At 43.6% G+C, this 57,671-nt stretch carries 51 protein-coding genes, 3 tRNA genes and 4 pseudogenes (1 of these 58 running past the window's edge); 19 read left to right on the top strand and 39 right to left on the bottom strand.

The annotated features are described in order from the left end of the window. A protein-coding gene (gene murP, locus LGZ99_RS12290; RefSeq protein ID WP_023044195.1) for a PTS N-acetylmuramic acid transporter subunit IIBC crosses the window boundary here: on the top strand, positions 1-1,389 show its 3' portion. It extends 63 nt beyond the left edge of the window; the window shows 1,389 of its 1,452 coding nt (coding positions 64-1,452); the start codon falls outside the window, past its left edge; its stop codon occupies positions 1,387-1,389. A 57-nt stretch (positions 1,390-1,446) separates the two neighbouring features. Here murP and LGZ99_RS12285 read toward each other — a convergent pair. Then, positions 1,447-1,572: pseudogene (locus LGZ99_RS12285) on the bottom strand (LysE family translocator); the annotation flags it as partial. Positions 1,573-1,674: 102 nt separating this feature from the next. On the opposite strand from LGZ99_RS12285, the gene LGZ99_RS12280 reads away from it, so the two are divergent. Genes LGZ99_RS12280 through LGZ99_RS12270 form a run of 3 tightly spaced genes read left to right on the top strand, consistent with a single transcriptional unit; the run spans position 1,675 to position 3,760 of the window. Beyond that, entirely contained in the window at positions 1,675-2,655 is a 981-nt protein-coding gene (locus tag LGZ99_RS12280) for a hydrolase (RefSeq protein WP_023044193.1), read from the top strand. Beyond that, positions 2,652-2,870, top strand: a complete 219-nt coding sequence (locus LGZ99_RS12275) for a YheU family protein (RefSeq protein WP_021322908.1) — start codon at positions 2,652-2,654, stop codon at positions 2,868-2,870. The genes LGZ99_RS12280 and LGZ99_RS12275 overlap by 4 nt, the downstream gene beginning before the upstream one ends. A 20-nt stretch (positions 2,871-2,890) precedes the next feature. Then, positions 2,891-3,760 carry a phosphoribulokinase gene (locus LGZ99_RS12270; RefSeq protein WP_023044192.1) on the top strand — a complete coding sequence of 290 codons (870 nt, stop codon included), beginning with the start codon at positions 2,891-2,893 and terminating at the stop codon, positions 3,758-3,760. A 122-nt stretch (positions 3,761-3,882) separates the two neighbouring features. Here LGZ99_RS12270 and LGZ99_RS12265 read toward each other — a convergent pair whose 3' ends face one another. Continuing rightward, positions 3,883-4,290 carry an OsmC family protein gene (locus tag LGZ99_RS12265; protein WP_021322909.1) on the bottom strand — a complete coding sequence of 136 codons (408 nt, stop codon included), beginning with the start codon at positions 4,288-4,290 and terminating at the stop codon, positions 3,883-3,885. Positions 4,291-4,610: 320 nt separating this feature from the next. On the opposite strand from LGZ99_RS12265, the gene crp reads away from it, so the two are divergent. After that, positions 4,611-5,243, top strand: a complete 633-nt coding sequence (gene crp, locus LGZ99_RS12260; protein ID WP_004240730.1) for a cAMP-activated global transcriptional regulator CRP — start codon at positions 4,611-4,613, stop codon at positions 5,241-5,243. Between the two features lie 40 nt (positions 5,244-5,283). On the opposite strand, the gene argD is transcribed toward crp, so the two are convergent. Together argD and LGZ99_RS12250 are read right to left on the bottom strand one after the other, a co-directional pair. Beyond that, positions 5,284-6,495: a bifunctional acetylornithine/succinyldiaminopimelate transaminase gene (argD, locus tag LGZ99_RS12255; protein WP_036839725.1), complete on the bottom strand. Its 1,212-nt coding sequence runs from the start codon at positions 6,493-6,495 to the stop codon at positions 5,284-5,286. Positions 6,496-6,618: 123 nt separating this feature from the next. Beyond that, positions 6,619-7,194: an aminodeoxychorismate synthase component II gene (locus LGZ99_RS12250; protein WP_021322911.1), complete on the bottom strand. Its 576-nt coding sequence runs from the start codon at positions 7,192-7,194 to the stop codon at positions 6,619-6,621. Positions 7,195-7,437: 243 nt separating this feature from the next. On the opposite strand from LGZ99_RS12250, the gene LGZ99_RS12245 reads away from it, so the two are divergent. Then, complete coding sequence (locus LGZ99_RS12245; RefSeq protein WP_081858327.1) at positions 7,438-7,788, top strand: YcgJ family protein; 351 nt, start codon at positions 7,438-7,440, stop codon at positions 7,786-7,788. A 113-nt stretch (positions 7,789-7,901) separates the two neighbouring features. On the opposite strand, the gene ppiA is transcribed toward LGZ99_RS12245, so the two are convergent. Beyond that, positions 7,902-8,471, bottom strand: a complete 570-nt coding sequence (ppiA, locus tag LGZ99_RS12240; protein WP_023044189.1) for a peptidylprolyl isomerase A — start codon at positions 8,469-8,471, stop codon at positions 7,902-7,904. A 306-nt stretch (positions 8,472-8,777) separates the two neighbouring features. Here ppiA and yihA point away from each other — a divergent pair, with 306 nt between their 5' ends. Then, positions 8,778-9,410 carry a ribosome biogenesis GTP-binding protein YihA/YsxC gene (gene yihA / locus LGZ99_RS12235; RefSeq protein ID WP_021322913.1) on the top strand — a complete coding sequence of 211 codons (633 nt, stop codon included), beginning with the start codon at positions 8,778-8,780 and terminating at the stop codon, positions 9,408-9,410. Between the two features lie 77 nt (positions 9,411-9,487). On the opposite strand, the gene LGZ99_RS25015 is transcribed toward yihA, so the two are convergent. Then, a complete protein-coding gene (locus LGZ99_RS25015; protein WP_438361642.1) occupies positions 9,488-9,535 on the bottom strand; it encodes a small protein SpfP in 48 nt (15 codons plus the stop codon). 395 nt (positions 9,536-9,930) lie between these two features. Here LGZ99_RS25015 and LGZ99_RS12230 point away from each other — a divergent pair, with 395 nt between their 5' ends. Beyond that, positions 9,931-11,223, top strand: a complete 1,293-nt coding sequence (locus tag LGZ99_RS12230) for an RCC1 domain-containing protein (RefSeq protein WP_036839723.1) — start codon at positions 9,931-9,933, stop codon at positions 11,221-11,223. 90 nt (positions 11,224-11,313) lie between these two features. Here LGZ99_RS12230 and polA read toward each other — a convergent pair whose 3' ends face one another. The 3 genes from polA to LGZ99_RS12215 all read right to left on the bottom strand — a co-directional run bounded on the left by polA (position 11,314) and on the right by LGZ99_RS12215 (position 16,119). Next, on the bottom strand, positions 11,314-14,103 hold the full coding sequence (gene polA, locus LGZ99_RS12225; protein WP_036839722.1) for a DNA polymerase I: 2,790 nt from the start codon (positions 14,101-14,103) through the stop codon (positions 11,314-11,316). Positions 14,104-14,482: 379 nt separating this feature from the next. Beyond that, positions 14,483-15,106, bottom strand: a complete 624-nt coding sequence (dsbA, locus tag LGZ99_RS12220) for a thiol:disulfide interchange protein DsbA (RefSeq protein ID WP_036839720.1) — start codon at positions 15,104-15,106, stop codon at positions 14,483-14,485. Between the two features lie 20 nt (positions 15,107-15,126). Beyond that, positions 15,127-16,119 (bottom strand): serine/threonine protein kinase, encoded by a 993-nt coding sequence (locus tag LGZ99_RS12215; RefSeq protein ID WP_036839719.1) that lies wholly within the window; start codon positions 16,117-16,119, stop codon positions 15,127-15,129. 299 nt (positions 16,120-16,418) lie between these two features. On the opposite strand from LGZ99_RS12215, the gene mobA reads away from it, so the two are divergent. From mobA to LGZ99_RS25010, 3 genes and pseudogenes are all read left to right on the top strand, one after another. After that, on the top strand, positions 16,419-17,009 hold the full coding sequence (gene mobA / locus LGZ99_RS12210; protein ID WP_036839718.1) for a molybdenum cofactor guanylyltransferase MobA: 591 nt from the start codon (positions 16,419-16,421) through the stop codon (positions 17,007-17,009). Further along, positions 17,006-17,539: a molybdopterin-guanine dinucleotide biosynthesis protein MobB gene (mobB, locus tag LGZ99_RS12205; RefSeq protein WP_021322917.1), complete on the top strand. Its 534-nt coding sequence runs from the start codon at positions 17,006-17,008 to the stop codon at positions 17,537-17,539. Before mobA ends, mobB begins: the two co-directional genes overlap by 4 nt. A gap of 79 nt (positions 17,540-17,618) precedes the next feature. Continuing rightward, a pseudogene (locus LGZ99_RS25010) lies at positions 17,619-17,915 on the top strand (transposase); the annotation flags it as partial. Between the two features lie 9 nt (positions 17,916-17,924). On the opposite strand, the gene cysQ reads toward LGZ99_RS25010, so the two are convergent. Beyond that, complete coding sequence (gene cysQ / locus LGZ99_RS12195) at positions 17,925-18,668, bottom strand: 3'(2'),5'-bisphosphate nucleotidase CysQ (RefSeq protein ID WP_021322919.1); 744 nt, start codon at positions 18,666-18,668, stop codon at positions 17,925-17,927. 147 nt (positions 18,669-18,815) lie between these two features. Then, positions 18,816-19,436 carry a BamJ family beta-barrel-assembly machinery protein gene (locus LGZ99_RS12190; protein ID WP_036839715.1) on the bottom strand — a complete coding sequence of 207 codons (621 nt, stop codon included), beginning with the start codon at positions 19,434-19,436 and terminating at the stop codon, positions 18,816-18,818. 269 nt (positions 19,437-19,705) lie between these two features. Between LGZ99_RS12190 and LGZ99_RS12185 the strand changes: the two genes are divergently transcribed. Continuing rightward, positions 19,706-20,416, top strand: a complete 711-nt coding sequence (locus tag LGZ99_RS12185; RefSeq protein WP_023044183.1) for a helix-turn-helix domain-containing protein — start codon at positions 19,706-19,708, stop codon at positions 20,414-20,416. Between the two features lie 36 nt (positions 20,417-20,452). Here LGZ99_RS12185 and LGZ99_RS12180 read toward each other — a convergent pair whose 3' ends face one another. The 22 genes from LGZ99_RS12180 to tsaE form a co-directional block, all read right to left on the bottom strand. Then, positions 20,453-21,628, bottom strand: a complete 1,176-nt coding sequence (locus LGZ99_RS12180) for an ATP-grasp domain-containing protein (RefSeq protein ID WP_262979149.1) — start codon at positions 21,626-21,628, stop codon at positions 20,453-20,455. 133 nt (positions 21,629-21,761) lie between these two features. After that, the gene (locus LGZ99_RS12175) at positions 21,762-22,946 is read right to left on the bottom strand and encodes an MFS transporter (RefSeq protein ID WP_031280656.1); all 1,185 of its coding nucleotides are present in this window, start codon (positions 22,944-22,946) and stop codon (positions 21,762-21,764) included. 124 nt (positions 22,947-23,070) lie between these two features. Next, complete coding sequence (locus tag LGZ99_RS12170; protein ID WP_023044179.1) at positions 23,071-24,768, bottom strand: carbamoyltransferase family protein; 1,698 nt, start codon at positions 24,766-24,768, stop codon at positions 23,071-23,073. Between the two features lie 23 nt (positions 24,769-24,791). Further along, positions 24,792-25,595: a dimethylarginine dimethylaminohydrolase family protein gene (locus tag LGZ99_RS12165; RefSeq protein WP_021322924.1), complete on the bottom strand. Its 804-nt coding sequence runs from the start codon at positions 25,593-25,595 to the stop codon at positions 24,792-24,794. Continuing rightward, positions 25,592-26,782: an argininosuccinate synthase gene (argG, locus tag LGZ99_RS12160; RefSeq protein WP_021322925.1), complete on the bottom strand. Its 1,191-nt coding sequence runs from the start codon at positions 26,780-26,782 to the stop codon at positions 25,592-25,594. Before argG ends, LGZ99_RS12165 begins: the two co-directional genes overlap by 4 nt. Further along, the gene (locus LGZ99_RS12155) at positions 26,772-27,800 is read right to left on the bottom strand and encodes a PLP-dependent cysteine synthase family protein (RefSeq protein WP_021322926.1); all 1,029 of its coding nucleotides are present in this window, start codon (positions 27,798-27,800) and stop codon (positions 26,772-26,774) included. Before LGZ99_RS12155 ends, argG begins: the two co-directional genes overlap by 11 nt. A gap of 936 nt (positions 27,801-28,736) precedes the next feature. Further along, positions 28,737-29,189, bottom strand: coding sequence for a 50S ribosomal protein L9 (rplI, locus tag LGZ99_RS12150; protein ID WP_021322927.1), 453 nt, complete (start codon positions 29,187-29,189; stop codon positions 28,737-28,739). 38 nt (positions 29,190-29,227) lie between these two features. Then, the gene (gene rpsR, locus LGZ99_RS12145; RefSeq protein ID WP_000135199.1) at positions 29,228-29,455 is read right to left on the bottom strand and encodes a 30S ribosomal protein S18; all 228 of its coding nucleotides are present in this window, start codon (positions 29,453-29,455) and stop codon (positions 29,228-29,230) included. A gap of 4 nt (positions 29,456-29,459) precedes the next feature. Continuing rightward, positions 29,460-29,777, bottom strand: coding sequence for a primosomal replication protein N (gene priB / locus LGZ99_RS12140; protein WP_021322928.1), 318 nt, complete (start codon positions 29,775-29,777; stop codon positions 29,460-29,462). Between the two features lie 5 nt (positions 29,778-29,782). Beyond that, positions 29,783-30,178 carry a 30S ribosomal protein S6 gene (gene rpsF / locus LGZ99_RS12135; protein ID WP_021322929.1) on the bottom strand — a complete coding sequence of 132 codons (396 nt, stop codon included), beginning with the start codon at positions 30,176-30,178 and terminating at the stop codon, positions 29,783-29,785. Positions 30,179-30,334: 156 nt separating this feature from the next. Further along, positions 30,335-31,072: a 23S rRNA (guanosine(2251)-2'-O)-methyltransferase RlmB gene (gene rlmB, locus LGZ99_RS12130; protein ID WP_036839768.1), complete on the bottom strand. Its 738-nt coding sequence runs from the start codon at positions 31,070-31,072 to the stop codon at positions 30,335-30,337. Positions 31,073-31,191: 119 nt separating this feature from the next. Continuing rightward, entirely contained in the window at positions 31,192-33,630 is a 2,439-nt protein-coding gene (rnr, locus tag LGZ99_RS12125; protein ID WP_036839766.1) for a ribonuclease R, read from the bottom strand. Positions 33,631-33,674: 44 nt separating this feature from the next. Beyond that, positions 33,675-34,100: a nitric oxide-sensing transcriptional repressor NsrR gene (nsrR, locus tag LGZ99_RS12120; protein ID WP_021322932.1), complete on the bottom strand. Its 426-nt coding sequence runs from the start codon at positions 34,098-34,100 to the stop codon at positions 33,675-33,677. A gap of 190 nt (positions 34,101-34,290) precedes the next feature. Then, a complete protein-coding gene (locus LGZ99_RS12115; RefSeq protein WP_036839765.1) occupies positions 34,291-35,589 on the bottom strand; it encodes an adenylosuccinate synthase in 1,299 nt (432 codons plus the stop codon). Between the two features lie 148 nt (positions 35,590-35,737). Next, complete coding sequence (gene hflC / locus LGZ99_RS12110) at positions 35,738-36,748, bottom strand: protease modulator HflC (protein ID WP_021322934.1); 1,011 nt, start codon at positions 36,746-36,748, stop codon at positions 35,738-35,740. A gap of 2 nt (positions 36,749-36,750) precedes the next feature. Then, the gene (gene hflK / locus LGZ99_RS12105; RefSeq protein WP_036839710.1) at positions 36,751-37,977 is read right to left on the bottom strand and encodes an FtsH protease activity modulator HflK; all 1,227 of its coding nucleotides are present in this window, start codon (positions 37,975-37,977) and stop codon (positions 36,751-36,753) included. 105 nt (positions 37,978-38,082) lie between these two features. After that, the gene (gene hflX / locus LGZ99_RS12100; protein WP_262979146.1) at positions 38,083-39,363 is read right to left on the bottom strand and encodes a ribosome rescue GTPase HflX; all 1,281 of its coding nucleotides are present in this window, start codon (positions 39,361-39,363) and stop codon (positions 38,083-38,085) included. Positions 39,364-39,460: 97 nt separating this feature from the next. Beyond that, positions 39,461-39,769 carry an RNA chaperone Hfq gene (gene hfq, locus LGZ99_RS12095; protein ID WP_023044707.1) on the bottom strand — a complete coding sequence of 103 codons (309 nt, stop codon included), beginning with the start codon at positions 39,767-39,769 and terminating at the stop codon, positions 39,461-39,463. 110 nt (positions 39,770-39,879) lie between these two features. Then, positions 39,880-40,821, bottom strand: a complete 942-nt coding sequence (gene miaA, locus LGZ99_RS12090) for a tRNA (adenosine(37)-N6)-dimethylallyltransferase MiaA (RefSeq protein ID WP_036839707.1) — start codon at positions 40,819-40,821, stop codon at positions 39,880-39,882. Continuing rightward, a complete protein-coding gene (gene mutL / locus LGZ99_RS12085) occupies positions 40,814-42,715 on the bottom strand; it encodes a DNA mismatch repair endonuclease MutL (RefSeq protein ID WP_262979145.1) in 1,902 nt (633 codons plus the stop codon). The genes miaA and mutL overlap by 8 nt, the downstream gene beginning before the upstream one ends. Positions 42,716-42,724: 9 nt before the next feature. Next, the gene (gene amiB / locus LGZ99_RS12080; RefSeq protein ID WP_036839764.1) at positions 42,725-44,008 is read right to left on the bottom strand and encodes an N-acetylmuramoyl-L-alanine amidase AmiB; all 1,284 of its coding nucleotides are present in this window, start codon (positions 44,006-44,008) and stop codon (positions 42,725-42,727) included. 14 nt (positions 44,009-44,022) lie between these two features. Further along, positions 44,023-44,487 carry a tRNA (adenosine(37)-N6)-threonylcarbamoyltransferase complex ATPase subunit type 1 TsaE gene (gene tsaE / locus LGZ99_RS12075; protein ID WP_021322939.1) on the bottom strand — a complete coding sequence of 155 codons (465 nt, stop codon included), beginning with the start codon at positions 44,485-44,487 and terminating at the stop codon, positions 44,023-44,025. 171 nt (positions 44,488-44,658) lie between these two features. Here tsaE and queG point away from each other — a divergent pair, with 171 nt between their 5' ends. Beyond that, entirely contained in the window at positions 44,659-45,816 is a 1,158-nt protein-coding gene (gene queG, locus LGZ99_RS12070; protein WP_021322940.1) for a tRNA epoxyqueuosine(34) reductase QueG, read from the top strand. 822 nt (positions 45,817-46,638) lie between these two features. After that, positions 46,639-47,070, top strand: coding sequence for a flagellar protein FlhE (locus LGZ99_RS12065; protein ID WP_021322941.1), 432 nt, complete (start codon positions 46,639-46,641; stop codon positions 47,068-47,070). Between the two features lie 380 nt (positions 47,071-47,450). Here LGZ99_RS12065 and LGZ99_RS12060 read toward each other — a convergent pair. The 5 genes and pseudogenes from LGZ99_RS12060 to LGZ99_RS12040 form a co-directional block, all read right to left on the bottom strand. Continuing rightward, positions 47,451-47,526 (bottom strand) — tRNA-Gly (locus LGZ99_RS12060). A 51-nt stretch (positions 47,527-47,577) separates the two neighbouring features. Continuing rightward, positions 47,578-47,653, bottom strand: a tRNA-Gly gene (locus tag LGZ99_RS12055). 55 nt (positions 47,654-47,708) lie between these two features. Next, positions 47,709-47,784 (bottom strand) — tRNA-Gly (locus LGZ99_RS12050). A 206-nt stretch (positions 47,785-47,990) separates the two neighbouring features. Next, positions 47,991-48,539: an oligoribonuclease gene (orn, locus tag LGZ99_RS12045; RefSeq protein ID WP_262979144.1), complete on the bottom strand. Its 549-nt coding sequence runs from the start codon at positions 48,537-48,539 to the stop codon at positions 47,991-47,993. Between the two features lie 85 nt (positions 48,540-48,624). Next, positions 48,625-49,850: pseudogene (locus tag LGZ99_RS12040) on the bottom strand (RNA-guided endonuclease InsQ/TnpB family protein). 111 nt (positions 49,851-49,961) lie between these two features. Here LGZ99_RS12040 and LGZ99_RS12035 point away from each other — a divergent pair. The 4 genes and pseudogenes from LGZ99_RS12035 to mscM form a co-directional block, all read left to right on the top strand. Beyond that, a pseudogene (locus tag LGZ99_RS12035) lies at positions 49,962-50,093 on the top strand (transposase); the annotation flags it as partial. A gap of 141 nt (positions 50,094-50,234) precedes the next feature. Continuing rightward, positions 50,235-51,299, top strand: coding sequence for a small ribosomal subunit biogenesis GTPase RsgA (gene rsgA / locus LGZ99_RS12030; RefSeq protein WP_262979143.1), 1,065 nt, complete (start codon positions 50,235-50,237; stop codon positions 51,297-51,299). Positions 51,300-51,493: 194 nt separating this feature from the next. Continuing rightward, positions 51,494-52,387, top strand: coding sequence for an archaetidylserine decarboxylase (asd, locus tag LGZ99_RS12025; protein ID WP_262979142.1), 894 nt, complete (start codon positions 51,494-51,496; stop codon positions 52,385-52,387). Positions 52,388-52,413: 26 nt separating this feature from the next. Next, positions 52,414-55,749 carry a miniconductance mechanosensitive channel MscM gene (mscM, locus tag LGZ99_RS12020; RefSeq protein WP_021322944.1) on the top strand — a complete coding sequence of 1,112 codons (3,336 nt, stop codon included), beginning with the start codon at positions 52,414-52,416 and terminating at the stop codon, positions 55,747-55,749. Between the two features lie 79 nt (positions 55,750-55,828). Here mscM and LGZ99_RS12015 read toward each other — a convergent pair whose 3' ends face one another. Further along, a complete protein-coding gene (locus LGZ99_RS12015; RefSeq protein ID WP_262979141.1) occupies positions 55,829-56,092 on the bottom strand; it encodes a PAAR domain-containing protein in 264 nt (87 codons plus the stop codon). 268 nt (positions 56,093-56,360) lie between these two features. Here LGZ99_RS12015 and LGZ99_RS12010 point away from each other — a divergent pair. Beyond that, on the top strand, positions 56,361-57,671 hold a 1,311-nt coding region (locus LGZ99_RS12010; RefSeq protein ID WP_262979140.1), incomplete at its 3' end, for a type VI secretion system baseplate subunit TssF.

Genomic DNA, 57,671 nt, shown 5'->3' with positions numbered 1-57,671 from the left:
GTGGCTCAATGTGGTAACTGTATGACCCGCCTACGACTGACACTGCATGATAATACTCAGGTGGATAAAGCCGCACTGAAACAGATCCCCAATGTGCTGGGTATTATTGAAAGTGATAACCAGTTGCAAATTGTCCTTGGACCGGGAAAAGCCCAGGCTGCGGCTGAAATAATGAATCAATTGCTGGATTCTTCTGCCCATACAGAACAACCGGCACGGAACGACACTGATTTAACCCATATAGCCTCCGCCAATAAAAAACAGTTTAAAGAGAAGCAGGTTAGTGCAGTACATAAATTCCTGACGAAATTCGCTACTATTTTTACACCGATGATCCCCGGCTTTATTGCCGTTGGTCTATTGTTGGGCTTTGCCACTTTACTTGAACAGATCGCCATTCAGGGTGCTGAACATCCTAATACCGTATTAATTGAAATCATCGGTTATATGAAAGTATTCAGTAAAGGAATGTTCAGCTTTTTGAGTATCCTGGTTGGCTATAACGCGCAAAAAGCCTTTGGTGGTTCCGGTATAAACGGCGCGATTATCGCCTCGCTGTTTGTACTGGGCTATAACCCGGATGCCACCAGCGGTTTCTACTCCGGTATCTCCACTTTCTTTGGTTACAGTATCGATCCACGCGGCAATATTATCGGTGTTCTTATTGCCGCTATTCTGGGAGCATGGGTAGAACGACAAGTTCGTAAGATCATTCCGGACAATCTGGATATGATCCTCACTTCAGCGATTACCCTGCTGATCATGGGAGCAATCGCCTTTATTATTATCATGCCGTTAGGAAGCTATCTGTTTAGCGGCATGTCATGGTTATTCCTTAATCTTAACGGCAATCCTTTTGGTACTGCGATATTAGCAGGACTATTTCTGCTCGCCGTTATGTTTGGTGTACATCAGGGATTCGTCCCGGTCTATTTCGCGCTAATGGACGCACAAGGCTTTAACTCTCTGTTCCCAATCCTCGCTATGGCTGGAGGCGGACAAGTTGGTGCAGCACTGGCGCTGTATGTCAAAGCGAATAAAGATTCTCTGCTGCGTACTCAGATAAAAGGCGCCATTATTCCAGGCTTTCTCGGTATCGGTGAACCCTTGATTTACGGAGTAACCTTGCCACGCATCAAACCTTTTATCACCGCTTGTTTGGGCGGGGCCACCGGGGGGTTCTTTATCGGTCTGGTGGCTTATTTAGGTTTACCTATTGGATTGAATACGGTTTTCGGTCCATCCGGGTTGGTCGCACTGCCACTGATGACCTCCAACAACGGTATTTTTATCGGGATGGCAGTTTATGCCACCGGATTGGTGGTTGCTTATATCAGCGGTTTTGTCCTGACTCTGCTGTTCGGCAATAAAAATGTCGATTTGACTTGATATTGCCGATTTGCACATCACCACAAGTCAGCGCCCGCAGCAGAGCAGAACCGCTGTCAATCCCAAAGAACGGACAAAACCAAAGTTGGCACCAGATGAGGTCAGTAACATGTTGTTTGGACCTGGGGTAATCGCAGAAATAAACAAAAAAGTTATTAATGAAAAAATCAGGCTTGCTGTCATGAATGGTTCCTTTCATCCTGAATAATTGAGTTTCCCTTTCACAGAAAATATCAGTATGTTATTTACCATACAAGATAACTAATCATTTAACCCGAAACCATTATGTCCGATATCTTTCGTCCTCTAACCGGAGCCAGTAATCCGCATTTGCAGACACTACTCCCGCGTCTGGTGCGGCGGTATCCTGAACTGCAACCATACTGGCAACGACTTAATTTGCCGGATAACGATTTTGTTGACCTGGCATGGAGTGAAGATCCAGCAACCGCAGCACATAAGCCACGGCTGATCCTGTTTCATGGTCTGGAAGGCAGTTTCCACAGCCCTTATGCTCACGGTTTGCTTCGTATCTGTCAGAAAAAAGGCTGGCTTGGCGTTGTCATGCATTTCCGTGGATGCAGTGGTGAACCGAACCGCCAAAAACGTCTCTATCATTCTGGCGAAACAGGAGATGCCCGTTATTTTCTGAACTGGTTAAAACAGACCTACGGTGATGTGCCAACCTCAGCCGTGGGTTATTCCGTCGGCGGTAATATGCTGGCCTGCTATCTGGCAGAAGAAAAAACACAGGCCCGGCTCAATGCGGCAGTTATTGTTTCTGCCCCTCTGATGTTAGAAGCCTGTTCCAGCCGGATAGAAAAAGGATTTTCTCAGGTTTACGAGCGCTATTTGCTTAACAATCTGAAACGTAATGTTACCCGCAAATTGCTACGCTACCCAGGTTCTCTGCCTATCAATCTGTCCCAAGTAAAAGGATTGAAACATATTCGTGAATTTGATGAAATTGTAACCGCAAAAATCCACCGTTTTAGAGATGCAGCGGACTACTACCACCAGTGCAGCGCTCTGCCACGCCTGTCTGACATTACGGTGCCACTGTTGATTATTCATGCCAAAGACGATCCCTTTATGGCGCCAGAAGTCATCCCTGATCTCAACACCTTACCCAAAAATATTGAATACCAATTGACAGAACATGGTGGACATGTCGGCTTTGTCAGCGGTTCACTCAAAAAACCACAAATGTGGCTGGAACAACGTATTCCAGGCTGGCTGTCATCTTATCTGGAGCAACAACGATGATTATTCCATGGCAACAGCTGGAGCCAGAAACTCTGCTAAATTTGATAGAGAGTTTTATCCTGCGGGAAGGCACTGACTACGGCGAATATGAAAAATCCCTTGAGCAGAAAGTCGCTGACATACGTCGTCAGTTGGAGCAGGGGGATGTTATGCTGGTGTGGTCTGAACTGCATGAAAGCATCAATATTATGCCAAAAGAAATGTTCCATTCTTAACATTATGGAGTTTACTGCTTATGTCTGCCAAACATCCGATTATTGCGATTACCGGCTCCAGCGGTGCCGGAACAACAACAACCAGTTTAGCTTTCCGTAAGATTTTCCAGCAACTTAACATCAGCGCAGCACAGATAGAGGGGGATAGTTTCCATCGCTATACCCGCCCTGAAATGGACGCAGCAATCCGTAAAGCCAAGGAGCAAGGCAGACATATCAGTTATTTTGGGCCAGAAGCCAATGATTTTGGCATGCTGGAAAAAACCATGATTGACTATGGTGAAGCGGGTGAAGGCCGTTGCCGTAAGTACCTTCACACCTATGATGACGCGGTTCCTTACAACCAGCTCCCCGGTACATTTACTCCGTGGGAAGCCTTGCCAAAGCAGACCGATGTGCTGTTTTATGAAGGCCTGCACGGTGGCGTGGTAACACCACAACATAATGTTGCCAGTCATGTCGATCTGCTAGTGGGGGTGGTGCCGATTGTCAACCTTGAATGGATACAGAAACTTATCCGCGATACCGGAGAACGGGGACACTCACAGGAAGCGGTGATGGATTCCGTTGTTCGTTCTATGGATGATTATATTAACTACATTACCCCCCAATTTTCCCGGACACATATAAATTTCCAGCGCGTCCCGACTGTTGATACGTCCAATCCATTTTCAGCCAAAGCCATTCCATCCCTGGATGAAAGTTTTATTGTCATCCGTTTCCGTGACCTCACTCAAATTGATTTCCCGTATCTTTTATCAATGTTACAAGGTTCATTTGTTTCAAGCATTAATACCATCGTAGTTCCCGGTGGAAAAATGGGACTGGCCATGGAATTAATTATGACGCCATTGGTACAGCGATTACTGGAAGGGGAAAAAATTTGTTGATTAAAACCTGGGATAAATCCAGAAAACTCAGCGTTTGAATCCACTTCTCATATTATTCAGTTAAAAAAACAGGTAACTGATATTAGTTACCTGTCGTTATTTTTCAATCAGGAAATAATATCTTACTCTGCCTCTTTAATTTCAAAGCTGTAGGTAAGTTCAACTGATTTCCCCAACATCAACGAAACAGAACAATATTTCTCTGCGGAAAGCGTGACGGCGCGTTCAACTGCTTTATCTGATAAATCCTTGCCGGTAACAATAAAATGCAGATTAATAGAAGTAAACAAGCGTGGCGCCTCTTCACGACGGCGAGAAGTTAATTTCACTTCACAATCTTTTATGTCATATCGACCTTTCTGCAAAATAGAAATAACATCAATCGTGCTGCAACCGCCAACTGCCATTAATACCATTTCCATTGGGCTCGGTGCCTTATCGCCGGCATTTCCATCCATCATTATCTGATGACCCGAAGACGACTCCCCCAAAAGAGACAACCCTTCAACCCATTTTACCCGCGCTTGCATAAGTACCCCTTAAGTCATTTTTTGCATCAAAGCCTACTCTTTCAGTATTAAACTGGCAATCTAATGAGCGGTTTATTGTGCTGAAACAATACAAGACAAGACAGAAGCCTTTTCCTGTGTTAAAAACAGAAGCAGGTCTGGGTATATATGGGTTAAGATCAATACTCAAGTTTCAAATTTCAGATAACCTATATAAAACCCTCACCTGTCGGTTTTTCAGCAAACTAATATGTTAAGCTAGTGTCTTTTAAGCCAGCCTGACGAGAAACTTTTAGGTTCTCGTGTTATTTAGGCAGCGATAACAACAGAGGATGAAGCGAATGGTTCTCGGCAAGCCACAAACAGACCCCACTCTTGAATGGTTTTTGTCACACTGCCATATTCATAAATATCCATCCAAAAGCACGCTTATTCATCAAGGCGAAAAAGCAGAGACGCTTTACTACATCGTAAAAGGTTCTGTTGCGGTTTTGATTAAAGATGAAGAAGGCAAAGAGATGATCCTCTCCTATTTAAACCAGGGAGATTTCATTGGCGAGCTTGGATTATTTGAAGAAGGACAAGAGCGTACAGCCTGGGTACGGGCCAAAAGCGCCTGTGAAGTAGCGGAAATTTCCTATAAAAAATTCCGTCAACTGATTCAGGTAAACCCAGATATTTTAATGCGTTTATCTGCCCAAATGGCAAGCCGTTTGCAAACAACTTCTGAGAAAGTCGGTAACCTGGCTTTCCTGGATGTAACCGGCCGGATTGCTCAGACTTTACTGAATCTGGCGAAACAACCAGATGCAATGACCCACCCGGACGGAATGCAAATCAAAATCACTCGTCAGGAAATTGGTCAGATTGTTGGCTGTTCCCGTGAAACGGTTGGCCGTATTTTAAAAATGCTGGAAGATCAAAATCTGATCTCCGCACACGGCAAAACAATTGTTGTTTACGGTACACGTTAATTCCTAATTAATCAGCGCATTATATTGCGCTGATTTTTATTTACACCAACTGACTAATTGCCTTCTCCAGCCGTTCCATCCCCTGGGCTATCTCCTCTTCACTGATAATCAGCGAAGGCGTGAAACGCAGTACATCATTACCGGCACTCAATAACATCAGACCATTTTCAGCCGCCAGTTGCAGGATCTCTTTAGATTTTCCCTGATACTGCGCTTTTAGTTCCGCACCAATCAGCAATCCCTTGCCACGGATTTCACCAAATATCGAATATTTTTGATTGATATCATTCAGAAAATTCACAATCAAATGATGACGTTTTTCAACACCATCCAAGACCTCTGGCGTATTGATAATGTCAAAAGCAGCATTTGCAACCGCACAAGCCAGCGGATTACCACCATAAGTTGTGCCGTGAGTTCCCGGCACCATCACCGAAGCGATATTCGCTGTAGTCAGCATAGCACTGACAGGGAAACCACCTCCCAGCGCCTTCGCTGTGGTGATAATGTCCGGCACAACATCATAATACATATAAGAAAATAACTTACCGGTACGGCCCATTCCACTTTGTACTTCATCAAATACCAACAATATCTGATACTTATCGCAAAGTTCACGCAACCCATGAATAAATGCGGGTGTCGCCGGCGTGACTCCCCCTTCTCCCTGAACAGGTTCTAATACAACAGCACAAGTATGGTCATCCATGACCGCCTTTACTGCATCTAAGTCATTAAAAGGCACATGAATAATATCTGCGGGTTTTGGCCCAAAACCATCAGCGTATTTTGGTTGACCACCAACAGAGACCGTAAACAGGGTACGACCATGAAACCCCTGATGGAATGCGATGATTTTGGTTTTATATGGATGGTAACGGGTAATGGCATAATGACGCGCCAGCTTAAATGCAGCTTCATTCGCTTCCGCTCCCGAGTTGGCAAAAAATACCCGCTCCGCAAAAGTTGCATCAATCAGTTTCTGCGCGAGTATCAAAGCTGGTTCATTGGTGAAAATATTACTGATATGCCAAAGTTTCTCCCCTTGCTGCTTTAAAGCATCCACTAACTCAGGATGACAATGCCCCAAAGCCATAACAGCAATACCACCGGCAAAATCAATATACTCTTTCCCTTGCTGATCCCATACACGGCTGCCTTGCCCTTTCACCGGTATAAACTGTGCCGGTGAATAAATTGGCAACATGACTTGATCGTATGTATTTCTGTTTACTGCGGCATGCTCCATCATTTTCCCACCCGTTTTTTATATATACGCCATTCAAAAATGAAATTATAATCACTGAATATGCATAAAAAATCAAAGATGGGCAAATGAAAAAGATGAATAAATGAAGAAATTATTGGTATCTGGTTAATATCTAAGGAAGTTACTCAGTAGCTGATGCCCTTGCTCGCTGAGAATACTTTCAGGGTGGAACTGCACACCTTCCAAGGGCAAAGTACGATGACGAATTCCCATGATCTCATCTACATTGCCGTTATGCTGACTCCATGCAGTAACTTCAAATGCGGCTGGTAAAGTCTCTGCGGCAATCACCAATGAATGGTAACGGGTAACCGTTAATGGCCGGTTAAGCCCTTTGAACACACCTTGCTGATTATGATGAATAGCAGAAGTTTTCCCATGCATCACTTCCCTAGCTTTTACTACACTGGCGCCGAATGCCTGCCCAATTGCCTGATGCCCAAGGCAAACACCCAGAATCGGCAATTTATCCGCAAAATGAGAAATCGCAGCCAGAGAAATTCCTGCTTCATTTGGGGTGCAAGGGCCTGGGGAAATAACCAGATGTGTAGGCGCTAATCGCTCAATATCTTCAAGCTGTAATTCATCATTACGCTTGACTAAAACATCTGTTCCCAATTCACAAAAATATTGATATAAGTTATACGTAAAAGAATCATAGTTATCTATTATTAATAACATAGGAGTCTATCCTACCCATTTTTATCGCTGTATTTGTTGTCCTGCCAATCCTGCAATTTGTTTATCATGAACAACATGATTTCAGGTAAAACGGCCTAACGACAACGGGGCGGCTATCATAGCACATAAGCACTTGCAGCATAGTGTAACAAAATCAATGACTACTTTTTCCTCAACCAACTTACTCTCATACCGCTACAAAACATAGGCTCTTTTTGATATTCAATAAGTAAGGTAATTGTTATGAAGACAAAACTGATTATAGCATCTCTTTTTTTGTTGTCCTTCCCCGCGCTGGCTGCAACTAAAGCTGCAAATATTTTCTTCCCGGCAAAAGGGGTTATTTGTGATAAAAAAGGAAAATACTGCGCTGATCAGCAAGGTTTATCGCTAAAACTCACCGAGAGATATTTAGGGAAAAAAGCTTCGAAACACTTGAAAGAAATGATTGGTGATGGGAAAGATTTTGACCCTTCATCCTACACTTTGAGTAATGGTGTTCACTGTGAGAGTAAAGAGAAGAAGTGTTACAAAGACAGATATTATCCACGAACCGAAGAAAATAAAGAATTTACCAAGAAGCTGTATGAATAACGGTAAAACGGGCCTGCATTAAATGAAGGCCCAAATTGTTAATCAGATGAAAATTCACCGAGAGACCAGAAACTGCCATAATCGCAGTTGATCATTAATGTCTCAGAAAAAAGTTAAGGAATAATCTTAGCAGACAGGATAACCACGGGTTTCACCGGCACATTCTGATAGGGACCAACATTTTCAGTTTTTACTTGAGAAATTTTATCTACAACATCCATACCTTTTACGACTTTACCAAATACTGCATAGCCAAAGTCACGCTGACCATGATCAAGGAAAGCATTATCCGCTACGTTGATAAAGAATTGACTAGTAGCACTGTCTTTATCAGCGGTACGCGCCATGGAAATCGTTCCGCGTAAATTACGCAGCCCATTATCCGCTTCATTTTTAATAGCTTCTTTAGTCGCTTTCTGCTGCAAATCTTTGGTAAAACCGCCCCCCTGAACCATAAATCCAGGGATTACCCGATGAAAAATTGTATTGTTATAATAGCCCTCATTGACGTATTCAATAAAGTTTTTGGTTGTAATCGGCGCTTTCTGGCTATTTAATTCCAGTTCAATATTACCCTCTGTTGTCATCAGCTTCACATGGGTTTCACCCGCAGCCAGAGCCAGAGGTGCCATTGCGCTCAGAGAACATGCAGTTACAAGCGTTACTAAAATACGTTTAAACATTCTGGATTCCTATATATTAAGGTCAACAACACAAGCTGAAATCAATTCTAATAATCTCCTCAGCATAGTGCTCAATATTTACTTACATTTACGATATCAATCGGTTGATGCCTTGGATAAAAATTTATCCTCTCACAATAGATCAGATTTTATTTCACAAATAAGGCAATAATTGACGGCAAAATAGCAAGTTTGGCTTAACCCATCAGAAATATGTCATTATTTTTAATCCTGTCAACCAACAGTGGCTATCGGTATAATCTCCTTTGGCATATATTCAGTGCATTTCTCAGGGAGATAACCATTTTGACCATCAAAAACCACAACTATCATATGACCCGTTTTATCACGAGCGCACCTGATATTCGCCATCTGCCTCAAGAACTGGGCATTGAAGTCGCGTTTGCCGGTCGCTCAAACGCGGGTAAATCCAGCGCGCTAAATGCCCTGACGAAACAAAAAAGCCTCGCCCGTACCAGCAAAACACCAGGCCGCACACAGCTCATCAATTTATTCGAAGTAGAAGAAGGTATTCGTCTGGTTGACTTACCCGGCTATGGCTATGCCGAAGTACCGGAAGAGATAAAACGTAAATGGCAAAAAGCACTGGGTGAATATTTGCAAAAACGTGAATGCCTGCTTGGGCTAGTGGTGCTGATGGATATCCGTCATCCATTGAAAGACCTTGATCAACAGATGATCCAATGGGCGGTGGCAATGCATGTACCAGTTATGGCATTGCTGACTAAAGCCGATAAACTGACATCTGGTGCCCGTAAAAACCAGTTGAATAAAGTACGTGAAGAGTTAGCAGCTCTCAATGGAGATATTCAAGTGGAATATTTCTCCGCCCTGAAAAAAATCGGGATCGATAAATTACAACAAAAACTGGACATATGGTTCAGTCAACCAACCGTCCAAATTGAAAACCATAGCTAATACCGCTTTTGTTATTCCCACCCACTAAACTCAAATAAAAAAATGCCCCAGTCAAAACTGACTGGGGCAGCTAATATTCAGCTAAATCCGATTACGTGAAGTAAAAGGTCTGAAAGATAGAACATCTTACCTCTGTACCCTACGCCAATAACTCTACCCTATTTTATTTCTCAGAAAAAGCCTTTTTGTAATTTATTTTCAATGATTATCTCGATTCAGCTTGGGGTTTTGTTCATTAAACCGCCAGTAAATGTAGTTTAATTACATATTTATGCGATCTGGATCTAAATACGCATGGCACAATAAATCATTACGAGTGAATACAAAAAATATTCCAATATACTTTTTCAATAACACATACTCATACAATCACCCTCCACTACAAAAAATTTATTTAACTAATAATATTACTTAGTGAGAGTAAAATAACTGATAAACTCCCTCGCAATGGCATGGTTTTTCGTATAAATACCTTGTGGATAAGAATAAATCCGATACGACCTTAACCAGGAGAATAGTAATGAACCAGCATGATAATGTTTCATCAGGTACAAATAACCGTAGTAACTCTCTATCAGAATGGGGAGCAAATATCTATTACAGCAATAATATAGTCCTTGCATCCACCATCGGAGCAACCGCTATGTTATTGCAGAATGGCAGTGTAATTACCTGGGGACTTCCACATCTTGGCGGCCAAGTTCCACCCGACATTGCCGTATTACGGGATATCATTAGCTTGAGTTCAACACAATACGCATTCGCGGCTTTACGAGCGGACCGCAGCGTGGTTGCTTGGGGAAATCCAGTTAACGGTGGACAACTTCCTCCCGACATTGCTCAACTAAAGGATATCGTTAGCCTGAGTTCAACCGCTAACGCCTTTTCAGCTCTGCGAACAAATGGTAGCGTAGTTGCTTGGGGAGATAATCGCTATGGCGGCCAGGTTACACCAGAAGTTGCCCAACTACAGGATATCGTCAGTGTAACTTCATCAGGCAATGCTTTCCTGGCTCTGCGGGCAAACCGCAGTATAGTTGCCTGGGGGCGTTTAGCTGGAGTGCTCCCACCCGAGATTACCCAGCTACAAGACATCGTCAGCGTGCTTGGCAAAAACGACATGTACTCGACCTTCGCGGCCTTACGGGCAAACCGCAGTGTTGTTGCTTGGGGATACTCACTTTTTGGAGGTCAAGTTCCACCCGAAATCGCTCAATTACAAGATATCGTTAGCCTGAGTCAAACAGGCACTGCATTCGCAGCCATACGAGCAAACCGCAGCGTCGTTGCCTGGGGAAAGGCAAGTACTAGCGGCACAGTTCCACCTGCCATTGCCCAACTACAGGATATTATTAGTTTGACTACTTCAAGCGGCGCATTTACAGCGCTGCGAGCAAACCGTAGTGTTGTCACCTGGGGAGACACACCAATCCCATCAGACGTTGCAGTATTAAAGGATATCGTTGAACTCACCTCAACAAGCACAGCTTTCACTGCTCTGCGAACAAATCGTAGCGTGGTTACCTGGGGAGGTATATCGAGTATCGAGCAGGTTCCATATGACGCAGCCAAAGTACAAAATGTCATCAACCTAAGTTCATCAAGTGATGCTTTTGCAGCCCTACGAGCAGACCGCAGCATAGTCGCCTGGGGCGATATATACAGTGGTGGCAAACTTCCACCCGAGATTGAGAACTTGAAAGACGTTATCAGTCTGGTTTCAACACCCCGTAGTTTCTCAGCCTTGCGAGCAAACGGCAAGAGAGTAGGCTGGGGAGGAGGAGATTTTGTCGCGCATGGCGAATATGAGTAATTAGCCCATTAAGCATTATTCTCTAATTGTGAACAGTTCAAAGGCTGAGCCAAATACACAGCTCAGCCTATCGCTTATTAAGCTGGCATATTAATGTGCCTGATCCCAGTTGTCACCGGTACCCACATCCACTTTCAAAGGAACATCAAGAACCAAACTTTTCTCCATCAATTCACGAATTTTCTGTTCTGCATGTTCAAGTTCTGACTCATGAACCTCGAATACCAGCTCATCGTGAACCTGCATGATCATACGAACCTTCGGATCTTCACTGATAATCCAGTCATCCACCGCAATCATCGCTTTTTTAATAATATCCGCAGCGGTTCCCTGCATTGGTGCGTTAATGGCTTCACGCTCCGCCGCCTTACGGCGCATACCATTGCGGGACTTAATATCTGGCAGATAAAGACGACGACCATCCAAGGTTTCAACATAACCCTGCTCTTCCGCTTGCTTACGGGTACGCTCCATATACGCCAATACGCCTGGGTAGCGCTCAAAATAGAGATCCATATAACGCTGAGCTTCACCGCGTGGAATACCTAACTGACGGGAAAGGCCAAATGCACTCATACCGTAGATCAAACCAAAGTTAATCGCTTTGGCGCTACGACGTTGTTCGCTGGTTACTTGTTCCAGTGGCAAACCAAATACTTCTGCCGCTGTTGCCCGGTGAATATCTTGCCCTTCGGCAAAAGCCTTCAACAACCCTTGATCCTGAGATAAATGGGCCATAATCCGCAGCTCAATCTGGGAGTAGTCAGCAGCCATAATCCGGTAACCTTCAGGTGCCACAAATGCTTGACGAATGCGGCGGCCCTCGTCATTACGGACAGGAATATTTTGCAGATTGGGATCACGCGAAGAGAGACGGCCAGTCGCTGTCACCGCCTGATGATAGGAAGTATGAACTCGTTTGGTCAGCGGATGAACCATCTGCGGCAGCTTATCTGTGTAAGTGGATTTCAGTTTTGCCAAGCCACGATGCTCCAAAATCACTTTCGGCAACACATGGTTATCCGCCAACTCTTCCAACACTTCTTCATTGGTGGATGGCGCTCCGCCCGGCGTCTTTTTTATTACCGGCAGCTGCAATTTTTCAAACAATATCGCCTGTAGCTGTTTTGGCGAAGCCAAGTTGAAAGCCTCACCTGCCAATTCATGCGCTTCTTTTTCCAATTCACCCAGACGAGCAGTAATCTCTTTTGAATGCTCAGCCAAAATATTTGAATCAATCAGTACACCTGTACGTTCCATGCGAGAAAGTACCATCACCAATGGCATTTCTGTTTTCAGGAATACTTTTTCCAGAGCGGGAGCTTTCTCCAGTTGCGGCCACATAACCTGATGCAGCAACAAAGTGACATCTGCATCTTCCGCGGCATACATTGCAGCCTGTTCCACTGGAACCTGATTAAAAGTAAGCTGATTTTTGCCTTTACCCGCGATCTCTTCAAAAGTCGTGGTCTTATGATTCAAATGACGTTCAGCCAAACTATCCATATCATGCCGCCCCATGCCTGCAACGCTGTTGAGCACGTAAGATTCCAACATGGTATCGTAAGCAATGCCTTGCAGTTCAATGTCATAGCGAGCCAGAACCCCACGATCGAACTTAATATTCTGACCAATTTTCAGCAAGTGACTATCTTCAAGCAGCGGTTTTAATGCCGCCAGTACCGCATCTCGGTCAAGCTGCTCTGGCGCATCCAGATAATCATGCCCCAGAGGCAGATAAGCCGCGTCTCCGGCAGTCACTGCGAATGACATCCCCACCAGGTTAGCTGTCAGAGTATCAAGGCTATCAGTTTCAGTATCAAAAGCAAAAACCAGCGCTTTTTTCAGCTTCTCAATCCACTCATCGAAGCTTTTCTGATCGAAAATAGTCTGATAATGATCAGAAGAAAGTGTTGCCGAAACAGATTTATCTTCAGACGGAGATGATTCATCATTACCCGTGGATGTCAGTTTTTTGCCCTTAGCAACCAACCAATCACCATTTGCCAAATCACTCAACCAGCGTTTAAATTCATAACGGGAAAACAATTCATGCAGTTTCTCTGTATCAGGCTCTTTGACTGACAAAGCAACACAGGTTTTATCCAACTCAACATCTGTTTTAATCGTTGCCAATTTATAGGAGAGATAAGCCACATCCTTATGTTGCTCCATCTTATCCGCCAGCGTTTTTGCGCCACGGAAGCTCAACCCCGCAATTTTATCCAGATTGGCAAAGATATCGTCCATGCCGCCAATTCCTTGCAACAATCCCAGTGCCGTTTTCTCCCCTACTCCAGGCACGCCAGGAATATTATCTGAAGAGTCGCCCATCAGAGCCAGAAAATCGATGATCAGATTTGGCGACACACCATACTTCTCAGCCACTTCTTCCGGCCCCAGAATGGTATTATTCATTGTATTGATAAGCGTGATATTTGGCGTGACCAGTTGCGCCATATCTTTATCGCCAGTGCTGATAAGTACCGCACGCCCCTCTTTTTCCGCCTGTAACGCCAGAGTCCCGATAACATCATCGGCTTCTACTCCCTGAACCACCAGCAACGGCAACCCCATAGCTTCTACCATCTGATGTAACGGCTCTACCTGCGCACGCAGATCATCCGGCATAGGAGGACGATGAGACTTATACTCAGCAAACAATTCATCACGGAAAGTTTTACCTTTAGCATCGAATACTACCGCCACATGGCTCGGTTTGTACTGCATCACCAAACTGCGCAGCATATTCAATACGCCATACATGGCTCCGGTCGGTTCTCCAGCGCTGTTGGTCAGCGGAGGAAAAGCATGATAAGCACGATAAAGGTATGAGGAACCATCAACCAAAATCAGGGGATTGTCTGCTATCTGAGCCATAAGTCTTCTTCATTATCTGTTACGGGTGTAATAAAGGATAGGATGCCACAGCAAGAAGCAGGAAACGAATTTTGTGTGAATTTTCTTTGTTGAAGCCAGATCCAGATATTCACACTTTGCTATAAATTCTGTGGATAACTTTGTGTATAGATATTACGGGTTTCATTCAAGCATAGACCGTTGATAAAAAAAATTTATCAACGGTGGGTAAAAATCAATGACTTATAATCCTAGTCATTAAACTGTCATATTACCTTATAGATCACAGAGTTGTGGATATAACCAGAGTTTGCCTTACAAAAAATTCTTTCTGGCGCGCATTGTGCCAAAGCTTCTCACTCCGGCACATGCTCATGTTATTCTATTTCAGTAACCAACCTTACTTCTGCTTTAACAGGAAGTTAACAACGTCTGAATATGATTTCGCATAGGTATCAGCAGAAGTTGCATCAATACCATTATTTCTCACCATATATTTGCCATTAACAAACATTGCTGGTACACCGCGTAGTTGCAAGTCCTGAGCGGCTTTTTGCTGCTTAACAACTAAGGATTTCACAACAAAACTGTTCATTGCAGCATCATAATCTTCACCGGTTACTCCAGCTTTGATAAAGGTATTGCGAATATCCGCCAGAGTATTAATAGTCTGTGTTTTCTGAATGCCCTCAAACAGTAGCGGAGTCACTTTATCTTCCACACCCATAGCTATTGCCACTGCCCAGGCCACAGTCAAATCTTTACCCAGTGGCCCCAGGAATTCCACATGATAACGAACAAAATTTGTTCCTTCCGGTAAATTCTGTTTCACAGTCTGCGGAACTTTAAAACTCTCTTCAAACTGATAGCAATGAGGGCAATAGAACGAGAAGAACTCCAGCACCTGTGGTTGATTCGCCACAGGTGATTTCAGTTCAACATACTGTGTTCCTTCGGTAAAACTAGCAGCAGAGGCACTAAATGCCATCACCATTCCAACTAAAGCTAACCAAAACTTTTTCATAAATATCTCCATGATAAACATTAATACATTGGGCTAAGCTGCAAAGGGGGTTCTTGTAACAGCTTAATCTGCCCAGCAAAAAGTGACGTCTGTTTTAACCAAAAATCGGCATCTGTCATCCAGGGAAACGCTCTGGGAAAAGCAGGATCCTGCCAACGTCGGGCAACCCATGCCAAATAATAGACCATCCGCATAGCACGCAATGGTTCTATTAATGACAACTCTCTAGGGTCAAAATCCGTAAACTCACCATAGGCTTCCAACAGAGTATCCAACTGTAATAGCTGTTCTTGACGGGAGCCATGAAGCAACATCCATAAATCCTGAACTGCCGGACCATTACGCGCATCATCAAGATCAACAAACCAGGCTCCCTCACGCCACAGGATATTACCTGGGTGGCAGTCACCATGAAGCCTCAATATTTGCCAATCATCGCGCCAATTTGATTCTACGGCGTTTATCAGATCATCCAATATAGCCAAAAATTGCACTTTCTGTACTGAAGGAATTAACTCACATGCAGCCAAAAACTGTCGCGGCTGGTGCAAATACTCATTTAACCCGATAGTTGGACGAGAGGTGAATTTTTGCCGACGACCAATCTGATGAATTCTACCTAACAAGCGCCCTACATCTTCTAACTGAAAGAGATTATCAGATTCATATTGGCGGCCCCCGATACTTGGGAAAACAGCAAAAAAGAAATCCTTAAAAGTCAGTAAAGTTTGCTGATCAAACACCAGAGGCGCGGCTACCGGCAAATCAGCCTGTTGCAGCGCCAGGGAAAAATCATGCTCTTCCTGAATCTGTTGCCGATCCCAGCGCTGTGGCCGATAAAATTTCACGACATAACGTTTACGATCTTCATCTGTAAACTGATAAACACGGTTTTCATAACTGTTTAATTCTGTCAGCCCGGAATCTATGTACAGTCCGGTCTGCACCAATGCATCCATAATCAAATCCGGTGTTAATTCCCGGAAATTAAAAGCAGACTGGTTTGTTAGCACATTCTATTCTCTTGATTAATTTGTAATAACGCCACGGACGCACAATAACGCGCCAACTTATGCAAAAATTCAGCCGGTGATATTTCACACCAAATTCCTTATAGACAAAAGCCTATACAAATTAACAGGGATAGCCATTCAGAGAAAGAATTGCTCTGTCAATAAGCGTAAAGATTGTTATTTTATCAGCGAGTTATCCGGTGATCTTATCTGAAAAACGTTTGATGAAGCCCAAATAACCAAGCAAAAAAAGGTTATATTAGCGGACAATAACCGTCTTAGTTGATAGATTGAACATTATGCAACCAAAAATAAGCGGTGCGATCCTCGCAGGAGGCCGTGCTACCCGCATGGGCGGCCATGATAAGGGGCTAATTCTCTTAAATAAGATACCGCTGTACCAGCATATTGCGAATAAGCTGTTACCACAGGTAGATGAATTAATCATCAACGCCAACCGTAATCTGGATATCTACCGACAAAGTTGTGATCAAGTTGTTCCTGATTTAACACCAGATTTCTCTGGTCCACTGTCTGGAATGCTGGCAACCCTAAAATCAGCCAGCCACGATTGGATTGTGTTTGTTCCTTGTGATGTACCGGGCTTCCCCCCTGATTTAGTCACTCGTTTATGGCAGGGCAAGCAGCAGGCATTAGCCGCCTATGCAGATGATGGCAATCGCGCTCACCCTACTCTCGCTTTACTGCACTGTAGTCTGCTCCGTCAATTGGAAAATTATCTGGCTGCTGGTGATCGCAAACTGATGCTGTTTATGCATAAGATCGGCGCAATAGCTGTTCAGTTTGACGATAATCCAGCTGCTTTTACCAATCTGAACACACCAGAGGATTGCCGGAATTGGGAATATATGCAGGAGACCAGAAAATGAGTACAAGACCTCTTCCACTACTTGGCATCACGGCATACAGCAGTACAGGAAAAACCACGCTTCTCAAAAAAGTAATCCCATTATTACGCCAACGGCAAATCCGGGTTGGTCTGATAAAACACACTCATCACGATATGGATGTAGATAAACCGGGCAAAGACAGTTATGTACTGCGCAAAGCTGGTGCAGAGCAAACGCTGGTGGCCAGCCAACAACGCTGGGCATTAATGACAGAAACGCCAGATTCACAGGAATTAGATTTGAGCTATCTTGCCAGTCGCTTTGATCCAGATTCACTGGATCTAATTCTGGTCGAGGGCTTCAAGAGTGAACCAATCAATAAGATCGCACTATACCGTCGTATTCTTAACCGCCCATTAAGCGATCTTCTTGATCAATATGTAATTGCTGTTGCCAGTGATGAAAAATTGGAGACCACTTTGCCACAACTAAGTATCAATCAGCCTGAACAGGTGGCTGATTTTATTGTGGAATGGTTGCAAAATCAGCAATATTCCCACGCTGGATAAATTCATCAATACGCCGCCTGATTCTTTTCATTGCATCAAGATCAAACTTAATACATCTGTATTTTAAGACCAAACATATCTTCGTGATGAACTCGCCAGAGAAGGCGTTATGTTGATGAAGAATGCTCGTAACAACATGAAAGCAAAAGCTTTATCACGCTGGGATAACATAATGTTACGCAAGCGTTTTTTGATAGAAACAGTTGTTGACCAACTTAAAAGTATTTTCCAGATGAACACTCAAAGTATCGTAGTATACTCGGCTTTTTGTTAGAAATTGTGTCGGGATTAATTGTTTATACCTTATACCTTCCAACCAAAAAAGCCGAGCTTGAATTTACGTGATTCTGAAATTACTGCTCTTAAGCAAAATTGACGTTATTTGCTAAAAAATTGTTACTCTAAATCCTGGATTCAGGAATGATTCACGAGGCGTATAATCCAGAGTCTGGCCTTTCCAGTTTGTCACATGAGCACCGGCCGCAATTGCTATAGCATGACCTGCTGCGGTATCCCAGATATTAGTTGGCCCGAAACGGGGATAAAGTTGCGCCTTTCCTTCGGCCACCAGGCAGAACTTCAATGAAGAACCGACAGAAACCGTCTGATGTTCACCTAACTGATTGAGATAATCCTCCAATTCTGTATCCATATGAGAGCGGCTGACTACCACCATTGGGGGATTAGCATCACGAATTTTAATCGGCAAACATTGACCACCACAGGTTTTTTTCCATGCCTGCCTTCCTTGCCCAAAATAAAGCGTATCCTGCACAGGAGCGTACACCACTCCCATCACAGGAATTCCCCCATCAATCAGAGCGATATTAACCGTAAATTCACCGTTACGATTAATAAACTCCTTGGTTCCATCCAAAGGATCAACTAACCAATAACGCTTCCAATTACGCCTCTCCTCCCAGGCTAGCGGCTCTTCTTCCGACAACAATGGAATTTCCGGTGCGATACGGGATAATCCGGCTTTAATTATTTTATGAGCCGCAATATCAGCAATAGTAATCGGTGAATCATCCTGTTTATGATCAACTTTCAGGGGATGTTCATCCTGATAAATTGTCATAATAACCGCGCCAGCTTCCTGGGCCAGTTGGCAGACTTGTTCTAGCATCATACACCTCTACGGTTAGTTATCTGTTATCATTTTAGACTATATTATCAATCGATCTTCTGCCGGAATTGTAAGAATTTTATTACCATCACCAAAACAAAAACAGCCGGATATACCGGCTATTTTTAATCATATTTCTGGATAAAATTACAGAATATCCAGTAATTCCACTTCAAAAATCAGTGCGCTATATGGGGGAATCGATGCGCCGGCACCCCGCTCACCATAAGCCAAATCATATGGGATATAAAGTTCCCATTTAGAACCGACAGGCATCAGGGTCAATGCTTCGATCCATCCGGCAATCACACCATTCACTGGGAATTCGGTAGGTTCGCCACGCTGTACTGAACTGTCAAACACAGTGCCATCAATCAGGCGACCAGTATAGTGAACACGAACCCGGTCAGTAAGGGCTGGAATTGCACCATCACCCTGTTTTAGTACAGAGAACTGTAAACCAGATTCTGTCGTACTGATACCATCGCGCTGGGCATTTTCTGCCAGAAACTTCTGACCCTCTTCTGCCATAGCCTGCTGGCGTTCACGGCGCACACCGTCTGCACGCTCATGCATCTCACGTAAAGCACGATGCAGTATATCAACCGGCACCGCTGGAGAACGACTTTCCAGCGCATCACATAACCCTGCCAGCAATGCTTCAGGCTCCAGACCTTGCAGACCAGATTCCAGTAATTGCTGACCGACTTGTAAGCCAACCCCATAACTTGCTTGTGCTTCGATAGAGTCAAAAGAAAGTTTTGCCATGAAAATACCTGTGATCAAATTAAATTAGGCCTGCAAGCATAACAGTGCTATGTAACAGGGTAAACCGAAGATATCACTGGAGGATACGTCTTGCCGCAATATATAAGACTCAATAATCGGTATAACTCTAAGTGGCATATTCATTTCTTAAAGGTTATAATACAAATAAATTCTTTTAAAATATTTTTACTTCCAATTGATTATATAAATAAAATATTATTGATATAGAATTAATTCTACTGCTAATATTATACAATGAGGAAAATCTTATGAATACGTCATTTAATGAGATTTTATCAGAAATTCAGAAATCCAAGACCATGCCGGAATTAGAAAAGAAATTGTTAAACGCGATAAATTATCTGGATTTTGAATTTTACTCAATTTATCAGGAAGAAAAATACCCATTCACGACAAAAAAATATGTTTTAATAACCAATTTAAATATAGAAACCGCAAACAATTATAATCAAAATAATAATCACGATAGCGACCAATTAATGAACGGTGATTATACTTTCTCCATACCTTCAATTTGTAATGAAAAAATATCAAAAAACTCTGATTTTATGATTAAAAAATCAAATATAGACGAAGTTAAAAATAGTCTCTCAATTAAAATAAAAGGCTCTCATGGAGAAAGATCAATTTTTTCAGTCGCCCGAAAAGAAGGCGCCATTTCTCACAATGAGATACTTAATAAAGCAGGCATGTTAGGTATATTAGCAAATGAATGCGTGGAAACGTTCAATAACTTAAAGAATAAAGAGGATCAAATAATCGTCCCAACACTGTCCACAAGAGAAGTCGAAGTAATAAGGTGGACTTGTGAAGGAAAAACCTCTGCTGAAATAGCCAATATACTAGAAATTTCAACAAGAACAGTTAATTTCCATATCAATAATATTATGGAGAAATTAGTTGTTCCCAATAAAGTCGCAGCGGTTGCTAAAGCAATAGCATACAACCTGATTATATAACAATTAGAGCCAAAACGAGGCTCTAATCATATGAAATTATAAAATATAATTTTTCAAAATATCTCTCCAGGCATCATTAATTTCATTCATCAGGGATTCACATTTGATATGCTCGTCATTTATATGCACACAAACATAACCACAGAAATCATTATTGCTCTTTGGTGTTTCGTAAACCAGCGAATTTTTGTCTAAATTAATTTTTACTGAAATAATATCATAATGTAATTTTCCCAGAAGATTATCAATAGATACTAACAATAATCTATTTACTGCTGTTTTACTAAATTTATCATTAATTTTTCCATCTTTACCTGCAAGCAAATTAATCAAGAATGCTCTCCCCTTCGCTTCGGGTAATATCATTCGATCACTAAATCCTTTAACTAAGTGATCAACCCAAATTTCCTGCAAGCTTATACCATATACCCGATTCGCCATATCCCAAATACGCATACCTGCTGGTCTACGGTTAGTTTCAACCAGGAAAGTTTCTCCCGTTTTACTATCTTGCTTAATCTCATTATGGAATGCGCCGAGAGTCTGCCCTGAAATCAGGTTAATTACTTGCCCTGCTTTATGTAATGCAATAGCATTCCTTCCATCACATTGCGCAGGAACTATTTGCCCTATTTCAACAGGATATTCACCTTTCTGAGAAACTTTCTGCGTTAAAAAAGCCATACAACCAATACCATCATACGAATATTCTGTATCGAAAGTAATAAGTTCCTCTGCAAGAATTGGATTGCCACCAGACTGCGCAACAGATTGAGCAAAAGCAGTTGGGATTTTATTCCTATCTTTAATTGCCACTACACCGAAATTTGCCCGGCCACAATTAGGTTTAATGACCACACCATACGGAACAGAATCATAAAACGCCTCCAGTTCATTAATATCATTAATGAAACTGTATCGAGGGGTTTTAATATGCTGGGCCGCAAGCAGTGGCGAGATACGGGTTTCTTGTTGACGGAACTGAAATTTCTCAATACCCGCGAAACTTAATTCAGGATCATCACCATAAACACTCAGTTTCTTCGCTATAACAGCAGCATATCCGGACACCGCGTCCATAAAGGGAAGAATAGCGGCACATGTCATATCAAGTTCAGAAAGAACACCTATTACTTTATCAATATAATTTTCTGTCCGTACAGGTATATGATAGACAAATGGGGTGATATTTTTCTCTTCACCGGACAACATATCACTAATAATCACTAATTCAAGGGAATAATTATACTGAATATAGTCACGAATATTAACGATTTCATTCAGTCTTGCCGGAAGATAATCAAGGACTAACAAGTATTTTTTCGAACTCATATTTCCTCCATTATTAACTATTATGCAAATTGAATTTAAGTGAACGATAAGGATTAATAATGACGAACATCAATAAAACAAATACAGAGAATATCAAATAGATACTATTGTAGGAAAAATAGTTCAGCAAATTAGCACAAATGAAACTGGTTAAAGGTGTCGCTACCTGATTCAAAACAAGCACAACACCGAGATACTGAGAAAAATTCTTCTTCGGAATAAGGCTTGCCCGGTAAGAGCGGGAAAAAAGATTGAAACAACCTTCCGAACCAATGACCAGCAAGAAACCCAATGTATAAATAACGAATAACGGACCGGTAGCGAATAATGTCAGACCACACAACGCAATAAGAAAAGCCGTCACGCCAACGATACGCACATCAAAAATACGGCATAATTTCGGAGCAACAAAGAAGACACAACAATTCACCACCCCTGCATAAGCCAAAAGCCGGGCATAACCCTCCTCCGGTTGCGAAAAAACACTGGTAATAACATAAACAGCCGTTGATAAGATAGCCCCTTGCATCACATTCATCAGAAATGTCAGGCTAATAACCCGCAGCAGCGACGGGTTTCCCATCAGGAATTTAAAAATCGCAGGCAGATTATAACCTTCTCTATTCGCATGTTCTGCAATCTGATTTTTCCTTTGTAGCTGAAACCATATGAAGCTGCTAATTAAGAAAGGAAAAAAAGCAAATGCAAATACGGCATAAACACTGAATTTATAAACCAGCACACCAACAACCGCCGGGGCTGCGATATAGGTAAACTGTTCAACAAATTGCAAACGAGAGTTAACAGAAGGTAACTCTATTGCATTAATGTTTTTAGAGACGAAACCTTCGAGGTTGACATATCCCGCGCCACTAAAAAAAGACAAAACACATGAGAGAGGAATAATGATATATACAATATTATTATCTGAATATATAAATGAAAGAATAAAAAGGAATAAACAAACCAATGAACGTAGAATATCACTCAGGAATAACATAACCAATGTATGCATCCTGTCACCCATCCAACCAGAAATAGGAAGTGAAATGACTCTGAATAACCGTTCAAGCCCAAAAGCAAAAGATGCAAGTGAAGCGCTATTAGTTGAGGTATACACTAATACAGGCACAGCAAACATAACAAATGCCTCTGAAAAAACAGAAAAAAAGCGAGCCAGTATGATCCTGTGTATCATTAGTATTACCTCAACCTTATTGTCTATCCCATTAGGCTATTTTATTTATCAAATTGAGTCTGGGCAATACTCAAACTGATTTTATCAATTACGCCTACTAGGATAGACTTTTACTACGCAAATTTTAATGAATCGATTTAATCAAATAATTCCCCAAAACTAAATAATCAATATTTGTTTTCATGAAAGTTTTAATAGCATCCTCAGGAGAACAAACAATCGGTTCACTATCGTTATAAGAGGTATTCAGCAACAAAGGAACACCTGTTTTCAGATAAAATTCCTCAATCAACCGAGCATAACCTGAATTTGCTTCACTATCTACCACCTGGACTCTGGCAGTGCCATCTGCGTGAACGACGGCTGGAATTTGCGATGCTTTATCGACTTTAGCATCCATCGCCAACAACATATATTTTGCAGCTTCAGGCAATTCTTTCCGAACATGGAACCAATCAGCGACATGCTGGCGCAATACACTCGGCGCAAATGGCCTGAACATTTCACGATGCTTAATTTTACGATTCATTAAATCCCGGATATCTTTATTTCTCGGGTCTGCCAGCAAACTACGATTACCCAGTGCCCGCGGCCCAAATTCCATCCGCCCCTGGAACCAACCAATCACATTATTTTCAGCCAGTAAGCCTGCGACGACCTCATGAATATTTTCTTCATATGTCCAATCCAAGCCATATTCACTCAAACTACGCTGGTAATCATCATCACTATATTCAACCCCCCAATAAGTGTGAGGCAGAGGATAGCGTTGCTCATTTCCAAGAATCTGATGCCAAATAAATAACGCAGCACCTGTAGCAGTACCCGCATCATGCGCGGCAGGTTGTACAAAGATATCTTCAATATCCAACTCTTCATACAACCGTTTATTTGTTATGCAATTTAATGCAACGCCACCAGCAAGACAGAGCTTATTCGTTGCTGTTTCCTGTAAATGATAACGAGCCATATTTAAAACTATCTCATCAGTTATTTCCTGAAGAGAGGCGGCAATATCATAATATTCCTGTGCAACTTCTCCACCAGGAACTCTTTTCTCAATGCCAAACAAAGATTCTAATTTAGAAAAATCTTCACTGCGGAAATTGAGAATAGTATTATCGATAGTAAACTCGCCTTTATCATAAATCTTGACTAATTGTTTGAATGCCGGCATAAAACCTTCATGCGTGCCATAAGCAGACATTCCCATTACTTTGCAAGCATCGTATACAGAGAAACCCAAGAACTCTGCCAATTTCTCCCACATAAAACCGATTGAATTAGGGTATTCAATAGTTTTAATTTTTTTCAGGCTATTGCCATCGCCCAAATATATTCCAGCGGTATTATCCTCTCCCACACCATCAAGTGATAACGTTAATGCTTTATCAAATGACGAGACAAAATAAGCCGATGCCGCATGAGCTGTATGATGAGGTACCCAATGAAATTGACCACGAAATCCCATCGATTGCAAAATTTCGGGCACTGAAGTCGTTTTACGATAGAAAATTGACTCACCCGAAACACTTCCCCAACTGCCTTCATTCTTAATTTCATCAATAAAGACTGACTTTCTTCGTTCTATCGGATCGATAGAAAACCCTATATGACTCACATCTTCCAATTTAATACCAGCAAAGTCTAATGCGACTTCAATTGAAGCCAATGGCAGTTCATCAGGATTATCAATATTTGCCGGCTTTCCGTGTTTCCTTCTATTTAGCCGCTCTTCTTCAATGGAAAAAATAGTTTCTCCATCCTTTAATAAACAAACTGCTGATTCATGATAAACAGAATTTATACCTAAGATATACATGACCTATTATCCTCTCATTATAGTTAGTTTATTTTTAATACCAGGCAGCGCAAGCTACCACCACTCTTTAAGAATTCACCCATATTACACTTAACAACATGATAACCATAATTATTTAATTGTCGTTCAACCTCAATAGAACAATCATGCATTAAAATATCTTTTCCTATTGGGATATTATTACAGGAAAATAATTCTTTGGCATCATGCTCTGATATTGGGATCCTTCGTTCAAAGGTTTTAGAAATATAATCCTGACTTTCTTTAGTAAATGCCTCCGGATAATAAACAACAGTATCTTTGTCAATAAATGAAAATGCCAAAGCCACATGGAAGAAAGTGTTATCCTGAATATGCAGCTCACCTTTGACTTTAAGTTCTGGATATACTTTCTGAATTGTCTTTATTGCTTCTTTATCTGAGCGAGGACCATAACCAAATATGATGTCATTATCCCAATAGATAACATCTCCAAGCCCTTCAAAATAGATATCTTCATCAACACGATGTATCTCATAACCCAGATCTTCTAGATAATCTATATAATACTGACTTTCTCCCTGACGTTCAGCGTGCCGGAAATTACTGGCAAGAAATTTATTATTATGCACCATGCCACAATCTCCTGAAAACGTCATATCAGGCAAACCGTTAACAGGATCGATAGTGCGAATACTAATACCTCTTTCAGTCAGTCTCTCATAAAGAAAATCCCACTGTTGTTGTGCTAATCTCTTATTCACTTTGTTATTATGATCCATCCAGTCATTAATAACGTATTCAATATCGTAAAAATCAGGTTTACACATTAATAATTCTTTAATCATAATATTTTCCTCACTCTGGATTTAACACTTTGATTAGTATGAATATTAAATATTTTTGCGAATCCTTCTGCATCACTTTGACTATATAAATGCCCACAGTTATATATCGCCAAATTATGATCATAAATGCTGCTCTTTGAAGAACGGGAGCAAACATTAATATATTTATAACCTAATTCAAGTTTGACCTCACCATTGACATGCTGATTCATACTATCAATAAATTGGTTCAAATGAGTAAATAAGGGATCATACCAAAGCCCGGAATAAACCAGTTCAGCCCATTTTTTATCAATTATTTCTTTAAACCAGTTTTCATTACGATTACTACAGTAGAGCTCCAAATCACGATGAGCGGTAATTAAGATATGTGCAGCAGGTGATTGATAAATTGCTCGCGTTTTCAAACCTACAATGCCATCTTCAACAATATCAAAAATACCAATTGATAGATTTTTACCAATTTCATTTAATATTTCAATGATTTCATTTAATGATTTCTTCTCGCCGTCAAGCAATAGAGGTATACCATTTTCAAAACCTAATGACAAAGATATTGGCTCAGTGGCCAATAGCGCCCGCTCAAATAATTTCTCTTTGACATCCTCAGGAACCAATGTTTCTGGTTCTTCCAATGGGCCACATTCGATACTCAATCCCCATATATTTTCACTGGTAGAATAGGGATTATTACAACCAAATTCTTGAGGAATACCATATTGGGTAGCATAATTATTTACGATATTTTCATCGTATTTAAAATCTCTTAACGAAGAAATAGGAATTTTGTTCAGAATTTCTATATTCATATCCATTCTGGCTTGATCATTACCTCTGAATTGATGTGCAATATAATCAATATTGAGCTCATTGGCTACTTCAACGGCGGCTTCAGCAATTGCAGGCCGGGAAAGTGCGGCACTGAGATAATAACCATTTTGATAAATAGCGTTGGCTTTTATTGCTTTTGAAAGAAAATTTTCAGCAAACTGCATTCGATAATCTTTATAAATAAATTTATCGGCACCGGCAACCATACATTCCAATTCAATATCTTCAATGTCTCTTACTTGTCCTTCATCAATATAAAGAGTAATAACCTCTTTAAACTCAGATTTAAGACTTCTTATTATAAGAGGATTATAGCGGCGATTATAGTAAATCACCAAAACACTATCAGAATTCATTTAGCGTGCACCCCATGCTTATAATAATTTCTTCTAACCCAGATTCTGTCGTACTTTCTTCAATGAGCTCTGAGAAATTATTTTCAAATAGCCAGGTATTGTTATAAATCGTGTCTATATAACGCTCTCCACTATCAGGAATAATGACAACGATATTATCTCCAGGTTTAAAATCATCCAGGCGATCCAGTGCCGCACTAACCGCACAGGCTCCCGTCCCACCAATCAGAATACCTTCATTTCTGGCTAATTTTCTTGCCATACGGAATGCGTCAATATCTGCCACTTTCAAAGTAAAATCGATATTGCTGCAATCGAGAATAGTTGGTATAAATGCCAACCCAGCTCCCTGCACCAGATATTTTCCTGGCTCTCCACCGAAAATAATCGATCCAACAGGTTCAACACCATAAATTCGTACTTGTGGATTTTTTTCTTTCAGATAACGAGAAATCCCTGTGAGGGTTCCACAACTTCCTGCCGTAGAAAAACAAGCCGTCAAATTATCGCCAAAGGTTTCATATAACTCACGCCCTGTGGAATGATAATGTTCATCAGGATTAACCTGGTTTTCAAATTGCATGGGACTGAACGCATTCGGATAGGCTTTTATGATCTCTTTGGTTAAATCAATACGATATTTGACAGTATCCACTCCGGCTTCAAATTCTGGCAGGAAAATAATTTCTGCACCAAATGCTCTGATTTTATCGCGTTTCGCTATCGGCACCATGCGGTCTAAAACAGCAATAAATCGATAACCCTTAACAGCACACGCCATTGCCAAACCAATAGCAGTATTACCCGATGATGGTTCAATAACCACCATTCCTGGCTTCAATTCTCCCTGGGCTTCCGCCCTTTCCAGCATAGCGACTGCAATACGGTCTTTAATACTTCCACCGGGGTTAATATTCTCCATTTTAAGAAAAACATTAACACCTTTAGTATATTTGCCATCCAACATAACCACAGGGGTATTACCTATAGTTTGTAATATATTTTTACCTAGCTTCATATCCGTTTTATCTCTCATTTTTTGGTCAATGTGAAGAACATACAGTGATGACGAGGTATTTTTATTAACAAATAAAGTACTTTTATATCTAATATATCTATTAATCTATTGATGAAATTACCTATTTTATGAATAATTCTTAGAAAGAATCTAACTCCTATTAAAAATAAGCTCATTTACTTGTGTTCTCACACAATGAGTAATCAACACAACTAATAATTATAAATTTACACCTAAAAGTCTACTGTCAACTCTGACAGTTATATAAAGAAAACTCCATATAAATTTTTGATATTATTGTTTAATAATAAGAATATATATCATTAATTTCCCATATTCTTATAAATAACGTTTCATAATTCTGCTACACATGACCTTCTTCAACCCATTGTTATACATAGAATTATGAGTAGCATAAGATGTAGCGCTATTTTGGAATCTTATTTATAACATCAGATAAACCACCATTATAAATATAATATTTGTAATTATATAAAAATATATTTTTAAATTATTATGAAATAATAATATCTGTAATTAACCAGATTTATGAAAGAATAGATAAGAATATCTGATAAAAGATCACTCATCACAACGGGATTAGCAATGCCATATTATTAGATAATAAAAAACACGAAACCAATTATTTATAGATAATAATATGATAATTGATGACATTTATACCATAAAAAACCAAAAATCAATGATAATAAAAACAAACTAAAAGACAAAATTACAGAGAAATACGCAATAAAAACCCTGTTTTGATAAGTTAAAAATAAAGATAACCAATAGAAAATAAGTCGGATTAATATCCAATGCAATATAAGTTACCCACGGAAATTTTATAGACTAACGAGATAATAGTGCGTTGAAACAATAAAAAACGCCGGCATTGCCAGCGTTTTTTACTTGTTAGCATCAGTCAATCAGAGATTAAGCTTCAGCAACAATGTTAACGTTCAATTTCGCGAATACGTCGCTGTGTACCTGGAAGTTAACTTCATGTTCACCAGTGGTACGCAGAACACCGTTAGGCAGACGAACTTCACTTTTAGATACTTCAACACCTGCGGCAGTCACTGCATCAGCAATATCGCGGGTACCGATAGAACCGAACAGTTTACCTTCGTCACCCGCTTTAGAAGCGATAGTAACGGAACCCAGTGCGCTGATTTTCTCAGCACGAGCTTGCGCCGCTGCCAGAACGTCAGCCAGTTTAGCTTCCAGTTCAGCGCGACGAGCTTCGAAGAATTCGATGTTTTTCTTAGTCGCAGGAACAGCTTTGCCCTGTGGTACTAAGTAGTTACGGGCATAACCCGGTTTAACGTTAACTTGATCACCCAGGCTACCCAGGTTTGCTACTTTATCAAGCAGAATAATTTGCATTACCTTATCCTCTCAGAGTCGTTAATGGACTGTGCCGATTACTGATGACGATCAGTGTAAGGCAACAAAGACAGGTAGCGCGCGCGCTTGATAGCACGAGCGAGCTGACGCTGGTATTTTGCACGGGTGCCAGTAATACGGCTTGGTACAATTTTACCACTCTCGGTGATGTAGTTTTTCAGCGTAGCGATGTCTTTATAATCAATCTCTTGAACGCCTTCCGCGGTGAAACGGCAGAACTTGCGACGACGGAAATAACGTGCCATTTGGCTAGTCTCCAGAATCTATCAATTCAATCTGCTCGGCATGAAGAACCAGTTTGTTAAGACCATTGCGACCTTGATGGCAACTAATGAATCCTGAAACGGTTAATCGACTGCCGACCGTTATACTGTGAGTTAAAACTTGTAACAATTGTCCGCTGGCAATAACGGGCATTCTGCACCATGCTTGCCTGCTTAGACCGGCTTCCTGCTGCTGTGAGCGATGCTCAAGTACAAACTGGCAATGAGGAATGCCGGCAGGACTGACTTTTCGAATGGGGGCTTTGCACACTGTGCCAGAAAGCACCAAACGATTAGTTGTCACAGTTATTACTCTTCAGAATCCCCAGCTTCTTCAGCATCAACGCCGGCGTCTTCCATAGAGTAATCGCGGCTGCGACGCTCATCTTTGGCTTTAACCATTGGAGATGCTTCAGTTACCGCGTGCTTAACGCGCATAATCATGCTGCGGATAACGGCATCGTTGAAGCGGAAGTTAGTTTCCAGCTCATCAATCACTTCCTGCGGCGCTTCAACGTTCATCAGAACGTAATGAGCTTTGTGCAGTTTGTTGATTGGATAAGCCAGTTGACGGCGGCCCCAGTCTTCCAGACGGTGAATCTGACCTTGCGCGTTAGCGATAGTCGCACTGTAACGCTCGATCATGCCCGGAACCTGTTCGCTTTGGTCAGGATGGACCATAAAAACGATTTCGTAATGACGCATTAGAATTGCTCCTTACGGATTATTCAGCCTCCTGTCAGGGTCAACCGCGGCCCATGGAGGCAAGGAACTTGTTTAAGTGCGGCTGAAAAATTGACGCGTAACTATACCCGCCTCATATAAAAAACTCAAGGAGCGGGTAACGCTTTATGTTATGGGTTACTGCGAACTCCGCTGACGCACTGCTTCAAACAGGCAAATACCCGTTGCAACAGACACATTCAGGGATGAGACCGAACCCGCCATTGGAATACTAATCAATTCATCACAGTGTTCACGGGTCAGACGACGCATACCTTCCCCTTCAGCCCCCATCACCAGCGCCATAGGACCGGTTAGTTTACTCTGATGTAGCGTATGGTCAGCTTCTCCTGCTGTACCCACCACCCAAATATTGTGTTCCTGTAACAAACGCAAAGTACGGGCAAGGTTGGTGACACGAACAAACGGTACGCTCTCCGCAGCTCCACATGCCACTTTCTTCGCAGTGGCATTAAGCTGGGCGGAACGGTCACGGGGTACAATAACAGCATGTACACCTGCTGCATCAGCACTGCGCAGGCAAGCCCCCAGATTATGTGGATCTGTCACACCATCAAGCACCAGCAAGAAAGGAGTTTCTATTTGTGACAGCAAATCTGGCAGGTCATTTTCCTGATACTGACGACCTAGCTTTACTTTAGCAACAATCCCCTGATGCACAGCACCTTCCGTCTGATTATCCAGCCACTGACGATTTGCCAGTTGGATAGTCATCCCGATATTTTCCAGTTCATTAATCAGTGGTGTCAGACGGCGGTCTTCGCGCCCTTTCAGTACATAAACTTCCGTAAAACGCTGAGGATCGCGCTCCAGTAAAGCCTTAACGGCATGAATACCGTAGATAATTTCACTCATAATCTTCTTATTTTCACTGTCATACAGCACTGACATACCATGAACCCATCCATCAGGCTCAATGTATTCAAGAGACTAAAATATTCAGGCTATCCTGAAGAAGCAGGATAGCCCTTTGATTATTTATCTGCGCTTTTCTTAGCCCGCTTAGCTTTGAATTTAGCAGCAATTTTCTGTGTTTTGGCTGAAAGGTTCTTACCCTTTTTCTTATCTCCTTTAGGCTTATCCACAGATTTCTTTTTATGGAAAGCGCCATCAGGTTCAAAGTTAGCCTCTTTGCTATAACTACGCCCTTTCTTACTATTCTTACGACCAGGTTCTGCTTTTTTCGCCCTGTCACGCGCTGTCTTACCGACATTTCGGGCTTCCCGGCTAACGGAGAGCAGTTTAAAATCAATGTTACGCTCATCCATATGGACAGCTTCCACGCGGATTTCAACTTCATCTCCCAACCGGAAAGTTTTACCAGAAAACTCACCAATTAAACGCTGACCAACATTATCGAAATGATAATAATCATTATTCAATGTGGAAACATGTACCAGGCCGTCAATAAACAGATCATTCAAACGAACAAAGAAGCCGAAACCGGTCACACTGGTGATAATTCCGGTAAAGGTATTGCCCACCTGATCCTGCATAAAGTCACACTTAAGCCAATCGGCGACATCTCTCGTAGCTTCATCGGCACGGCGCTCTGTCATAGAACAGTGTTGGCCCAGTTGCAACATATGCTCCATATCGCTGTGCCATCCACCAGTCGGTGTCCCACATTGCTCAATAACACCTTGCTGTTTCGCCAGCAGATATTTAATCGCCCGATGCAGCACCAAATCAGGATAACGGCGGATAGGTGAGGTAAAGTGCGCATAAGAATGCAATGACAGACCAAAATGACCGCGGTTTTCCGGGTCATAAATTGCCTGTTTCATTGAACGCAGCAACATGGTTTGCAATAACTCACGATCCGGGCGTTCAGCCACTTGCTGCATCAGTTGCGCATAATCCTTTGGTGTTGGTTGCATACCACCCGGCAGAGTTAACCCCAATTCACCGAAAACAGAGCGCAGATTAACAATGCTCTCTTCTCTTGGCCGATCATGAATGCGGTAAAGCACCGGTTCGCTGTTTTTCTCCACGAAACGTGCAGCCGCAATATTCGCCAGAATCATGCACTCTTCAATCAGCTTATGAGCATCATTGCGGGCAACCGGTTCAATGCGTTCAATACGGCGTTCAGCGTTAAAGATAAACTTCGCCTCCTCTGACTCAAAGGAGATTGCGCCCCGCTGTTCACGGGCATTTTCCAACGCCTGATAAAGCCCATGTAAATGTTCAATATGCTGAACCAACGGTTTATAGTGCTCACGCAGCTCTTCATCACCCTGCAACATACGCCATACTTTGGTATAGGTCAGGCGTGCATGAGAATTCATGACTGCTTCGTAAAATTTATAGGATGACAATTTTCCCTGCTCTGAAACCGTCATCTCACACACCATACAAAGGCGGTCAACCTGTGGATTCAGAGAACAGAGGCCATTGGAAAGCACTTCAGGTAACATGGGAACAACCTGAGATGGAAAGTAAACTGAGTTACTCCGGCTGCGGGCTTCTGTATCCAATGCCGTTTGTGGGCGGACATAGTAACTGACATCAGCAATAGCAACCCATAAACGCCAGCCGCCGCTTCGCTTTCTTTCACAATAAACGGCATCATCAAAGTCACGGGCATCTTCACCATCGATTGTCACCAATGGCAAATCACGCAGATCAACGCGACCTTCTTTCGCGGATTCCGGTACCTGCTCATTCAGGGAAGCCACTTGGTTTTCCACCTGCGGCGGCCAACTGTGCGGAATTTCATGAGTACGCAGGGCAATTTCCACGGCCATGTTCGTTCCCATCTTTTCACCCAGCACTTCAACTATTTTACCAACAGCTTTTGTACGGCGCGCTGGACGTGTCGTCAACTCAACGACAACGACGTTCCCCATGCGGGCGCCACTATTTTCATCTTTCGGGATCAGGATATCAAAGCTCAAACGACTATCATCCGGCACAACAAAACCCATACCGGAGTCAATAAAATAGCGGCCAACAATCTGGCTGGTCTTGGGTACCAACACACGGACAATACGCGCTTCACTACGCCCTTTGCGATCAGAAGGTAGTGGCTGTGCCAGTACGACATCACCATGAATAGCCATTTTTAACTGCTCGGCAGAGAGATAAAAATCGTCTTTACGGCCTTCTACCCGCAGGAAACCATAACCATCCCTGTGACCGATGACTGTGCCTTTCAATAAATCCAGTTTTTCCGGCAAGGCGTAACATTGACGGCGCGTGAAAACCAGTTGACCATCACGTTCCATAGCCCGTAAACGACGACGTAACGCTTCAAGCTCCTCATCGTTAGTCAGATTCAGCTCTTGTGCCAGTTCCTGGCGACTTACCGGTGCAGTGTGTTTGGAAATAATGTCTAAGATGTATTCGCGGCTTGGAATAGGAGATTCGTATTTTTCTGCTTCACGTTCCAAAAAAGGATCTTGTGACATGGCGGTTCCTCCGTTGTCATCAGCAGGCTGTTTGCGCCATTTCTTCATTCGGTCAGAAGCAGCTTATAAAGGGGGATATTATCTTCAACCATATCAGCTAAAGTATGCTTATCCAGTTCATTCAAAAATGTTTCTATTGCCTGATTTAATACCACTTTCAGGCGACATGCAGAGGTAATATGGCAAGATTCCTGACTACAATTAACCAATGATAATGGTTCGAGAGCACGAACGACATCACCAATTCTAATATCCTTTGCCGGCTTACCCAGACGAATGCCGCCGTTTTTACCACGAACAGCATCCACTAATCCTAAGTGGCTCAACTGGTTAATAATTTTTACCATGTGGTTACGAGAAACACCATAAACACGAGTGACTTCAGAAATACTGGTCATCCGGTTTTGCGGTAAAGCAGCCATATAAATTAGCGCGCGCAAGCCATAATCTGTAAAACTCGTTAACTGCACATCAACCTCTGGATAATGAGATATAAGCTAATATATCCGAGAACAAATTAAAAAAATAAGTATTTGTTCAATTTATATACCTTGAATTGGCCGAAATCATGTTAATCATCTGGTAGTTAGCAAAAAAGACCATAATAGATAGCAAAAAACCGGGCTGAAAAGCCCGGCTTTACCTGATTATGTGACACAATCAAGCATCAAACGGATCACGCAGAATCATAGTTTCTGAACGATCCGGGCCTGTAGAAATAATATCAACCGGAACGCCGGTCAGCTCTTCTACACGTTTGATATAATTCAGTGCCGCCTGAGGCAATTTGCTGTGCTCTTTCACACCAAAAGTACTTTCGTCCCAGCCAGGCATAATCTCATAAACAGGTTCAATACCTTCCCAGTCATCCGCAGCCAGAGGTGTTGTCTCAACCACGCGACCATCAGGCATCCGGTAACCAACACAAATTTTTACTTCTTTCAAACCATCCAGTACGTCCAGTTTGGTCATACAGAAACCAGACAGTGAGTTGATTTGTACTGCACGGCGGATAGCAATGATATCCAGCCAGCCAGTACGACGGCTACGCCCCGTAGTCGCCCCGAACTCCTGGCCTTTTTCACGCAGGTAATTGCCAGTTTCATCAAACAATTCAGTTGGGAATGGGCCAGCACCAACACGAGTGGAGTAAGCCTTGATAATCCCCAAAACATAATCAACATAGCGTGGACCTAAACCGGAACCTGTTGCAACGCCACCCGCCGTGGTGTTGGAAGAGGTCACGTATGGATAGGTACCGTGGTCGATATCCAACAGCGTGCCTTGTGCGCCTTCGAACATAACCAGCTCACCTTTCTGAGTTGCTTTATACAACAAGTCAGAAACGTCAACAACCATACCCGTCAGAATATCGGCAACAGCCATGATTTCGTCCAGAGTTTTCTGGTAATCAACCGCCGGCTCCTGGTAATAGTTAACCAGTTGGAAGTTATGATATTCGATAATTTCTTTCAGCTTGGCCGCAAATACTTCTTTATCAAACAAATCACCAACGCGCAGACCACGACGTGCAACTTTGTCTTCATACGCAGGGCCGATACCGCGGCCGGTTGTACCAATTGCTTTTGCGCCAAGTGCTTTTTCACGGGCATTATCTAACGCAACATGGTACGGAAGAATAAGCGGACAAGCTTCTGAAATGAGCAAACGCTCGCGGACAGGAACACCCCGGGATTCTAATGCGTTCATCTCTTTCATCAGCGCGTCAGGTGCTAATACGACTCCGTTTGCGATGATGCTGATAACATTTTCACGCAGGATCCCCGATGGGATTAAGTGGAGAACGGTTTTTTCACCGTTGATAACCAGTGTATGACCAGCATTATGGCCCCCTTGATAACGAACAACATACTTAGCTCGTTCAGTCAGCAAGTCGACGATCTTGCCCTTGCCCTCGTCACCCCATTGGGTGCCCAATACGACAACGTTCTTACCCATTTCAAAATTCACTCGGTTGCTTAAAAATGGATTCTATCATCTCATTCCACACCTTTCAGTAATTTTTATCACATCTGTTATTTTTGTTGACCACCTGACACGACAAGGCCCGCCTGATGCGGGCCTTACTTAGATATTCAAACATCTATCAATGCTGAACTGCACGTTTTTCAGGTGCTTTCATATAACGGAAGAAATCAGTATCCGGGCTTAACACCAGAACATCTTTCCCATCTTCACTGAAGCTTTTCTCGTAAGCACGTAAGCTACGGATAAAGGCATAGAAGTCAGGATCTTTGCTGAATGCATCAGCAAACAGTTTAGCGGCTTCTGCATCACCGGAACCACGCAAGGTACGGGCTTCACGCTCCGCTCTTGCCAATGTTTCAGTCACTTGTTTATCCGATGTTGCGCGCAATTTCTCTGCTTCTTCCTGACCCTGAGAACGATGACGACGGGCTACCGCTTCACGTTCTGCACGCATACGCTGGAAGATAGCTTCTGAAACTTCCAATGGCAGGTTAATCTGTTTGATACGCACATCAACAACCTCAATCCCCAGAGCAGCCATACTGTTCGGGTTAATAGCCAGTTGTTTACCCGCAGTTTCTTTCGCTACACGAGCCGCCGCTGAGGCAATCGCATCATCGGCTTCACTGGTAGCCACCGCTTCACCGTCAGTCGTACCTTTGTTCAGGGCGTCACGAACATCGGTAGTCAGCTTACCACGGGAATCAGTCACAATGCCGCGAACATCCAGACGACCAATCTCAGAACGCAAACGGTCACTGAACTTACGTTTCAACAGCACTTCAGCCTGAGAAATATCACCATTACCGGTAGCCAGATAGTAACGGCTGAAGTCGATAATGCGCCATTTCAGGTAAGAATCGACAATCAGGTCTTTGTTTTCACTGGTCAGGAAACGGTCCGCCTGAATATCCATAGTCTGGATACGAGCATCAAGTGTTTTCACTGTTTCAATGAATGGCACTTTAAAGTGCAAACCCGGTGCATAAACAATCGGTTTATTTTCCGCGTCACGGGCAACCTTACTGAAACGCAGAACAATACCGCGCTGTCCTTCATGCACAACAAACACTGAAGTATACAAAACCACCAATACAGCAACAATAATAACGAGGAATGACTTACGCATGATTATTGTCTCCCTACTCTGACAGTATCGTTACGCAGATTATCAGTACGGTTGTAATCTACTGTCCGGTTTGAACTTAAGGGTGCTGTCGGGCGAGTAATGCGCGAACTAGAAACAGTTGTATTACCAAGCTGACTTTCCACGGCTGTTTTACCACTGGCTGCATCGCTACGGAACATTTGCTCCAATGGCAGGACCATCAGGTTATTACTGTTCTCATTAGCAATAACTTTGCGGGTATTACTCAGTACTTTTTCCATAGTTTCAATATACAGACGCTCACGGGTAATTTCCGGTGCTGCTTTATATTCAGGCAGCATCTTGGCAAAACTCGCCACTTCACCCTGCGCTTCCAATACCACACGCGCTTTATAAGCCTTAGCATCTTCGATTAATCGTTGAGCCTGACCATTTGCACGCGGTTGAACTTCATTAGCGTAAGCTTCCGCCTCACGAATGTACTGCTGTTCATTTTCCCGAGCAGCAATCGCATCGTCAAATGACGCTTTTACTTCTTCCGGTGGACGGGCAGTCTGGAAGTTAACATCCAGCAAAGTAATACCCATTTTGTATGGACGAATCGTTTCTTCCAGTACCTTCTGGGTATCGCTACGTACAATAGTACGGCCTTCAGTCAAGATTTTATCCATAGTGTATTTGCCGATAACACCGCGAACCGCGCTGTCAGTTGCCTGACGCAGGCTGTTATCAGGGCTTGTTACGCTGTAGAGATAAGCGGCTGGATTCGTCACACGGTACTGAACGTTCATTTCCACGCGAACAACGTTTTCATCGGAAGTCAGCATCACACCGGATGCCGCCAGTTCACGAACAGATTCCACGTTGACCGGAACCACTTCATCAATGAACGTTGGTTTCCAGTTCAGACCTGGCTGCACGATATGGCTCAATTTACCCAAACGGGTAACAACACCACGTTCTGTTTCTTTAATCGTATAGAAACCACTGGCGGCCCAGATCACGACGACCGCAACAACAGCAAGGCTAACAATACGCCCGCCAAATTTTGCCCCCTGATCAGAGCCATTACCGCCCTTATTCCTACCGAAACCACCGAGTTTACTGCTCAGCTTACGGAACAGATCGTCGAGATCAGATGCCCCACGGTTTCGACTACCTTTGTTCCCGCCGGAGTTGCCGCTATTATTATTGCTGCTCCCCCACGGGTCGCGGTCTTGTCCGTTGTTTCCGGGCTGATTCCACGCCATGTTTTCGCTCCATTCTTTTATGATTGGTTTTTCAGGCCAAGAGCTGCTTGTAAACAAATCAACTCTCAATCACACAAGTTTTCAGATATTCATCTGACAAGCACATCAGACGATATAATCAAACAAATCCTGTTCTTGTTTGCACAGACGGCGCCAGTCAACAATCGGCATTCTCACTTCAATACCAACTTTGCCGTCCTCTTCTATCCACTCTTTCTCTATTGCCTGAAGTTGATAGAAGCGGCTGCGTAAACGACCCGCTTCTGGCGGCAAGCGCAATTCGTAGTGTGCGATTTCACCCGAAAGGCGCTCCGTTAACGCTTGTAACAACAACGGGATACCTTCACCGGTTTGCGCCGACAACCAAACTCTGACCGGTAAGTTATCTTCGTTGCGATCAATACGCGGGGTGAAGTCCTCCAGCATATCAATCTTATTCATCACCAGCAGTACCGGAATTTCATGAGCTTCAATTTCTTCCAGTACACTGTCAACCGCGGTAATATTTTCGTCCAGGCGACTATCCGCAGCATCAACAACATGCAGCAATAGTGTTGCCTGCCGGGTTTCCTGCAATGTCGCTTTAAATGCCGCAACCAGATCATGAGGCAAATGACGGATAAAACCAACAGTATCAGCCAACACTGCCGTGCCAACATCATCAACTCCAATCCGCCGCAACGTTGGATCCAGTGTTGCAAACAGCTGATCAGCCGTGTAAACCTCAGCGGACGTCATACGGTTAAATAAGCTTGATTTCCCAGCGTTGGTATATCCCACCAGAGAAATCGTCGGTATATCCGCCTTATTCCGCGCCTGACGTCCCTGTTCACGCTGCTTCTCAACCCGACTAAGGCGGTTCAGAATCTGACGGATCTTATCCCGCAGTAAACGCCGATCTGTCTCAAGCTGAGTTTCCCCCGGCCCCCTTAGACCAATCCCACCTTTTTGACGTTCAAGGTGAGTCCATCCCCGGACAAGACGGGTAGAAAGATGGCGTAACTGCGCCAGCTCCACCTGCAACTTCCCTTCGTGAGTCCGTGCCCGTTGAGCAAAAATATCCAGAATCACACCAGTGCGATCAATCACCCGACACTGACAGAGCCGTTCAAGGTTACGCTCTTGCGCAGGGCTAAGAGTATGATTAAACAGCACAACATCAGCACCACTAGCCTGTACAGCCTCAGCAACCTCCTCAGCCTTACCTTCTCCGACAAAATATTTCGGATGAGGTGCTTTTCTGCTCCCTGTGACAATTTGAACAGGAACCACACCAGCAGAAGTTACCAGTGATTCAAACTCACTGAGATTGTCTGTGTCTTTATCCTGCGAGAAGAAAATGTGCACCACAACGGCTCGTTCACCGCCTTCATAACGCTCAAACAAAGGTAAGACCTCTCAGGCTGAGTAAAAAACTATAGGAAAAAACATAGGTAAAGTCTCCCTACCTATGTTTTTCTTCATTTTGTTACCGTTCTCAAGCTTATTCAGCGCCATCACTTTCCTGTTGTGCTGCCGGAGCGGAAGCTCCACCAGAGTGGTAATTACCTACACTTGCCCCTACACCCGTATTGCTACTGTGATGAGAAACTGGGCGGGAAGGTACGACAGTCGAGATAGCGTGTTTATAAACCATCTGGCTAACCGTATTTTTCAGTAAAATGACAAACTGGTCAAAAGATTCAATCTGACCCTGCAATTTGATGCCGTTGACCAAATAAATAGAAACCGGGACCCTTTCACGCCGTAACGCGTTCAGGAACGGATCTTGCAAAGATTGCCCCTTAGCCATTCTATATTTTCCTTATTTTGTTGTTTTTAACTAAGAACCTGGAGGTTCGAAAAAATGAACTACTCAAAAATTGCGCTTTGGTACTCATCAATTGTACACAATCAATAAACCTATGCACTAACAACCTGCATAACTGTGCTTAAAGCCTGTTCAGGTTGAGAACTCTCCAACCAATGAACCGACTCCCAACCTCTGAGCCAAGTTATTTGACGCTTTGCCAATTGGCGTGTTGCACAAATACCGCGATAAACCATTTCATCGTAGTTAATCTCGCCGGAAAGATAGGACCACATCTGACGATAACCAACGCAACGAATAGAAGGTAAATCCACATGCAAATCATTACGAGCATAAAGTGCTTTAACTTCTTCTTCAAATCCTGATTCAAGCATTTGATGAAAACGCGCTTCAATACGTTGATGAAGGATCTCACGCTTTGCCGGCGCAATAGCAAATTGATGGACACGGTAAGGAAGCACTTCTCCTGACAATCTCGTCAGCTCAGTGAGAGTTTTACCTGAAATCAAAAAAACTTCCAGTGCCCGGGAAAGCCTCTGTGGATCATTGGGATGAATTCTTAACGCCGCCACAGGGTCAACCTTCTGTAGCTGCTGATGCAATGCATTCCATCCTTGCTCTGCTGCCTGCTGCTCTATTTGCGCCCGAATAACCGGATCAGCAGAAGGCAAAGGGGATAAACCTTCAAGTAATGCCTTGAAATAGAGCATAGTTCCGCCAACTAACAGAGGAATACGCCCAGAAGCGGTAATTTCCGCCATTTCCCTTAACGCATCCTGACGGAAATCAGCCGCAGAATAAGGCTGAGAAGGGTCAAGAATATCGATCAAACGATGAGGCGCCAACGCTTGCTCTTCTGTTGTTGGTTTAGCTGTACCAATATTCATTCCACGATAAATCAGCGCAGAATCAACGCTTATCAGTTCCACAGGAAGATGCTGGCGCAAAGCGATAGATAAGGCGGTTTTGCCTGAGGCCGTCGGCCCCATAACAAAGATTGCCGCTGGCAGATGTTGAGTTTTCTGATCACTCATGAGTAAGGAATGCCACCACTGCTTGTAAATCAATTAATTGTAATAGCCCATCTGGTGGAGATTTTACCAGTTGTGGGCAAAGCCGCTCAACATCAGCCAATAACTGTATTGCCTGAGCAACATTCCACGTTTCATGCTCACTGCCAATATGACGAGCAAGCCAAGTTACAATCTGTTCTGCCGATATTGATGGCTGCTGAGCCAAATAGTTTAACAATTCAGGAATTAATTTGGGCAAATTTTGCTGGCGCAATGGTAACGATACAGCACGTAGTGTTGCTTTTCCATGAGATACAGACGCTTCGATACCAAAAGAGCCTAATAAGTCACTATAACGATTTAAAGCACTAGCTTCTTCCTTACTGAGAGCCAGTTTCAGCGGGATCAAAAGTGGTTGTGGTTTTAGTCCTTGCTCCGTTGGTGTCAACTGTACTTGTTTTAACCAGCGCTCAGCGACCGGCAAAGATAACAGCCCAATACCTAACGGAGATTCAATCAGAGCGTAACATGGCGGATATATGCTCAACACTTTACCAAAACTATGACTGTTATTTTTAACCTGAACAGGAACAGGCGTCACTTTTGCCGCCATAACAGGAGCGATTCTTGCCGGGAACAGCTCTCTTTTCTCTTCGGGTTCCGGCACAGATTGCATCAGCTTCTGATACAGCTCACCTTGAGGTTTTTGATAATTGTCTCCATGATACTGACGGTTTTCACCACTGCGGGAAAAACCCGTACTACTCTTGCCTGACAAAACCTCTTTTGGTGATGAAGTTGCCGCAGATGCGGTGTTATTTTGCCGGGAAAAATGATTTTCTCCTGCTGATGGGCGGTTTTCCGGCTCCCAGACCGGCGCAGGTTCACAACATGCCATATCCAGCTCAACGCCGCTTCCGCGCTGTTTTAATACGGCAGTGACCCCCTGATAGATAAAATCGTGTACCAGACGAGCCTGATGGAAGCGAACTTCATGCTTCGCCGGATGTACATTAACATCCACCTGATGCGGATCAACTGCCAGATACAAAACAAAAGCCGGCTGCTGTTCTCCCTTGATCAAATCTTGATAAGCCTGACGGATAGCATGATTGATTAAGCGATCACGCATCATACGTCCGTTAACATAGCAATATTGAATATCTCCACTCGCCGTCGCATTCATCGGATCAGCAACCCATCCCTTGATGGATAAATCCCCATGCTGCCAGGAAAGAGCAAGCGCCTGCTGCATAAAAGCGGTACCACAAATAGAAGCCAAACGTCGTTCATACTGTGATTCCTCTTTTGCCGGCCGGTACTGGCGAACCAACTTGCCGTTATGATGCAAATTGATTGATACATCCAGACGCGCTAGCGCAATACGCCTGACAACTTCATCAATATGACCAAATTCCGTTTTTTCTGTTCGCAGAAATTTACGCCGCGCGGGTGTGTTATAAAACAGATCCAACACTTCAACCGTACTACCTACCGGATGAGCAGCCGGCTTCACGGTGACTTCCATATCCCGTCCTTCAGCGTATGCTTGCCAGGCTTCATTCTGCCCTTCAGTACGGGAAGTCAATGTCAGACGCGAAACTGAGCTGATACTGGCCAGCGCCTCTCCGCGGAATCCCATACTGATAATCGCTTCCAGATCATCCAGTGTGGCAATCTTACTGGTGGCATGACGAGCCAGTGCCAAAGCAAGATCCTGATGATTGATTCCACAACCATTATCACGGACACGGATAAGTTTTACTCCACCGCGTTCAATTTCAATATCAATGCGGCTGGCTCCAGCATCAAGACTATTCTCCATCAACTCCTTGACTACTGATGCAGGACGTTCTACTACTTCGCCAGCAGCAATTTGGTTTGCCAATTGAGGAGGTAAAATCTTGATCGCCATATTTAACCCTTACTTCCTGGCTGCTTTAGGTGCAGCCTGTAATGGATGCGCCAGAAAATAGTTGCGCAATCCTTGATGGATAGCGCTTGCCAGCTTATCCTGAAAATCACTGGAATCAAGCAATGCTTCTTCAGCTGAGTTACTGATAAATCCAGTTTCTACCAAAATTGAAGGGATATCCGGTGAGCGTAGCACACCCAAACTGGCATGTTCTGGCGAACGTTTATGTAATGAACCAACTTTGCGCAACTCACTCAAAACCTGTACTGCAACGTTATAACCCACCCGTTGAGAGTGACCGAATTGTAAATCCAGTACCGCCTGGCTTAGATAAGGATCTGCACCATTTGCCAATGCATCGCCTGCACCGCCCAGTAATTCAGACTGTTTCTCATGCTGCTCAAGCCAATTACCCAATTCGCTGTTTGCTCGCTTGTTTGACAGTACCCAGACAGAAGCACCACGCGCACTGCGATTGGGCGCAGCGTCAGCATGAATAGAAACCAGCATATTCGCGCTATGCTTACGCGCAACCTCAGAACGACCTGCAACAGAAATAAAATAGTCTCCGCTACGGGTCAAAACGGGTTTGAACATAGGATCATTGCGCAATAGCGCTTCCAATTTACGTGCAACACTAATAGTGACATTCTTCTCTTTCAGTCCATGTTGCCCAATCGCGCCGGGGTCTTGTCCACCATGTCCCGCATCAATCGCAACAACAACCCTCTGACTCCCCTTGGAAGTCATTTGTGGCGTCGCCTTTTTTGTCGCCGCCGGTTTATTATCAGTAATGGCTGATTTACTGGCTGCCCCTTGTGAACTTTCTCTGAAAACAGGATTACTGACAGAAGCACCAGAAGCCCGCAAGGTAAAAATAACCCGATATTCACTACCCGACTGCTGCACTATAGAGTTGACTTTAACTTTTTTATTTAGTTCAAACACAATACGTTTTTTTTGTGCATCAGGTGCCTGACTGGCGCGAATTTTCTTCACTAAATCCAGTCCCGGCAAATTCATTGGCAAGCCAATAATATTTCCTGACTGGTGAATATCCACCACTAAACGTTCCGGTGAATGCAATGGGAAAAAGCTGTAATCAGGGCGACTACCTGAAAAAACCATCGTCACTTTGGATTCACTGACACTATTACTCACGTGGATATTGGATAAAGTCGCCGCTGTCGCTGTTACCACCACTAAACTGCTCATCATGATAAACAGCCAGCAAATTATCATAAAACTGATTTGCCATTTCTTTATCATTTTTGCAACTAAAGGGTGCATCATGGTCGGGTGATCCCTCATAAATATTTCAAATTATCTAACAGACTCTCGCCATATTCAGACAAAGCAATAAAATGTGCCTGTCGCCCTTCGGGCTGGTAACTCAAATGTAATTTAATATCCGCATCCGGCAATACACCTTCTCCTTGCTGAGGCCATTCCACCAGACAAATAGCATCCTGATGGAAATAATCACGAATTCCCATAAACTCCAGCTCTTCCGGATCAGCCAACCGGTAAAGATCAAAATGGTAAACCGGCCTCGGTGTTAAAGCGTAAGGTTCAACCAAAGTGTAGGTTGGGCTTTTTACATGCCCTTGATGGCCCAGGGACTGTAAAAAACCACGGCTGAATGTCGTCTTACCGGCGCCTAAATCACCATATAAATAAATTACACTGCCATGATTACAGGCAGCCGCAACCGCACCTCCAAGGGAAACCGTCGCTTCTTCATCTTGAAGTGATAAAACAAGTTCTTTCATCGAATAATATCTGCTGTTTTATTAATTCGTCAGCTAAAACAATAACCCTAACACAACTCTATTATCAACATTTAACATCTTCTACTCAGTTTCACCGCTGAACTCACTATTTTTGGCCTGCAACAGATTATGCTATACTGCGGTTCCTTGCAGCATAAACTAATTTCCACCATGGCAACTTCTCTCGATCTCAATCTCCTGGTCACAAACATCAAACAATGGGGCCACTCTCTTGGTTTCCAGCAAGTTGGCATTTGTGATATTGATTTATCAGCAGAAGAGCCGAAACTCCAAGAATGGCTGGATAAACAATATCACGGTGAAATGGCATGGATGAAACGCCACGGTATGATGCGTGCCCGCCCAAATGAGCTGCTGCCAGGAACATTGCGCGTCATTAGTGTAAGAATGAATTATCTCCCTGCCAAAGCCTCTTTTGCCAGCACACTCAGTGATTCTGCACTCGGTTATATAAGCCGTTACGCTTTGGGAAGAGATTATCACAAACTACTGCGCCAACGTCTGAAGAAACTGGGTGAACAAATTCAAGACTATTGCCATGACTTCGAATATCAAGGCATCCTTAATTTCCGGCCTTTTGTTGATTCTGCACCAATAATGGAACGCCCACTCGCTGCTAAGGCCGGATTAGGCTGGGTTGGTAAACACTCGCTTATTCTTAATAGAGAAGCCGGCTCATGGTTCTTTCTTGGTGAACTACTGATAAATCTTCCCCTACCTGTAGACACGCTACAAGAAGAACAATGTGGCCGCTGTGTGGCCTGTATAACAACCTGCCCAACAGGTGCAATTATCGCTCCTTATACCATTGATGCTCGCCGTTGCATTTCTTATCTCACTATTGAATTGGAAGGTGTTATTCCTGAAGAGTTTCGCCCACTGATGGGAAACCGCATTTATGGTTGTGATGACTGCCAGATTATTTGTCCGTGGAACCGCTTTTCCCAACTAACAGATGAAGGTGATTTCAGCCCCCGGGCAACATTACATACGCCGGAATTATTAGATTTATTCAATTGGAGTGAAGAAAAATTCCTGCGAATAACAGAAGGTTCTGCAATTCGCCGTATCGGGCATTTACGCTGGTTACGCAATATTGCGGTTGCCTTGGGAAACGCGCCATATCAAGACAACATCGTTCTATCTCTGCAACAGAAACTAGGATTAAACACAATGCTTAATGAGCATATTCATTGGGCTATTGACCAACAAATGACTCGCCGGGCAACCAATACTGTCAATGTACAAACTTCTCAACAAAAACGGCTTATCCGAGCGATAACCAAAGGCTTACCCAGAGATGCTTAATTATTAGCCATCCCGGCAGTGTATAAAAAAATTCAAATAATTTTCCTGTGAATAAAATAAAAATCCCTTGCTGATCAATGCTCAAAAAAAGCGCAAGTGATCAGTATGGTATTTCTTAATAAAGGACTATTCCGAAAAACTATCAATAACTTACAGAAGAAACATTAATTTTATAAAATGTAAGATCAGGAAAATCTGAAAGAAACAGCCTGTGGATAAGTCTGTGTGGTAATTTTAAGGTGTCGTACTTATTTAACAGGAAATCACTTTCTATTCTGTGGATAAAAAATAGAAATCAGCACCGAACCCTATAGCCCAAAAATCGAATCAAAATAAGCGAGTATTATCATTGGGGAAGAAACTTGGAGAGGGAAGCAAACCGCTTGAATCCCACTTAACTTATTGATTCAACAGAGATTTTTAAATAGATCATCGTTGAAAGGAGTGCATTATGTACCACCCTCAAAAGTTTGGCAAGCAGAAGTTGAAAAAACTTTCGGAGTTAAAGGATCATGCCTTTCCTCTTCCTACGTGTCCTGTGCCAAAGAAAGACAGAGAGCCTATAACCAAGCAATAACTCTTAACGGACAAACATCATACATTAGCTGTAGAGTCGGCGCACAATTTAAACATTCAGTTAAGGCTTTCACTTGATCTACTGTCTATTACGATGAGATCCTTTTTGTTTGTTCAAGGAGGATCTGGATAAACAATAGGAATCAATAAGCAAGCAATTTCCATGTGCACCGATCATATCGGACTTCGCACAGTTGTTGCATGCAGATAACGATCAGACAACTAACTAGCAATGAGGATCGAAAAATGAAAAGATTCACCAAAATTGCAGTAGGTTTTCTAGCATTCACCGCAGCTCAAATGTCTTTTGCCGCTACCAGCAGTTGGTCACAAACAATTCGTGCTCCAAACGTTTACGCTGGAGGCTTCACCAACTCAAACTTCTTTAGCACACCGACTTCGGTACCGACAAGGGCAACTATCACAACAGTATCCTGGAATATCGGCTTGTATGCCAATGGTGCAACAACTCAGACTTTCAACGTTTGTTACACCCCAAGATATTCCTCCAACCCATCGCAATGCCTGGATGTCTCCGGCAGCCTCAATGGTTCCACAAATGCCTTTAGCGGCCAGGATGCCAAAGGTTCCTTTAGAATTAGTGGGATTTTGAGCGGTGGCAGTTACCCTGTTTATCCGTCTCACTACAATACGATCATCGTCGACTATCAGTATTGAGCAACCCGACCTGAAACCTAATGGTTTCAGGTTTAACGGAAAGTCACGCCAATAAATGCTCTCAGGCAACATAACCATCAGTATCATTGAAGGTATTATACCGGATCATTTATCAGCTCATAGGTCAACAGGTGGTGATTTTTGTGATTGCCGATGGTCGGCGGGATATGCAAACCCTACTTATACGCCGGTTGCTGAATGGTTAGATTTTCCCGGTAGGTGTTAATAGCATTCAATTACCTTTAAATTCACAAGTAAAGATAAAAAGTTTATCAATAACTCAGACGATGTTTACAACATCATGCAACGGGTTCTATTGCGTGAAAATAGGATTGATAAAGGAAAAAACACTTCTGGATTATCGACATGAAAATAAGGATTGGAGCGGGAAACGAGACTCGAACTCGCGACCCCGACCTTGGCAAGGTCGTGCTCTACCAACTGAGCTATTCCCGCATTACTGACTGACTAATGATAGCCTGAAACAACATAACCGACTTAAAACTTTGGAGCGGGAAACGAGACTCGAACTCGCGACCCCAACCTTGGCAAGGTTGTGCTCTACCAACTGAGCTATTCCCGCGTCACTGATTGACTAATGATAGCCTGAAATAACATACTGATTACAAATCGAAATTTGGAGCGGGAAACGAGACTCGAACTCGCGACCCCGACCTTGGCAAGGTCGTGCTCTACCAACTGAGCTATTCCCGCATATCTTTCAGTATGCCATACCTGATAAAATTCTTCATCGGTACGGGGAGCGCATTATACGAAAAATCGTTGCGCTCGCAAGCCCCTTCAACGCAAAAAAACAAATTTTTCGGTCAAATGGTGATTTAATAAACACCAACGGGGATTAATAATCGTCACACTGAGCTTGCGTTATCATAGCCAGCAGAAGACAAAATAAAACTTTCTTATTCCGATTGAATAAAATGTTCCCGATAATAAGCTAATTCAGCCACTGATTCGCGGATATCATCCAGTGCCTGATGAGTATTCTGCTTTTTTAATCCCGCCAGGATTTCCGGTTTCCAGCGACGGGCTAATTCTTTCAATGTACTGACATCCAGATAACGGTAGTGAAAATAGGCTTCCAGCTCCGGCATATAACGGAATAAGAAACGCCGATCCTGACCAACACTATTACCGCAAATAGGTGAAGCCCCCACGGGAACCCACTCTTCCAAAAATTCAATCGTCGCCTTCTCTGCCGCACGATCATCTATTTTGCTTGCTTTAACACGTTCAACCAACCCACTACCAGTATGGATACGCACATTCCATTCATCCATCAGAGCAAGTTGCACATCAGACTGATAAATCGCAATGACCGGCCCTTCAGCCAGAATATTCAAATTTGCATCAGTAACAATTGTCGCAATTTCAATAATGCGATCCCGCTCTGGATCTAAACCCGTCATTTCCAGATCTATCCAGATAAGATTGTGCTCACTTTTTGACATGTTATATCCTAGGTTGGAGAGATAGTTCTTATTATTGACATCCTCCCCCACTTTCGCACTTCGTGACTCAAGAGGGGGATCCCCGTTAGTGGGCGACGGCTGATCGCTCTGCGTCTGGTTCCTGCTTCAACGGGCGGCCTGATTGCTCCGTCCCTCCACAGGCAAGCACGGCATGTCCTGCCGCTAACATGTTACGAGCGCCGTTTACATCTGCGTTCGCGGTATATCCACACACCTGGCACACGAATTTACTCTGTGACAAGCGGTTCTCTTTTGCTGTATGACCGCAACATGCGCACCGCTGGCTGGTGTATGCCGGAGGACTGCCAGTACCTGACCGCCGCGCCAGAGCTGCTTATATTCTAGCTGACGGCGCATTTCATACCAGCCCTGATCCCGTATCGCGCGATTTAAGCCTGATTTAGCCCGAACGTTCCTTCCGGGCTGTTCTGCTGTGCCTTTCGCTGACTTCGACATGTTACTGACCTTCAAATCTTCAATCACGATCATCGCGTGGTTTTTGCTTATTTTCGTGGTGGTCTTATGAAGGTAATCGCGCCGGATATTGGCGATGTGCGAATGCAGACGCTGAATTTTTCGCTTCTGTTTCTGCCAGTTGGCGCTGAACTTAACTTTGCGGCTTAACTGTCTCTGGCGCTTCGCCAGCTTGCGCTGGCGGGTTTTAAAACTGTTGACGGGTTCGTATATCGTACCGTCTGAGAGCGTCGCCAGTTTCGATATCCCGGCATCCAGACCAACCATTGTTGTTGATTCGTGGTGTGGCTCAGAGGCTTCTATCTCGACTTGAAACGACACATACCACTTACCCGCTGACTGGCTGATCGTGGCATTTTTGATTTTGCCGTTCACCTCCTGCGATTGCCGGAACTTTATCCATCCGAGCCCAGAAGGCAGCCTGACTCTGCGATTTTCAAGGAGACAATATTTTTCAAAATTGACGAACCGGATTGAATCCCTGCCGTCATTTTTTCGTTTCCATACAGGCGCTTTCGCTGCCAGTGTTTTATCGAAGCAACGCCTCCATGCCCCATGTAAGTCTTTAAGTTTTTGTTGAAGGTTATCGGTGTAAGCTTCCTGTAAGAAGGCGTATTCCGGTGTTTTTTTCCACCCCGTGAGCATTCGGTTTAGTTCAAACGCGGAGGGAAGTTTTCCGCCAGAATCCAGAATGTGTTTTGTTACCTCAAGTCCGTGATCCCAGACAAAACGAGCACACCCGCATAACTGTCGCAAACGCTGCGACTGTTCTTCAGTTGGCTCTAGTCTGAACTTGTAGGCTTTCAGTATTAGCATTATCATTCAGTGTGTAGTCGGTTTATTCTCTATTTTACTGTGCCTTCGGCTAACTTCAATGCAAAAATACAAAATTAATTGTTCACGACATTCAGCCTTTCCCGTCGCTGACGTAATGAGTTTCTGGACTTACGCGGAGCATACAGAAAGGCAGTTCTCTGGTCTCGTTCCTACTTTGCGGGTTCATGCGGTGGAGCACCGCTGGAAGTGGTGAAACAATACATTCAACATCAGCGTGGCTGATGATTCTACGGGCTTTTCAAGCCCGTCCAAATTCCCCTCCCGCCTGATGTCGGCGGGAGTACCCTTTGGAGGTAAAGATGGATGGTGTATCATAGCGCTTTTAGAAAATAGCAGCGATAAATATGGAACAAGTGAGGTTCGGTGGCTAAGAATAAATTATCCAAAGGCCAGCAACGGCGGGTACAGGCAAATCATCAGCGCAGACTGAAAAAACAGGATAATAAACCTGAAATGGATGATAGCCAGTTAGGTGAACCTCAGGAAGGGCTGGTTATCAGCCGTTTCGGCCAACATGCTGATGTAGAAGCAACAGACGGTTCTATACAACGTTGTAATATTCGCAGAACGATCCGTTCATTAGTCACAGGTGATCGGGTGGTATGGCGTCCTTCGCTGCAAACGCAAACAGATGTTAAAGTCAATGGCATTGTTGAAGCGGTTCACGAGCGGACTTCTGTACTGACACGCCCTGACTACTATGATGGCATTAAACCTATCGCCGCCAACATTGACCAGATAGTTATTGTGTCAGCCATTCTCCCTGAACTTTCACTCAATATTATCGATCGCTACCTTGTTGCCTGTGAAACACTGGGCATTGAGCCATTAATTGTGCTGAATAAAATTGACCTGTTGGACGAAGAAAGCCGTGAATGGGTCGATGAAGTCATGTCCACATACCATAATATTGGTTACAGAGTATTAAAGTTATCAAGCCATACTGGTGAAGGTATGGAAGAATTACTAAAAATACTCGCAGGCAGAATCAGTATCTTCGCCGGTCAGTCTGGAGTGGGTAAATCTAGTTTACTGAACACGCTCCTGCCGGAAGATGAAGAAAAAATTCTGGTCAATCAAGTTTCAGAAGTTTCCGGTTTAGGTCAACACACCACCACGGCATCCCGCCTTTATCATTTTCCACATGGCGGTGATGTAATTGATTCTCCAGGTGTCCGAGAATTTGGCCTATGGCATTTAACACCAGAACAGATAACTCAGGGTTTCGTCGAATTCCGCGATTATCTGGGAAGCTGTAAATTCCGCGATTGTAAACATCGGGATGATCCAGAATGTGCGTTACGGAAAGCAGTAGAAGATAGCAAAATAACTGAAGAACGCTTTGAAAATTATCACCGTATTCTCGACAGCATGGACCAAATTAAACCACGCAAGACGTTTACAGATAACGATAGCTATACCCAATAGATTTCAAGTTGCAGCGCGGCGGCAAGTGAACGCATCCCCAGGAGCATAGATAACGATGTGACTGGGGTAAGTGAGCGCAGCCAACAAAGCAGCAACTTGAAAGATGAAGGGTATAACTGACATTAAATAAAAGGACAGGTACAATAGCCCCCTTTTATCTAATTTGCCGATAAAATAACATCCAAGAGGTTGACGTGCTGGATAACATTAAAATCAGGTTGCATTATTTATTGCCTAAACAAGGAATTACGAATCTGGCAGGCTGGTTTGCAAATAAAAAGGCCGGCTGGCTGACTCAACTGGCAATTAAGGCGTTTGCCCGTGTTTATAAAGTGGATATGAATGAAGCGAAAGCACCTGAGTTTTCCGCCTATACAACATTCAACGAATTCTTTATCCGCCCATTAAAAGAGGATGTTCGCCCAGTTGTCAGCGAAGAACATCAATTAGCGCTGCCTGCTGATGGTATTATCAGTCAATTAGGTAATATCCGGACAGACCAGATACTTCAGGCCAAAGGGCACCACTACACCCTTGAAGCTCTGCTAGCCGGCAACTATCAGTTGGCAGAGATATTCCGTGATGGGCAGTTTGTAACGACTTACTTATCACCAAAGGATTATCACCGTGTACATATGCCCTGCGACGGATTGCTGAAAGAGATGATCTATGTCCCAGGCGATCTGTTCTCTGTCAATCCGTTGACTGCCGCCAACGTGCCAAACCTGTTCGCCCGTAATGAAAGAGTCATCTGCCTGTTTGATACTCAATTTGGTCCAATGATACAGATTCTGGTTGGTGCAACTATCGTCGGCAGTATTGAAATGGCCTGGTGTGGAACGATTACGCCACCACGGGAAGGTATTATCAAACGCTGGGCTTACCCTGAAGCCGGTACAACTGGCGCTGTCTCTTTGAAGAAAGGTGAGGAAATGGGCCGTTTCAAACTGGGCTCTACCGTTATTAACCTGTTCGCAGCAAATCAGGTGCAGCTAGCTGGGAACTTAAGCAGTGGTTCAGCAACCCGCATGGGTGAACTATTAGCCCAGGCGATTATGCCTGAAGAACCTACTGATAACATAAGCTAATCCCCTTCCAAGGAGAGCCCTCTATCGTGCGCCTGATTGTCAGCTTATTGCTTAGCCTGCTCATTATTAGTCCGGTTTTTGCTGCTACTCAACTTGATGAAAACCAGCTCAAACAAGAACTGAAACAAATTGAATCCAGTAAAAATCCGCAGGATGCAGAAGTTGCTCAGGCGCTTCAAGGGGCGCTCAATTGGATTGCCGATACTAAATCTGCCAACGACAGAACACAGAAATATCAGGCGACCATTGATGATTTCCCAAAAATAATCAGAGAGCTTCGTCAAAAGTTACTTGCTGAAAGTGATACTCCCCGCCAAATTCCTGCTAACCAGTCAATCGCAAATCTTGAGCAGCAGATCATTCAGATCAGCAGTCGGTTACTGGACCAAGGTGGGCAATTACAGCAAGAGCAGGACAAAGGACGGGAAATCAGCGACTCCCTTGGATTATTACCCCAACAACAATCAGAAGCACGACGCCTTCTGACTGAAGCATCCTCTCGCCTTCAATCATCAGAAACACCATCCACTCCGTTAGGAGAAGCCCAATTTGCTTTAGCTCAAGCCGAAGTAAACGCTCACAAAGCTACAGTGAATGAACTGGAAATAGCTCAACTTTCTGCCAATAACCGGCAGGAAATTTCCCGTATGCGAGTTGATCTGTTTAAAAAGCGTTATCAGCGACTTGATCTTGAGCTGCAACAACTCCGCAGCCAACTTAACGCACAACGCCAGCAAAAAGCAGAATTAGCTCTGGAACATACAGAAATGCTGGCAGAACAGAGTGGTCAGCTACCAAAATTTCTGCTTGATGAATTACAACTGAACCGTCATTTATCTCAGGAGTTAAATCAGCAAGCGCAACGAATGAATACCATCGGCTCAAAGCAACGCCAGGCCGCCAGTGATACTATTCAAGTCCGGCAAGCATTGAGTACCATTCGTGAACAAGCCCAATGGCTTGGAAGCTCCACGACGCTTGGAGAAGCACTTCGAACTCAGCTTGCCCGTTTGCCCGACATGTCTAAACCTCAGCAACTTGACCGGAATATTGTCAAATTCAGGGTCGATCGGCTGAAATACGAAGATATGCTGGAACAGTTACAGAAAGAAACAAAACCAACGCAAGCAAACAACGTTGCACTGACGGCCGAACAAGAACGGATTTACGATTCCCTGATTCGTACCCGCAAAGAATTACTCAACTCACTATTATCTGGTTATGACAGTGAGATTCTTGAACTAACCAAGCTAAAAGTCTCTACCAATCAGCTAAACGATGCACTGACCGAAGTAAAAGAAGCCACCCACCGTTATCTGTTCTGGGTCGCAGATGTTAATCCTGTTTCTCTCGATTACCCTATTAGTGTTGTACAGGATCTGACCCGCTTATTATCACTGGATACTTTCTCTCAGTTAAGTGGTGCCCTGATAGTCATGCTGACCACTCAGGATACACTGCTATATCTGCTTGGCGCGCTATTTCTTGTCATATTCAGCGTCAGTTCTCTCCGCCACTATCACGCATTTCTTGAACGCGCGAGTAACCGCATCGGCAAAGTAACATATGATCACTTCTCCCTTACTTTGCGTACCGTGTTCTGGTCGGTCATTGTTGCGTTACCTTTGCCAATGCTCTGGTCTGCGATCGGCTATGGGCTGCAAAGCGCCTGGCAGTATCCTATGGCGATCGCCATTGGTTATGGTGTCAGTGCGACGACTCCCGTATTATGGATCTTTATGCTGAGTGCGACATTTGCGCACCCAAATGGCCTATTCATCGCCCATTTTCGCTGGCCGGAAGAACGAGTCAAACGCGCATTACGATTCTACCAACTCTCTATCTTTGCCATCGTGCCATTGGTGATGGCATTAATCACTTTCGAACATTACAGTGATCGAGAATTTGCCTCCACACTTGGCAGGCTCTGTTTCCTAATACTGTGCGTCTCCTTAAGCTTGATTACCAGCAGCCTGAAACGGGCAAGAGTCCCGCTCTATCTGGATAAAAATGGCTCCGGTGAAAACGTTATCAATACGGCTCTCTGGTGGATTTTACTCTCTGCGCCGATAATCGCAGCTCTGGCTTCCATACTGGGCTATTTCAGTACATCACAGGCATTACTGGGACGTTTGGAGACTTCCGTTGCTATCTGGTTCTTCCTGCTGGTTATTTACCATATTATCCGGCGCTGGATGCTGATTCAGCGGCGCCGAATTGCTTTTGAACGGGCAAAACAGCGGCGGGCGGAAATTCTGGCTCAACGCGCCAAAGGCGAAGATGACTCAACGAGTTCAAGCAGCATCGAAGGTTCCATTGAAGTTGACGAACCCATTATTGACCTGGATGCAATCAGTGCTCAATCCCTGGGATTGGTACGCTCAATTCTGACCATGTTTGCATTGGTTTCACTGATTTTGCTCTGGTCAGAACTCCATTCAGCTTTCTCATTCCTGGAAAATATCCGCCTGTGGGATGTCACCACAACGATAAACAATGTAGAAACAGTTCAACCGATCACAATGGGCTCGGTATTAATCGCCATACTGGTGATTATTATCACAACTCAGCTAGTGCGTAACCTGCCTGCCCTGCTTGAGCTGGCCTTATTGCAGCATCTGGAACTGGCCCCAGGTACCGGCTTTGCCATTACCACACTAACCAAATACACCATTACGCTGATCGGTGGTCTGGTAGGTTTCTCGATGATTGGCATTGAATGGTCAAAACTGCAATGGCTTGTTGCCGCACTGGGGGTTGGGCTTGGTTTTGGCTTACAAGAAATCTTCGCCAACATCGTTTCTGGCCTGATGATCCTGTTTGAAAAACCCATCCGTATCGGTGATACCGTCACTATCCGCAATCTGACTGGCAGCATCACCAAGATCAATACACGGGCAACGACGCTTTCAGATTGGGACCGGAAAGAAATTATTGTTCCTAACAAAGCCTTTATCACTGAGCAGTTTATTAACTGGTCATTGTCAGACACCATCACCCGTGTCGTACTGACAATTCCTGCTCCGGCAGAGAATAACAGCGAAAAAATCACCCAAATCCTGTTAAATGCGGCCAAACGCAGCTCTCTGATCCTGGATAACCCGGCGCCTGAAGTGTATCTGGTTGATCTCCAGCACGGCATTCAGATATTTGAATTACGTATTTATGCCGCTGAAATGGGGCACCGGATGCCTGTCCGCCATGAAATCCACCAGCTTATTCTGCAAGAATTTCACAAGCATGGTATTACTCTGCCATTCCCGCCATTTCAGGCTAGCATTGATATAATTGGTCAGAATATCCGCAGTGCGACGACCAATATGTCAGGACGAAACCCACCACGCCAACCGGGTAGTTTATAAAAAGAGAATGAAGAACTGAGCATCCATATTTGAACCAACTCGCTCTATTTCAGGCAAAATATTACCTTTTACCGCCATCCTATGCCTGAAATAGACTTTGCGAAGCAATCAATGTCGCCCCACAAGAGGTTTTCATCCCCTCCAGTGCATACATTTGCCCATTAGAGCTGACTACGCCAGTCGTCCCTTCCACGATGGTTTGATTACCACCACATTTTGGACAGGATACCGGATCCCCAACCCGGGCCGCTTTCGTCCCTGACACATCAAAACCGCCATCACCTGCCAGCACCTTGCCGCCATGCGAAGTCGAATCTCCAACTAAAATAATGGAACGTAACATCTTTTACCCTCTTAACTATGAGTTAAATATTAATTTCAGCTTATGACATCTGACTATCATAGCGCCACAACTTAATTAAGGAAAACCTCCCTAAATCAAACTCTTTGAAATAAATTAAATCATCATGTTACTTAAACACCTATAAAATTTACATTATTGACTGTTTTAAAGTGATATTTACACATCTTTAAAATATCAACCTTGATATTGATTAGATTGAAACATAAATTAACATTAATATTTGAATACAAAAGAGACAAGCGTAAATATGAAAAATTTTGAAGACTTCTACCGAGAAGCACTCTCTCAAATAAAGCAGGATATGCATCACGCGGCACAAGAGCATCCACACCTGGCTCCATTTACCGCCGAGTCTGGTGACCCGGATATTCTCCGGGTACTGGAAGGTTTTGCGCTTCTGACTGCGGGTCTTCAGCAAAAAATTGACGATGGTTTCCCTGAAGTGGTTTACCCTCTTTTACGAAAGGTCTGGCCGATACCGTTACACCCTATCCCTTCAACCAGCGTTATCCAGTTAGCTATTCAACCGGGCAGCATGACTGAAGCCACACACATCGCCAAAGGCAGTAGAATTTCCACCCTACAACATAACCCAGCAATGACGTTCAGAACCACCCAAGATATCAGCATTGAACCGGTCACTTTGATCCATAAAACGCTGACACACAGCGAAAACAAAAGCCTGATATCGCTGACCTTTCAATATCATGGGCAAACTCCCCACTGGAAGACCGGGCCCGTCATACTTTTTCTGGGAGAAGATCAAAAACTGGCGTCTTTACTGACGAAATACCTGGATCAGTCGCTGGACAAGACTTATCTGAAAACATCCCTGGCAGAGAAAAAGATGTGGCCGGGTATCAAGATAGCTCCACGTCTGAAGGAAAATCTGGTATTGCCGAGACCCCATGACTATTTCTGGCCGTTGCAGGTGTTATACGAATACCTCTATCTGCCACACGTTAATGACTTTATGTCATTTGACTTATCGGAGGAGATCTCCGAGCTCCCGTTGGGAGAAGATAAGCAATTTACCCTTATCTTGGAATTCGACTGCAACATTCCCATTGAGGACATTACCCCCGCGTTTATTCCCCACTGCGTACCGGTTATCAACCTGTCTTCGACAAGAACAAAACCGATAGCATTTGAAAAGGACAAATCGCGTTATGTATTGGCAGCAGATGAAATTTTTAGTATTGACAACATTAAACTCCAATCTGAACCAGAGGAAATCGCTGATGGATCTGACCACCGTGTTCCCCTTATCAATAGCGCGCAACTGACAGCCCACCATTTTGCCGAACCCGGTGACAACATATTGCTTTTTGACCATATACGCGAAGAAACACCATTCAATGGCAGTCAAATTAATCTCACATTTTATGATCATCAGGCAAAACCCGTAACAGAGCACCATCATCGCGACTTTTACTGCCAATATCAAAAATTTGATACACAAGCACGAACACTGGACATCGGGCAAATCTGTATACCAGGCGAGGAGATACCCAGCCATATTCAGGCCAAAAATATCGTGGCCGCGTCAAAAGATTTT

Origin of the sequence: Photorhabdus temperata (genome assembly GCF_025384845.1) — a bacterium.
Classification (GTDB): domain Bacteria; phylum Pseudomonadota; class Gammaproteobacteria; order Enterobacterales; family Enterobacteriaceae; genus Photorhabdus; species Photorhabdus temperata.
This window is presented reverse-complemented; position numbering and strand designations above follow the sequence as displayed.

Excerpts from the sequence above, each read along its gene's own strand:
- LGZ99_RS12280 (WP_023044193.1), top strand. The coding sequence starts at position 1,675 with ATGTCCGATATCTTTCGTCCTCTAACCGGAGCCAGTAATCCGCATTTG.
- LGZ99_RS12275 (WP_021322908.1), top strand. The coding sequence starts at position 2,652 with ATGATTATTCCATGGCAACAGCTGGAGCCAGAAACTCTGCTAAATTTG.
- LGZ99_RS12270 (WP_023044192.1), top strand. The coding sequence starts at position 2,891 with ATGTCTGCCAAACATCCGATTATTGCGATTACCGGCTCCAGCGGTGCC.
- LGZ99_RS12265 (WP_021322909.1), bottom strand. The coding sequence starts at position 4,290 with ATGCAAGCGCGGGTAAAATGGGTTGAAGGGTTGTCTCTTTTGGGGGAG.
- crp (WP_004240730.1), top strand. The coding sequence starts at position 4,611 with ATGGTTCTCGGCAAGCCACAAACAGACCCCACTCTTGAATGGTTTTTG.
- argD (WP_036839725.1), bottom strand. The coding sequence starts at position 6,495 with ATGATGGAGCATGCCGCAGTAAACAGAAATACATACGATCAAGTCATG.
- LGZ99_RS12250 (WP_021322911.1), bottom strand. The coding sequence starts at position 7,194 with ATGTTATTAATAATAGATAACTATGATTCTTTTACGTATAACTTATAT.
- LGZ99_RS12245 (WP_081858327.1), top strand. The coding sequence starts at position 7,438 with ATGAAGACAAAACTGATTATAGCATCTCTTTTTTTGTTGTCCTTCCCC.
- ppiA (WP_023044189.1), bottom strand. The coding sequence starts at position 8,471 with ATGTTTAAACGTATTTTAGTAACGCTTGTAACTGCATGTTCTCTGAGC.
- LGZ99_RS12230 (WP_036839723.1), top strand. The coding sequence starts at position 9,931 with ATGAACCAGCATGATAATGTTTCATCAGGTACAAATAACCGTAGTAAC.
- polA (WP_036839722.1), bottom strand. The coding sequence starts at position 14,103 with ATGGCTCAGATAGCAGACAATCCCCTGATTTTGGTTGATGGTTCCTCA.
- dsbA (WP_036839720.1), bottom strand. The coding sequence starts at position 15,106 with ATGAAAAAGTTTTGGTTAGCTTTAGTTGGAATGGTGATGGCATTTAGT.
- mobA (WP_036839718.1), top strand. The coding sequence starts at position 16,419 with ATGCAACCAAAAATAAGCGGTGCGATCCTCGCAGGAGGCCGTGCTACC.
- mobB (WP_021322917.1), top strand. The coding sequence starts at position 17,006 with ATGAGTACAAGACCTCTTCCACTACTTGGCATCACGGCATACAGCAGT.
- cysQ (WP_021322919.1), bottom strand. The coding sequence starts at position 18,668 with ATGCTAGAACAAGTCTGCCAACTGGCCCAGGAAGCTGGCGCGGTTATT.
- LGZ99_RS12190 (WP_036839715.1), bottom strand. The coding sequence starts at position 19,436 with ATGGCAAAACTTTCTTTTGACTCTATCGAAGCACAAGCAAGTTATGGG.
- LGZ99_RS12185 (WP_023044183.1), top strand. The coding sequence starts at position 19,706 with ATGAATACGTCATTTAATGAGATTTTATCAGAAATTCAGAAATCCAAG.
- LGZ99_RS12180 (WP_262979149.1), bottom strand. The coding sequence starts at position 21,628 with ATGTTGTCCGGTGAAGAGAAAAATATCACCCCATTTGTCTATCATATA.
- LGZ99_RS12175 (WP_031280656.1), bottom strand. The coding sequence starts at position 22,946 with ATGATACACAGGATCATACTGGCTCGCTTTTTTTCTGTTTTTTCAGAG.
- LGZ99_RS12170 (WP_023044179.1), bottom strand. The coding sequence starts at position 24,768 with ATGTATATCTTAGGTATAAATTCTGTTTATCATGAATCAGCAGTTTGT.
- LGZ99_RS12165 (WP_021322924.1), bottom strand. The coding sequence starts at position 25,595 with ATGATTAAAGAATTATTAATGTGTAAACCTGATTTTTACGATATTGAA.
- argG (WP_021322925.1), bottom strand. The coding sequence starts at position 26,782 with ATGAATTCTGATAGTGTTTTGGTGATTTACTATAATCGCCGCTATAAT.
- LGZ99_RS12155 (WP_021322926.1), bottom strand. The coding sequence starts at position 27,800 with ATGAAGCTAGGTAAAAATATATTACAAACTATAGGTAATACCCCTGTG.
- rplI (WP_021322927.1), bottom strand. The coding sequence starts at position 29,189 with ATGCAAATTATTCTGCTTGATAAAGTAGCAAACCTGGGTAGCCTGGGT.
- rpsR (WP_000135199.1), bottom strand. The coding sequence starts at position 29,455 with ATGGCACGTTATTTCCGTCGTCGCAAGTTCTGCCGTTTCACCGCGGAA.
- rpsF (WP_021322929.1), bottom strand. The coding sequence starts at position 30,178 with ATGCGTCATTACGAAATCGTTTTTATGGTCCATCCTGACCAAAGCGAA.
- rlmB (WP_036839768.1), bottom strand. The coding sequence starts at position 31,072 with ATGAGTGAAATTATCTACGGTATTCATGCCGTTAAGGCTTTACTGGAG.
- rnr (WP_036839766.1), bottom strand. The coding sequence starts at position 33,630 with ATGTCACAAGATCCTTTTTTGGAACGTGAAGCAGAAAAATACGAATCT.
- LGZ99_RS12115 (WP_036839765.1), bottom strand. The coding sequence starts at position 35,589 with ATGGGTAAGAACGTTGTCGTATTGGGCACCCAATGGGGTGACGAGGGC.
- hflC (WP_021322934.1), bottom strand. The coding sequence starts at position 36,748 with ATGCGTAAGTCATTCCTCGTTATTATTGTTGCTGTATTGGTGGTTTTG.
- hflK (WP_036839710.1), bottom strand. The coding sequence starts at position 37,977 with ATGGCGTGGAATCAGCCCGGAAACAACGGACAAGACCGCGACCCGTGG.
- hfq (WP_023044707.1), bottom strand. The coding sequence starts at position 39,769 with ATGGCTAAGGGGCAATCTTTGCAAGATCCGTTCCTGAACGCGTTACGG.
- miaA (WP_036839707.1), bottom strand. The coding sequence starts at position 40,821 with ATGAGTGATCAGAAAACTCAACATCTGCCAGCGGCAATCTTTGTTATG.
- mutL (WP_262979145.1), bottom strand. The coding sequence starts at position 42,715 with ATGGCGATCAAGATTTTACCTCCTCAATTGGCAAACCAAATTGCTGCT.
- amiB (WP_036839764.1), bottom strand. The coding sequence starts at position 44,008 with ATGATGCACCCTTTAGTTGCAAAAATGATAAAGAAATGGCAAATCAGT.
- tsaE (WP_021322939.1), bottom strand. The coding sequence starts at position 44,487 with ATGAAAGAACTTGTTTTATCACTTCAAGATGAAGAAGCGACGGTTTCC.
- queG (WP_021322940.1), top strand. The coding sequence starts at position 44,659 with ATGGCAACTTCTCTCGATCTCAATCTCCTGGTCACAAACATCAAACAA.
- LGZ99_RS12065 (WP_021322941.1), top strand. The coding sequence starts at position 46,639 with ATGAAAAGATTCACCAAAATTGCAGTAGGTTTTCTAGCATTCACCGCA.
- orn (WP_262979144.1), bottom strand. The coding sequence starts at position 48,539 with ATGTCAAAAAGTGAGCACAATCTTATCTGGATAGATCTGGAAATGACG.
- LGZ99_RS12015 (WP_262979141.1), bottom strand. The coding sequence starts at position 56,092 with ATGTTACGTTCCATTATTTTAGTTGGAGATTCGACTTCGCATGGCGGC.